We start from the raw sequence: 54,869 nt of genomic DNA, 5'->3' as shown, positions 1-54,869 counted from the left end.
GTCCCCGTCGGACGCGGCGCGGGCGGTCTCGAGGCCCTCGGAGATGTAGGTCATGACGGGGGAGTCGACGACGTGCACGTCACCGAGGAAGACCTCACCGGTCTTGCCGTCGATGGCGATGGTGTCGCCCTCGCGGACGACGTGCTCGCCGACCCGGATCTCCTTGCTCGCCACGTCGACGACGAGGTCCTCCGCGCCGACGACCGCGCACTTGCCCATGCCGCGGGCGACGACGGCCGCGTGCGAGGTCTTGCCGCCGCGCGCGGTGAGGATGCCGGCGGCGGCGATCATGCCGGGCAGGTCCTCGGGGGAGGTCTCGCGACGCACGAGGATCACCGAGCTGCCCTCGGCCTGCTTGGCCTCGGCGCTCGCGTTGTCGAAGGCGACGGCCCCGACGGCCGCACCAGGGGAGGCGCCCATGCCGGTGGCGATGAGGGTGCGCTCGGCCTCGCGGTCGAACTGCGGGAAGAGCAGCTGGCTCAGCTGCTCGCCGGTGACCCGCTCGAGGGCCTCGTCCATCGTGATGAGCGCCTCGTCGACGAGCTGGGTCGCGATGCGGAAGGCGGCACCGGCGGTGCGCTTGCCGACGCGGGTCTGCAGCATCCACAGCCGGCCGCGCTCGATGGTGAACTCGATGTCGCACAGGTCGCGGTAGTGCGTCTCGAGGCGGCGCATCGCGGTGCGCAGCTCCTTGTAGGCGTCCGGGTCGCGCTGCTCGAGGTCGGTGAGCGCGAGCGTGTTGCGGATGCCCGCGACGACGTCCTCGCCCTGGGCATTGGGCAGGTAGTCGCCGTAGACACCGGAGTGGCCGGAGGAGGGGTCGCGGGTGAAGCACACGCCCGTGCCGGAGGTCTCGCCGAGGTTGCCGAAGACCATCGCCTGCACGTTGACCGCGGTGCCCAGGTCGTCGGCGATGCGCTCGCGGCGACGGTAGAGCTGGGCGCGCTCGGTGTTCCAGCTGCGGAAGACCGCCTCGATGGCCATGTCCACCTGACGGCGCGGCGTCTGCGGGAAGGGGTGGCCCGTCTCGTCGAGGACGATCTGCTTGAACTCGGCGACGACCTGCTTGAGGTGGTCGGCGGTCAGGTCGACGTCGGCCTGAACGCCGGCCTGCTCCTTGTGCGCGTCGAGGACGTCGCTGAAGCGCTCGGAGTCGATGTCGAGCACCGTCTTGCCGAACATCTGGATGAGCCGGCGGTAGGAGTCCCACGCGAAGCGCTCGTCACCGGCGAAGGAGGCGAGGGAGTGGACGGTGTCGTCGTTGAGGCCGACGTTGAGCACCGTCTCCATCATGCCGGGCATGGAGAACTTCGCGCCGGAGCGCACCGAGAGCAGGAGCGGCTCCTCGGAGTCGCCGAGGGTGCGGCCGATGAGGTCCTCGACGTCACGCAGTCGCTGGGTGACCTCGACGCGCACCTCCGGGGGCACCCGCCCCTCGGAGAGGTAGGCGCGGCAGGCCTCCGTCGTGATCGTGAAGCCGGGAGGGACGGGCAGGCCCAGCTTGACCATCTCGGCGAGGTTGGCCCCCTTGCCGCCGAGGAGGTCCTTCTGGTCGCGATCGCCCTCGCTGAACATGTGGACGTACTGAATCACGGGTGTGCCTTCCCAAACGCGTGCGCGGAACCAGCCCACTATGGCAGGCGTCACCCCCGCGGAGCACGGTCGGTTCCGCACACGGGGCGAAGGGGGTCCCCCGCACCTCTCAGAGGTCGAGGCCGGCGCCGTCGAGCCGGTAGGTCTCCCACTCGGTCTGCGGCTGCGCGCCGAGCGACTCGTAGAAGGCGATGGACGGTGCATTCCACCGCAGGACCGTCCACTCCAGGCGACGGTAGCCGCGCTCGCGGCACTCCGCGGCCAGCTCGGCGATGAGCTCCTTGCCCAGGCCGGAGCCCCGGTGCCGCGGCTCGACGTAGAGGTCCTCGAGGTGGATCCCGTTCTTCCCCGTCCACGTCGAGAAGGTGAGGTACCAGAGGGCGAGCCCCACGACGCGACGCTCCTTGCCCTCGCCGGCCTCGGCGACGTGGCAGTGGGCGGTGGGCTCCCCCTTCGCCGGGAAGAGCGCCTGCACGAAGTCCTCCTCGGTTGTCTCGACGGCGTCGGGCTCCTTTTCGTACGCGGCGAGCTCGCGGACCAGGCGGAGGATCTCGGGGACGTCGGCGGGGACGGCGCGCCGGATGTCGGGGTGGCTCATGGGCCCGACGATATGCCCTCGGTCCCTGCCCTTCGAGACGCTGCGGCCGACGACCGCCTCGCTCCTCGGGGACCGGAGGGCGAAGGGTCAGTCCAGGGTGGTGCGGCCGCGGTGGATGCGAAGGGAGAGCAGCAGCACCACGAGGCCGGCCGCAGACAGGCCGGCGCCGACGAGCGAGGGCGCCTGCCACCCCCACCCGGCGGAGAGCACGAGCCCGCCAAGCCAGGCGCCGAGGGCGTTGGCGACGTTGAGGGCGGCGTGGTTGCCGGCGGCGCCGAGGGTGCGGGCGCGTCCGGCAACCTCCATGAGCCGCAGCTGGAGGGCGAGGACGAAGGCCGAGACGGAGATGCACACGAGGAGCAGGACGACGCCGGCCGGGACCGCCCAGTTGGCGGCCCAGGCGAAGAGGGCGAGGCTGGCCCCGGTCGCAATCGTCGACCCGACGAGCGTGCGCAGCACCGACAGGTCGACGAGTCGCCCGGCGATCATCGTGCCGAGCAGGCCACCGACGCCGTAGACGAAGAGGTAGATCGGCACCGCGTCGGCGGGCAGGCCGGTCTGGTTGCGCAGGATCGGCGAGATGTAGGAGTACATCGCAAAGACGCCGCCGAAGCCCACCGACCCGATGAGCAGTGTGAGCCAGACCTGCGAGTCGGCGAAGGCGGACAGCTCGCTGCGCACGTCGGCCTCGGTGTCGGCGGGCTGGTGCGGGACGAGGATGCTGACGAGCACGGCGGTGAGGACACCGATCGCGGCGACGAGCCAGTACGCGGAGCGCCAGCCGGCCTGCTGGCCCAGCCAGGTCGCGAGTGGGACGCCGGCGACGTTGGCGATGGGGATGCCGAGCATGATCCGGCTGACCGCCCAGCCGCCGCGCCCCGGCGCGACGATGTCGAAGGCGACGATCGAGGCGATGCCGAAGAAGGCGCCGTGCGGGATGCCGGCGACGAAGCGGGCGAGCATGAGCACCTCGTAGCCGGTGGCCATCGCGCTCAGCACGTTGCCCAGGGCGAAGAGGACCATGAGGCCGACGAGCAGCTCACGGCGGGGGAGCCGGTTGCCGAAGATCGCGATCGTCGGTGCGCCGACGACGACGCCGAGCGCGTACGCCGAGATCGTGTGCCCGGCCTGTGGGATCGTTGTCCCGATACCCCCGGCGATCTCCGGGAGCAGTCCCATCGTCACGAATTCGGTGACGCCGATGCCGACGCCCCCGAGCACCAGGGCGGCGAGGGCCGTCCCCACCCGACCATCGGTGGACGATCGTGCAACCGTGGGGGGCGAAGGGAGATTCACCGATCCATTCTCTCCCACCGTTTGACCTCTCAACGACATTGCCTCTACATTTGTAGATGACTGTTCTACGGAAGTAGAAGAATCGATCAGGAGATCACTCGCATGGCACTTCGCCTCTACCGCCTCGGCCGCTGGTGCGCCACCCACGCCAAGAGCGTGCTCGCGGCCTGGCTCGTCGTCCTCGTGCTGGCCGGATCCGGCGCCGCCGCCTTCGGTCGCCCCCTGACCAACGAGGTGTCGGTGCCCGGGAGCGAGTTCGAGGAGGTGCTGGACAACCTGCAGACCGAGATCCCCGACGCAGCAGGCGGCTTCGGCACGGTGGTGCTCCACACCGAGGACGGCGCATTCACCTCCGAGCAGCGCAAGGCGATCGACAAGGTCTACGGCGAGTGGGAGGACCAGCCGAGCGTCAAGCGGGTCATCAACCCCTTCGACAACCAGCGGACCCTCGACGACTCGCGCACCGACCTGACGAAGGCGAAGAAGGACCTCGACAAGGGCCAGAAGGACCTCGACAAGGCCTGGGTCAAGATCTCCAAGGCCCAGGGCCAGCTCGACTACGGCAACGCGTGGATCGACTACTTCGAGAAGAACGACCCCGACAGCCCGCACCTCGCCGAGATCCGCCAGCAGGTCAAGGACGGCGAGAAGGAGATGGCCAAGGCCAAGAAGGACTACGCCAAGGGGGAGCGCAAGCTCAAGACCGGCCGGACCCAGTACGACGCCGGCACGATCGTCTCCGACGGCGCCGCGGACTCCCGATTTGTCACCGACAACGGCTACGCACTGACCCAGATCCAGTTCGACACCAACACCAACTCCGTCGACCCCGAGGTCAAGGAGGCGATCGTCGAGATCGGCAAGCAGCTCGAGGACGCCGGGATCCAGACGCAGTACAGCGTCGAGATCACCCAGGAAAACACCCTCGTCGGCCCGGGTGAGGTCGTCGGCCTGCTCATCGCCGCCATGGTGCTCACACTCGCCCTCGGCTCGCTCGTCGCCGCCGGACTGCCGATCTCCGGTGCCCTCCTCGGCGTCGGCGTCGGCCTCGCCGGAGCCATGGCCGCGACCCACTTCTTCGACATGCACGCGATGACCCCGGCGCTCGCGCTCATGCTCGGCCTCGCCGTCGGCATCGACTACGCGCTCTTCATCGTCAACCGGCATCGCACCCAGCTGCTCGACGGGCGCGAGATGACCGACTCCATCGCGCACGCCGTCGGCACCGCCGGCAGCGCCGTCGTCGTCGCCGGCACGACCGTCGCCATCGCGCTCACCGCACTCGTCATCACCCCCGTGCCGCTCCTCGGCCAGATGGGTCTCGTCGCCGCCGCGACCGTCGTCGTCGCCGTGTGCGTCGCGCTGACGCTCACCCCGGCCCTGCTCCACGTCATCGGCCGCCGGGTCATCTCGAAGCGCGCGTGGGCCAAGCACGCCGCCCGGCCCGACACCGACCAGGTCTTCGGCTCGCGCTACGTCGGCGGCGTGACGAAGCGCCCCGCGCTCGTCGTGCTCGCCGTCATCGCCCTCTGCGGGATCATCGCGGTGCCGGCGCTCTCCCTTCGCCTCGGGCTGCCGGACGGGTCGAGCGAGCCGCTCGAGTCCACCGCCCACCAGGCCTACGTCGAGGTCGAGGACAACTTCGGTGCCGGGGCCAACGGTCCGATCATCGCCGTCGCGACCCTGGACGAGCCGGCGGAGGACGAGGACGCCGTCCTCGTCGAGCAGAGCCACCTCGTCAAGCAGCTGCGCACCGTCGGCGGCGTCAAGGCGGTCATCCCCTTCGGGGTCAGTGACGACCGGACCACGCTCGCCTTCCAGGTCATCACCGAAAGCGGCCCGGCGGACAAGGAGACGAGCGACACCGTCCGCCTGCTCAAGGCGAGCGCCGGCCCGATCGGCACGGCGACGCACTCCGAGATCGGCCTCACCGGTCAGACCGTCGCCAACATCGAGATCTCCGAGCAGCTCGCGGCCTCGCTGCCTCCCTACCTGGCGATCGTCATCGGGCTCTCGCTCGTCCTGCTCACCATCGTCTTCCGCAGCATCCTCGTGCCGCTCGTCGCGACCGCCGGCTTCCTGCTGTCCGTCGCCGCGTCCTTCGGTGCCGCCGTCGCGGTGTACCAGTGGGGCTGGCTCGGCTCGCTCCTCGGTGTCGACACCCCGGGGCCGATGCTCAGCTTCATGCCGATCATGCTCATCGGTGTCCTCTTCGGCCTGGCGATGGACTACCAGATGTTCCTCGTGTCCGGGATGAAGGAGGCGCACGCCCACGGCGCCGACGCCCGCTCGGCGGTGCGGCACGGCTTCACCCACGGGGCGAAGGTCGTGCTCGCCGCGGCCCTGATCATGGCGGCGGTCTTCGCGGGCTTCATCTTCGCCCACCTGACGATGATCCGGCCGATCGGCTTCGCGCTCGCCGTCGGCGTCCTCGTCGACGCGCTCCTCGTGCGGATGACCCTCACCCCCGCGGTGATGCACCTGCTCGGCGAGGGCGCCTGGTGGATGCCCCGCTGGCTCGACCGGATCCTGCCGGATCTCGACGTCGAGGGCGCCGCCTTGGAGCGCCCCGGCACGAAGGGGGAGACCGTGGCCACAGCGGAGGGTGCCACCGCCTCGTAGGGTCGGCGGCATGACGACGCAGAACGCCGCACTCCTCGAGGCCACGACCGACATCGCTGCGACCCCGCAGGAGGTGTGGGCGGTCATCACCGACCCGCGCGCCCTCGGCGGACTCTCCGACCAGGTGCTCCGCACCCACGTCGTCGGCACGGCGCCGGTCGGGCTCGGGACGCGGACGATCAACGTCAACCGGCGCGGCCCGCTGCTGTGGCCGACGCGCGCCAAGGTCGTGCGCTTCGAGCCGCACCGCGACTACGCCTTCCGCGTCAAGGACAACGGGACCATCTGGTCCTTCGAGCTGGCGCCCTCCGCGTCCGGCGGCACGACGGTCACGCACCGTCGTGAGGCGCCGCAGGGGACGACGGCCATCTCACGGACGCTGCAGGACAAGGTGCTCGGGGGCGTCGCCGACTTCGACCGTGAGATGGAGGCGGGCATGGCCGTGACGCTCGAGCGGCTCAAGGCGGTCGTCGAGCGCGGCTGACCGACGGGGGTCTGCCCCCGGGTGCGCGCGGGCGAGAACCCCACCGGACATGGGTACTTCTCCCCATCGACCCGGTCTGCGCGGCCCTCATAGATTCATCCGTGTCAGCAGCACAGGGGAGCGGCTGGCACGGCACGGGGCTGCAGGGGGTCTCGGAGCCGACAGCGAGGGCGGGACTCCGCAGGGGGAGTTCCGCCCTCGCTGTGTGTGCTCGGCGCCGCGCGGTGTCGCGTGGTACCGCCGGGGCCCGGATTGTGTGACCATGGCCCCATGACCACACCTCCAGGGGGTCCGAGCGGCCCGAACGTTCCTCCGCCGCCCGGCGGCTCCTTCGGCCAGGGGCCCCAGCACGGCCAGTTCAACCAGCCCTACGGGCAGGGGCAGGGGCAGCCGGCCTACGGCCAGGGTGCACCGCCTCCCGGCCAGGGCTACGGCGGTCCGGGTGCCACCGGTGGCCAGCCCCCGAAGAAGGGGATGAGCGGCGGCATCATCGCGGCCATCATCGGCGGTGTCCTCGTCGTGGTCCTCGCCTGCTGCATCGGTGGCTACTTCGCCTTCGGTGGTAGCGACGACGACGAGAGCAGCTCCTCGTCGACGAGCCAGTCGACCTCGCAGAGCTCCACCGAGTCCTCCACCTCCGAGCCGACGACCGAGTCCTCGACCTCCGAGCCGACGACCGAGTCCTCGACCTCCGAGCCGACGACGAGCTCGAGCAGTTCCAGCGCCGCCGGCGGTGGGGACTTCCCGGCCGAGTTCGACGGGTGGAAGCGCGGCACCACGAGCAACACCAGCGGTCAGAAGACGGCGGTCTACACCAAGGGCAGCGACACGATCTCCGTCGTCTCGAGCTCCTCGGTCAAGCCGTCCGACTTCGAGGCCGTCTGGGACGACGACGAAAAGGTCGGGGACGCCCACTGCGGGACGCTCTCCTCGACGACCCAGTGCGCGGGCGAGAAGGGCGGGACGACCTACCTCGTCACCTCCGCCACCGAGAAGTCCGCCTCCACCGTGGCCGGCATCCTCGAGAAGTACCTCGACGCCGTCTGATCACACCTGCTCCACCGGAAGGGTCCCGTCCTTGGACGGGGGCCTTCCGTCGTCCCGGCCCCGCATAGGGTGGGGGCATGCCTCGGCACATCACGACGACGATCTCGGACGGCATCGCCCACGTGCGGCTCGCTCGCCCGGACAAGCTCAACGCCCTGACGCTGGAGATGCTCGACGACCTCGCGGCCGTCGCCCACGGGTTACGGTCCGACCGTCGGCTGCGCGCCGTCGTCATCTCGGGTGAGGGCGACTCCTTCTGCGCGGGCCTCGACTTCGGCTCGGCGATGAAGAAGCCGTCGGGCATCGTCTCCCGCTTCGTCCCGCGCCCGTGGCGGGGGACCAACACCTTCCAGGAGGCCCCGTGGGCCTTCCGCCGGCTGCCGGTCCCGGTCATCGCGGCCGTCAGCGGTCACTGCCTCGGAGGCGGGCTGCAGATCGCCCTGGCGGCCGACTTCCGGATCACCCACCCTGACGCCACCTGGTCGGTGCTCGAGGGGCGCTGGGGGATCATCCCCGACATGTCCGGGGTGCAGGCTCTCTCCGAGCTCGTGGGCATCGACGTGGCCAAGCAGCTGACGATGACCGCGGACAAGATCACCGGCACCCGCGCCGACGAGCTCGGGCTGGCCACGGAGGTGGCGGACGACCCGGTGGCTGCCGCCCTGGCCCTGGCGGAGCGCCTGGCCACCCGCTCGCCCGACGCGCTCGCGGCGACCAAGCGACTCTTCGACGGGACGTGGCACCGCAGTCCACGCCACACCTTTGCACGGGAGCGAAGGGAGCAGCTCCCCCTGCTCTTCGGCCCCAACGCCGCCCGTGCCCGGGCGGCGAATGCCCGCAAGGCAGAGCCGGAGTTCCTGCCCCGTCAGCGTCGGCTCGTCCCGTGAGCGGCGGCCCCCGGGCCCAGGCGGGCTTCCTCCCGATCGTCCCCGAGGACCTGCCCGAGGGCTGGTCGAGCCGGGCCCCCGACGAGGGCGACGTCGACGAGCTCATCGCGCTCGTCTCGGCCGCGAAGAAGGCGGTCGACGGCTCGGGTGCCGTGGAGAGCGAGCTCATCGCCGGTGAGGCCGTCGGCGAGGGGTCGTGGACCCGTCGCCAGGTCGTCGTCGTCGACCCCGGAGGGGCGATCCGCGTGTGGGCGCGGGTGCACGACCGCGCGGCCGGTCGGTGCAACATCGACCTGACCGCCGACCCGGACCTCGGTCGTGAGGTCGAGCAGACGCTCGCCGCCTCTCTCCTCGCCTGGGCCGAGGCGGTCGCGCTGCGCATCGCGCGTGGCCGCGGCCTCGGCGGGACCCGACTGGACGTGTCGGTCCACGAGGACGACGAGCGGCTGCGCAGCATGCTCGAGCCGGCCGGGTTCACCCGCGCCCGGCGGTGGTTGCAGATGAGCCGCCCCATCGGTCCGGGCGACGCCGATCTCGCCGAGACCCGCGAGGGCGTCGTCGTGCGGCAGGTCGCTCGCCGTGACGACGGGACCCCGGTCGCGGCCGACCTGCAGGCGGTCTACCGGATGATCGAGGAGTCCTTCGCCGACCACTTCAACTCCTACCGCGAGTCCTTCCCCGAGTTCCTGTCGCGGCTGCGTGAGGCCCCGGGGCACCGGTGGGACCACTGGTGGATCGCCGACATCGAGGTCGAGGGCCAGTGGGTGCCCGGCGGTGCCGTCGCCGCGTCCGTCCTGCCCAAGGACAAGCAGGGTCACGAGGGCACGTACATCGACTACATCGGCGTGCACCGGCTCGCCCGTGGGCGGGGCGTCGCGAAGTCGCTGCTCCACGCGGTCATCGCCGACACCGCCCGCCGTGGCCGCAACCGCGTCGCGCTCGAGGTCGACGCCGACAGTCCCACCGGCGCCGACGGCCTCTACGAATCGATGGGCTGGGTCACCCGCTACCGCACCGAGTCGTGGCACCGCGACGTGCGCTTCGAGGGGACCGACGCCCCCGTGCCGCAGGCCCGCCTGGACCAGTAGCCCGACTGCGCATCTCCCTAGGGAAATGCGCACGCAAGGCCGCATTTCCCTAGGGAGATCACCGGAAGGGCTGTCATTTCCCTAGGGAAATGCGCACAGGGGTGGCATTTCCCTGGGGAGATGTGCGCAGGTGCGGTCAGTGGGTGAGGCGGTGGGTCTCGATGGTGAAGTCCTGCGCCCGCAGGCGCTCGATGAGCGCCGAGCCCATGGCCACGGCGGGGGTGAGGACGCCCCCTTCGCTCGTCAGGTCGTCCTCGGCGAGGCACAGCGCGGACTGGCCCAGCATGATCGCCGTGCCGTTGTAGCCCGGGTCTGCTTGTGCCGCAACGGTGGTCGCGTACTTCGTGCCCGACGTCGTCATGGCGACGACCTCCATCGTGAAGCGGCCGTTGACCCGCGTCTCCTCGTCGGGGCCCTCGCCCGGGTCGGGGAGGAAGCGGTCGATGACCTTGCGGGTCGGCGCGAAGGAGAGTCCGCCGACGAGCCCGAGGAGGCCGGCGGTCATGCCGGTGGCGGCGAAGGGGGCCTTGGCGCGGGCGCCGAAGTCGGTCACCTCGTGGTACCGGAAGGCGCGGCCGTAGGCCCAGCCGAGCAGGGCATTGCTGCGACGCACGATGCGTGTGTTGTACGACGCCATGATGAAGGGGCCGGTCCAGTGACCGTCCTCGGTGCGGCGCACCGGCAGTCGCGACCCGACGCGACCGGCGACGGAGCGGACCCGGCCGCCCCGTGGGGCGGGCGTGGTCTGGGTGTCGGCGCGATCGGACTTCGTCGGCTCGGCGGCCCGGTCGGGGCTCAGGCCGTAGGGGTCGTTGATGACGCGGCGGTCCTCGACCGACTCGCGGGCGGCGATCGTCTGGCGGCGCATCGAGTCGATGGTGCCGCCGGACAGCCCGCCCTTGAGCCGCCGGACGAAGAGGACGGTGTCGGTCAGCTCGCCGGCCCCCTCGTCGGCGGCGATGCGGGCGGTCTCCCAGACGCCGAGGTCGGACGGGATCGAGTCGAAGCCGCACGAGTGCACGATGCGCGCGCCCGAGCGCTGGGCCACGTCGTGGAAGGCGTCTGCGGTGTCCCGGACGAAGAGGACCTCGCCGGTGAGGTCGGCGTAGTGCGTGCCGGCGACGGCGCAGGCCTTGACGAGCTCGCTGCCGTACGCGGCATAAGGGCCGACCGTCGTCACGAGCACGCGGGTGCGGGCGGCCAGGTCGGCACAGGCCGCGGGGTCCGAGACGTCGATGACGATCCGGGGCCAGTCCGCGAGGGGGGCTCCGAGCTCGGCGGCGAGCACGTCGAGCTTGGCGCGGGAGCGACCGGCCAGCCCGATCCGCAGCCCCGCAGGGGCGTGGTCACGCAGGTGCTGGGCCGTGAGGCGGCCGACGAAGCCGGTGGCGCCGACGAGGACGATGTCGAGGTCACGGGCCGGGGACTCAGTCATGAGTTCGACAGTAACGCGTTGTGCCGCAGGATGTTTCATCTTCATCGTTCACTTGGCGAAGGGGGATGCCCACGTCGTCAGGCTTCCCTTGCGGAGCATCCTCGGCTATGAAGGGTGGGTGGCGTCAGTCGCGCCGCGCACCGACACGAAGGAGAAGCACGATGACGCAGCCTCCGAGCGAGACCCCAGACCTGCCCGAGGAGGCCATCGGCGGCGTGCCGACCGAGGCCCCGCACGCCGACGGTGCTGCCGGTGACGGGACGGTGGCGCGGACGGTGCCGCTGGTGACGGTGGCGCCGACGGCGGGGTCTGAGTGACCGACCCCCACGAGGCCGGTGCACCGACGGGGTGCACCGGCCTCGCCCGTCTGACCGACCTGGCACCCGACGACTTCGCGCGGGCCTGGGGCCGCGAGCCTCGACACGTCCGCGCCGACGCGCTCCCCGCCGGCGGTGCCCTGCTCGGCATCGACGACGTCGACGCGCTGCTCTCTCGCCGGGGGATGCGGGCCCCCTTCGTCCGGGTGGCCAAGGAAGGTCGCACGCTGGCTGATGCCGACTTCACCCGCGGTGGCGGGGTGGGTGCCGGGGTGCGTGACCAGGTCGACGACACGGCCCTGCTGCGGCTCTTCGCCGACGGGCACACGATCGTCCTGCAGGGACTGCACCGCACCCATCCGCCCGTGCTCGCCCTCGCGCAGGAGCTCGCGGCCGACCTCGGGCACCCCGTGCAAGCCAATGCCTACGTGACCCCGGCGGCCAACCGCGGCTTCGCCGCCCACTACGACGTGCACGACGTCTTCGTCCTGCAGACCGAGGGCACCAAGCGGTGGTCCCTCCACGCCCCCGTCCACGAGCACCCGCTACGCGACCAGCCCTGGCAGGACCGTCGGTCCCAGGTGGAGCAGGCCGCCGCGGCCGAGCCCTACCTCGACGTCACGCTCGAGCCGGGGGACGTGCTCTACGTGCCGCGTGGCTGGCTCCACTCCGCCACCGCGCTCGGCGGGGTGAGCGTCCACCTGACGATCGGCGTGCACGTCTGGCACCGGCACCACCTCGCCGAGGCCGTGCTCGACGGCACCCGGCGCGCTCTCGCCGAGCAGCCGGAGCTGCGGACCTCGCTGCCGCCCGGCGTCGACGTCAGCGACCCGACCCACCTCGCCGAGCACCTGACCGCCGTGCGCGCGGCCCTCCACACGGCCGTCGACGCGCTCGACGACGCGGCGGTCGCCGCCCTGCTCGCACCCAAGCAGCGGGCCGCGCAGCGCCCCGCCCCGGTCGCCCCCGTCGCGACGGCGGCTGCGCTCGCCGACGGGCTCGCCGACCACGAGGTCGTGCCCCGCGAGCACCTGCGCGCCAGCCTCGAGCCGACCGGGGCCGGCGTCGACCTCGTCAGCCGAGCAGGTCGCCTCCCGCTCACGACCGCCGAGGCCGACGGGGTCGCCACGTGGCTCACGGGCTCGGGCGCCGCGCTGGACCGGGCGCTCGCCTATCGCCTCGTGGTCGGCGGGGTGGCGGTCCTTGCGCCCAGAGGCGCCGCGTAGGCTCTCGGAGATGACCGAACCCGTGCCCCCCGAGCGATTCCGCTGCTCGGTCGCCGCCCTCGAGCGCGGCGACGCGCCCGTCGGCACCGCGGTACCGGCGCGCTACTGGATGCTCGTCGGGCACCCCGGCCCCTGGCCGCCCAAGCCGATCCAGGCCCCGCCACTCACCGAGGTCGGCGACGACCTGTCGGTCCAGCTGGGACGCTTCGGCGCGCGGTTGCAGCTCATCCGCCGGCACGGTCGACTCGAGGGAGACCTCGTCGAGGCCGACGGGCTCCAGCCGGTCTTCCTCGTCGACGTCCGGCGCGGCCTCGTGGGCCGTGCCTCGTGGCAGACCCCGGAGGACCTCGTCGCGCTCGCCGGCAGGTTCGACGACCTGCCCGACCCGACGGACGAGCCGCTCCTGCTCGTCTGCACCCACGGCCGCAAGGACGTGTGCTGCGCCATCGACGGCCGCGTCGTCGCCGCCGTCCTCGACGATGCCCTCCCCGGTGCCGTGTGGGAGACGACCCACCTGGGCGGCGACCGCTTCGCCGGCAACGTGATCCTCTTGCCCGAGGGCTCGCAGTACGGCCGGCTCACCGGTGACACCGCCCTTCGCGTCGTGCTCGACCACCTCGACGGACGGGTCGACCTCGACCGGTGGCGCGGGCGTTGCTCGTGGCACCCGGCCGCCCAGGCCGCGGCCCACGACCTGATGCGCACCGACGCCTCCGTCCGCCTGCGCGACCTCGCCCCGCCGCGCCTCGAGGCCGCGGGCGACGATGCCTGGCTGGTGCACCTCGACCACGGTGATCGGTCCTCCCTTCGTCATGTCGTGCGCACGATGAGCGCGCCCCACGAGCTCACCTGCGGAGGTGCTCCCAAGGTGCAGGCGCTCTTCGACGTGACGACCCCCGGCTGAGCGGTGTGAGATCCATCGTCTCGGGCCGGTCCCGGGCCCGTCCCCGAGGCGTCAGCGGCTACGATCTGGGCCCATGACGACGACGCCGCAGAGCACCGCAGCAGACGAGCACCTGGCCGAGTGGGCCGACCGACAGGCCAAGGCCGAGGCGATGATCCCCGTCGTGGGCCGCCTCTACCGCGAGTTCGGCGTCGTGACGTCGATCCACGGCCGCACCCTCCTCGGCCAGTCGCCGACCGACATCCTCAAGGCGCACCGTTTCGCCCGCCGCGTCGACATCGAGCTGACCCTCGACGACACCCTCCCCTTGCTCGAGGCGCTCACCGCCCTCCAGCCCGGCCCCGCCTCCGTCGACGTCGCGCGCCTGCACCGTCGCCGCCTCGAGACCGGCGAGGACGTCTCCCTCGAGGACTTCCTGCGCGCCGAGCTCGGCGACGTCATCGGCAAGCACGGCGGTGACGAGGGCGAGAGCGCCGACGTCGTCCTCTACGGCTTCGGCCGCATCGGCCGTCTGCTCGCCCGCATCCTCATCGAGCACGCCGGCACCGGCCACGGACTGCGGCTGCGCGCCATCGTCGTGCGCAAGGGCGCCGACAACGACCTGTCCAAGCGCGCCAGCCTGCTGCGCCGCGACTCGGTCCACGGCTCCTTCCCCGGCACGATCACGGTCGACGAGGACAACAACACGATCCTCGCCAACGGCACGCTCATCCAGGTCATCTACTCCGACAGCCCCGCGAGCGTCGACTACACCCAGTACGGCATCGACAACGCGATCGTCGTCGACAACACCGGCAAGTGGCGCGACGAGCTGGGTCTCTCCCAGCACCTGCAGTGCCCGGGCGTCTCGCGCGTGCTCCTCACCGCCCCCGGCAAGGGTGGCCTGCCCAACATCGTGAGCGGCATCAACGACGCGATGATCGGCGACGCCGACGTCGTCACCGCCGCCTCGTGCACGACCAATGCCATCGTCCCGGCGCTCAAGGTCATCAACGACGAGTACGGCGTCGTCGGCGGCCACATCGAGACGGTCCACTCCTTCACCAACGACCAGAACCTCATCGACAACTTCCACAAGGGCGAGCGTCGCGGCCGCTCCGCAGCGCTCAACATGGTGCTCACCGAGACCGGTGCCGCCAAGGCCGTGGCCAAGGCGCTGCCCGAGCTCGAGGGCAAGCTCACCGGTAACTCGGTGCGCGTCCCCACCCCCAACGTGTCGATGGCGATCCTCAACCTCACCCTCGAGAAGGCGGTCGAGCGCGAGGCCCTCAACGACTTCCTCCGCCAGGCCTCCCTCTACGGCGACCTGCACAAGCAGCTCGACTACGTCGACAGCCCCGAGGTCGTCTCCACGGACTTCGTCGGCAACCGCCACGCCGGCATCGTCGACGGCCGCGCGACCATCACCGCCGGTGACCGCATCGTCCTCTACGTCTGGTACGACAACGAGTTCGGCTACTCCTGCCAGGTCGTGCGCGTGCTCGAGGAGATGGCCAAGGTCCACCCGCCGGTCTTCCCGGCGGTCTGAGCCCACCCCGACGCCCCGGTCGCCGTGCGCGGCCGGGGCGTCGGCGTGCTCGGCGGACCTCGGCCAGGACGAAGCGGGGGAGCACGTCACCGGTCGAGCGGGCGGACCTCGAGCTCGTCGCCCCCGCAGGTCCGCCCCTCGTCCGGAGCGTCCGTGATCCGGCCGGCGTTGAGCACCGACAGCGAGTCGAAGCTCGGACGCCCCTCGATGACCGAGCGGTACTCGTAGCGGGTGAGTCGTTGGGCGCGGCACCGGTCGTCGAAGGTCAGCACGTCGAAGCTGCTCGGCTGGCCGCCGAGCTCCGTGTCGGGCCCACCGACGAAGTGGGACAGCGTCCCGCCCCCGGTGAAGGTGCCCACCTGCAACCGGTTGCCGTCGAGCAGCGGCACGTGGCCGTGGCCGTGCACCCGCAGCCGGCCGGGTGCACGATCGAGCGCCGGTGCCTCGTGCGAGACAGTGAGGTCCGGGGGAGCCCCCTCGCCGAGGGCCTCGAGCCAGCTGTCCCTGGCCTCGGTCTGGGCCTCGGTCGTGCCGTCGTCGGCGTCGCCGTAGTAGCGCGGGTCGTTGAAGCCCGCGATCCGCAGACCCCCGACCGTCACCTCGCGGTACTCGCCCGGCCCCGGCTGCAGCAGCTGCACGCCCGGCGTGCGCGCCAGGTCGTCGAGCAGAGCGGTGTCGTCGGGGGCGTTGCTGTCGTGGTTGCCGGCGACGAAGACGTAGGGCACCCCGAGCGAGCCGATCGACCCGTAGAGGTTGCTCAGTCGCGCCTCCTCGACGTGCCCGAGGTTGATGAGGTCGCCGGAGTCGATGACGACGTCGACCCCCTGCTCCTCGATGATCGTGCGCATCAGGGCGTACTGGTTGCTCGAGTGGATGTCCGACACGAGCAGCACCGTGAGCGCCTCGCCGTCGGGCGCGGCCTCGGGCGCGTACTCCTCCTGCAGGGCCGAGGAGAGGGCGAGCAGGTTGCGCAGGTAGGGCGTCGCCTGGTCGGCGCGTGCCTCGACGTCGTCGAGCAGACCGCGGTTGTCGAGGGCCAGCTGGAGCAGGCCGGTGGAGTGGAGCGCGACGAGCCGGTCCGGGTCGTAGGTGCGCTGGGTCGACAGGCCGAGGCCGGCGCAGGCGACAGCGGTGGCGGCGCTCGCCGCCAGCGTCGTGCGGGCCGAAGGGAGGGCCTGCCGCCGCAGACCCACGGCCCCGAGGGCGAGGCCGAGCCCGCCGAGCGCACCGACCCCGAAGCGCCACCCCACACCGGTCGCCGCCTCACGGATGACGCGCGAGCGCTCCTGCGGGCTGACGTCCAGCGCCGTCGCACCGAGGTCGCCGGAGGCGACGAGCTGGGTGATCTCGGGCTTGACCCGCGGCGAGACCTGCACCCCGGGCGCGACGCCGGCGAACTGCGCGGACACGCTGCCGACGACGGTGTCCGTGCCGATCCGTGAGCGGTCCGCCCAGCTCGGGGAGAGGTGCACGTCGGCGGCGTAGTAGTCGGTCTCGACGGTGACGGGCCAGAGCGAGGCGGTCACGAGGCCACCGAGCAGCGCCACCGCGGCCACGAGCAGGGCGAGCGCGGGGGTCCTCAGGCGGGCGAGTCGACGCACGTGACCACTGTAGGCAGGCTCGGGGAGACCCCTTCGCTACTCGTGGGTAATGAGTATTAGAGTCACCCCATGGATGCAGACGCCATTGTCGTGGGCCACGGGCTGGCCGGACTCGTCGCGGCGGCGGAGCTCGCCGACGCCGGTCGCAAGGTCCTCCTCGTCGACCAGGAGAGCGAGGCCAACCTCGGGGGGCAGGCGCACTGGTCCTTCGGAGGACTGTTCTTCGTCGACAGCCCCGAGCAGCGCCGCCTCGGCATCAAGGACTCCGCCGAGCTCGCGCACTCGGACTGGATGAACACGGCCGGCTTCGACCGCGACGAGGACCACTGGCCGCGGCAGTGGGCGCAGGCCTACCTCGACTTCGCCGCCGGCGAGAAGCGCTCCTGGCTGCACCAGCAGGGCATGCGCTGGTTCCCCATCGTCGGCTGGGCCGAGCGCGGCGACGGGTCAGCGCACGGGCACGGCAACTCCGTGCCGCGATTCCACATCACGTGGGGCACGGGGCCGGGGGTCGTCGCCCCCTTCGCCCGACGGGTCGCCGAGGCCAAGGAGCGCGGCCTGATCACCTACGCCCACCGCCACCGCGTCGACGAGATCATCGTCGAAGGGGGTGCCGTCGTCGGCGTCCGCGGAGCCCGGCTGGCGGACGACGGTGCCGAGCGGGGCGTCGCGACCAACCGCGACAGCATCGGCGGCTTCGAGCTGCGCGCGCCGGTCGTCCTCGTCGCCTCCGGCGGCATCGGCGGCAATCACGACCTCGTGCGCGCCAACTGGCCCGAGCGCCTCGGCGCGCCGCCGAAGCACATGGTGACCGGCGTGCCCGCGCACGTCGACGGACGCATGATCGGCATCACCGAGGCGGCCGGCGGCAACCTCATCAACCGCGACCGCATGTGGCACTACGTCGAGGGGATCCGCAACTGGGACCCCATCTGGGCGCAGCACGGCATCCGCATCCTGCCCGGGCCGAGCTCGATGTGGCTCGATGCCGAGGGCAACCGCCTGCCGGCGCCGCTGCTGCCCGGCTACGACACCCTCGGCACGCTGGAGCACCTGCGCGCCACCGGGCACGACCACTCGTGGTTCATCACCAACCGGTCGATCGCCGGCAAGGAGTTTGCCCTCTCCGGCTCGGAGCAAAACCAGGACCTCACGGGCAAGGAGGTCGCCGGGGTCATCCGCAAGCGCTCGCTCGCCGACGTCACGCCGTCGATGCAGGCCTTCCTCGACCAGGGGGCTGACTTCGTCCAGGCCGACACCGTCGAGCAGCTCGTCGCCAAGATGAACGAGCTCGTCGAGGACGGCGAGCCGCGACTCGACCCCGCCCTCGTGAAGAAGCAGGTCGACGAGCGCGACGCCCAGCTCGACAACCCCTACGGCAAGGACGCCCAGATCGCCGCGATGCGCGTGGCCCGCTCCTACGTCGGGGACAAGATCTCCAAGCGGGCCTACCCGCCGCACAAGCTGACCGACCCCAAGAAGGGCCCGCTCGTCGGCGTCAAGTTGCACATCCTCTCCCGCAAGACCCTCGGCGGCTTCGAGACGGACCTGTCGGCACGGGTGCTCGGCAGCGACGGGCAGCCGATCCCCGGTCTGTACGCGGCCGGGGAGGCGGCGGGATTCGGCGGCGGTGGCGTGCACGGCTACCGCGCCCTCGAGGGCACCTTCCTCGGCGGGTGCATCTTTTCCGGGCGGACCGCCGGTCGGGCGATGGGCGCCGAGATCGGCGACTGAGTCTCACCCCGTGCGCCCAGGACGGAGCAAAGGGCGGGGAAGGGGAGAGGTCAGGCGGTGAGGAGGATCTTGCCGATGTGGCCGCTCGCCTCGAGCTCGCGGTGGGCATCCGCGGCCCGCTCGAGCGGGTGGGCGCCCTGGACGATCGGGCGCACCGCGCCGGCCTCGATCAGGGGCCACACGTGCTCGCGGACGGCGGCGACGATCGCCGCCTTCTCCCCGGCGGGGCGGGCGCGCAGCGAGGTCGCGATGACCGCGGCGCGCTTGCTGAGCAGCTTGCCGAGGTCGAGCTCGCCCTTCCGGCCACCCATGAGACCGATGACGACGAGACGGCCTGCCGTGGCGAGCACGTCGACGTTGCGTGGCAGGTACTTCGCGCCCATGAGGTCGAGCACGACATCGGCGCCGTGGCGGTCGGTCGCCGCCCGGACCTCCTCGACGAAGTCCTGCTCGCGGTAGTTGATCGCGATGTCGGCCCCGAGCTCGCGGCAGAAGGCGAGCTTGTCCTCGCTGCCCGCGGTGACAGCGACCCGGGCTCCGGCGGCCTTGGCCAGTTGGATCGCCATCGTGCCGATGCCGCTCGACCCGCCGTGGACGAGGAAGGTCTCGTCGGGCTGGAGGTTGGCGGTCATGAAGACGTTGGACCACACCGTGCACGCCACCTCGGGCAGGCCTGCGGCAGAGGTGAGGTCGACTCCCTTCGGTATCGGCAGCAGCTGGGCCGCAGGCACGAGGACCCGCTCCGCGTAGCCGCCGCCGTCGACGAGCGCGCAGACCTCGTCGCCGACGGACCAGCCCTCGACCTCGGGGCCGACCTCGAGGACCCTGCCCGAGACCTCGAGGCCCGGCAGGGGGGAGGCGCCCTTCGGCGGCGGGTAGTGACCCAGCCGCTGCATGACGTCCGCGCGGTTGACGCCGGCGGCGACCATGTCGACAACGACCTGACCGGGCCCGGCGGTGGGTGCCTCGACCTCCGTGATCTGCAGGACGTCGGCGTCGCCGGGCTCGGTGATGGAGATGCCCTGCATCACGACTCGAGCCCCAGCTCCTTCTCGACGTCCTCGCGCATCGGCTTGGGCAGGTGACCGGCGGACCTCTGGTAGATCGCCGCCGCCTGACGGGTGGTCATCGTGCGGGCCAGGCCGACGGCCAGACCGGCGAGGGCCGCATAGGCGAGGGCCTCCCCGAAGGAGGTGTTGGGGTTGGTCGGGTCGATCTCGGTGTCTCGGCCGGCCTTCTTCCACACCTCGGTGATCACCTTGTTGGCGACGATGCCGGCGAGGATCGCCGATCCGCTGCCCAACAGCTTCCACACCACGTTGCCCATGAGGGGTCCTTTCGCCATGCGTGAGAGGTGGTCACGGTCCGCGCCACCCGGTACGGGACCAACCCTGCCACAGGCCTATGCTGGAGGGGCACGACAGGGGAGCGCAACAGCGCTGAGAGTGCGGGCGACCGCAGACCCTCGTACCTGATCCGGTTCGCACCGGCGTAGGGAGTCGAGTCTCACGGACCGTCGTCGCCGGACGGCCTCGCCGTCGCGGTTGGCGCCGGCCCGCCCTGTGGAGTCACACCACACAGGAGAAGTACGCATGCCCACCACGAAGTCCACGGGCGCGACCCGCGCCGGGACCGTCCTCGCCACCCGTCCGCTCCTCGGCTGGCGGACCGTCGACCTGCTGACCATCGCCTTCCTCGGCGTGGCCTTCGGCGTCGCCTACTGGGGGTACGGACTGCTGTACAACGGCCCGATCTCCGCCCTCGGGCTCGCCTTCCAGCCCCTCTTCGGCCTCTTCGTCGGCTTCTGGTTCATCGCCGGGGTCGTCGGGGGCCTCGTCGTGCGCCGGCCCGGTGCCGCGATCGCCTGCGAGCTCATCGCCGCGACTGTCTCCGCGCTCTTCGGCAACCAGTGGGGCGTCACGACGATCGTCTCGGGCCTGGCCCAGGGGATCGGCGCCGAGCTCGCCTTCGCGATCTTCGCCTACAAGGCCTTCGGCCCCGCCGTCGCGGTCCTCGCGGGAGCCCTGTCGGCGCCCCTGGAGTGGGTCTACGAGATCGGTGCCTACTTCACCGACTGGGCGTGGGCCTGGAAGCTCGCCTACCTGCCCCTCATGGTCGTCTCCGGTGTCGTCATCGCCGGCATCGGCGGGTGGCTGCTCACCCGGGCGCTCGCGGAGGCCGGTGCGCTCAACCCCTTCCCGCCCGGCCAGGAGGTCCTCGAGCGGAGGGCCGTCTGATCCCCGACACCACCGGCGGGCCCGCGGACCGCTCCGTCGCCGTCCGCGGGCTCACCTGGCGACCGGCCGGACGAAAGGAGCCGGTCCTGCGGGAGATCGACCTCAGCATCCCCGCTGGCCAGCGGGTGCTGCTCGTCGGGCCGAGCGGCTCGGGCAAGTCGACGCTGCTGCGGGCGCTCGCGGGGCTGCTGCTCACCGTCGACTCGGGTGACCTCACGGGCACCGTCACGATCGAAGGGAGCCCGCCGGGTGAGCGGCCCGGTGCGGTCGGCCTCGTCCTCCAGGAGCCCGGGTCAGGCACCGTCGCCGCCACCGTGGGGCGGGACGTCGCCTTCGGTCTCGAAAACGTCGGGGTGGCCGCTGACGCCATGCCGGCCCGGGTCGCTGCCGCGCTCACCGCGGTCGGGCTCGGCGACCTCGACCCCGCGACGCCGACGAGTGCCCTCTCCGGCGGGCAGACCCAGCGCGTCGCGCTCGCCGGTGCGCTCGCCCTCCAGCCCTCGCTGCTGCTGCTCGACGAGCCGACCGCCATGCTCGACGAGACGAGTGCCGCCACCGTGCGCGACGCCGTCCTCCGTGGTGCCGCCGGCGTGTCGACCATCGTCGTCGAGCACCGCATCGAGCCGTGGGTCGAGCACTGCGAGCGGCTCGTCGTCCTCGGCCGCGACGGTCGGGTGCTGCACGACGGACCGCCCGCGGTCGTGCTCGAGGAGCACGGGCCGCGGCTCGCCGCGGAGGGTATCTGGGTCCCCGGGGTCGCCGCGCCGGAACCCCTGAGCGTGCCGCTCGGGCCGCTCGCCCGCCCGGTCGACGGGGGTGCCCCCCTCCTGCAGGGTGAGGCCCTGCGGGTCGAGCGCCGACGCAACCACCTCGACGGCAGCAGCGAGTCGGCGACCGCGCTCGTCGCGCAGCCGCTGGCCGTGACCGGCGGCCGGGCGACGGCGCTCGTCGGCCCGAGCGGCGGCGGCAAGAGCACCTGGCTGGCCGCGCTGGCCGGACTCGTCACCCCGGTCTCCGGCCGGGTCACCACGGCCGAAGGGCGTGAGGTCGGCGAGCTCCCCGCGACCGAGATCGCCCCGCTGCTCGGGTGGGTGCCCCAGTGGAGCTCCAGCGCGCTGCTCACGCGCACCGTGCTCGACGAGGTGCTGCTCACCGGCCGCACGCTCGGCGAGCGCGACGAGGCCGCCGCCACGGCCCGGGCCCGACAGCTGCTCGAGGCCCTCGGGCTCGCCCACCTCGAGCGGGCGGACCCGCAGACCCTCTCGGGTGGCGAGCAGCGTCGCCTCGCCGTCGCCGCAGCCCTCGCCCACGGTCCCGCAGCAGTGCTCGCCGACGAGCCGACCGTCGGGCAGGACCGCGGCACCTGGGCCGCGGTCGTCGGGCTGCTCCTCGCGCAGCGTGCCCGCGGTGGTGCCGTCGTCACGGCCTCCCACGACCCCGACCTCATGGCCCTCGTCGACGCCGTCGAGCCGGTGTCACCCCCTTCGCCGGGGCCGACCCGCTCCACGCCCCGCGCGGTCCTGTCGGCCTGTGGTCCGCTGTCGCTCTTCGCCGCCGCCGCGATCCCGATGGTCGCCGCGGTGCTCTCGCCCGGCTGGCGCACCTCGCTCGTCGTCCTCGCGCTGCTCGGGGTGGGCGCGGTCATCGGGCTGGCCAACCGGCCCGGCCCCGGCTGGGTCGTCGGGCGGTGGTGCGGGTTGGCGATCCGGCTCCTGCCGGGGCTCGTCGGCGCGGTCGGCGTCGGGTGGTCGACCTGGCTCCTCGGGTCGCGTGATGTCGACACGGCGTTGTCGGCCGCTCTGCGTCTGCTCGTCATCGTGGTGCCGTCGGCGATCACGCTCGCCTACGTCGACCCGGACGACCTCGCGGACCACCTCGGCCAGCGGCTGCGGCTGCCCGCCCGGCCCGTCGTGGCGCTCGGCGCTGCCCTGCAGCGGGTGCAGACCCTCGGTGCCGCGTGGACCGAGATCGGCTGGGCCCGCCGCCTGCGGGGGCAGGGAGTCTCGTGGCGGCACCCGCGCACGCTCGTCGCGCACCTGTGGGCCTCGACCTTCGGCATGCTGATGCGCTCCCTCGGGTCGGCCGCGACGCTCGCGGTGGCCATGGACGCTCGCGGTTTCGCCTCGTCCGCCCGCCGCACCTGGGCCGAGCCGGCCCCCTGGCGCCCGGCTGACACCCTCGTCGTCCTCGCGGCGAGCCTGCCCGTGCTCGTCGTGGTCATCGCCCGTCTCTGAGGGCAGGATGGCGGGCATGGCTCGTCTGCTCGTCGTCCACCACAGCCCGACCCGGTCGACCCGCGCGCTGCTCGACGCGGCGCTCGCGGGGGCCCGACACCCCGACCTCGACGGCGTGGAGGTGCACGTCGTCCCCGCCCTCGAGGCGAGCGCCGACGAGGTGCTCTCGGCCGACGGCTACCTGCTCGGCACCCCGGCCAACTTCGGCTACATGTCAGGGGCCCTCAAGCACTTCTTCGACTCGACCTTCCTCCAGGTCGGCGGAGCACTCGACGACTCCGGCGGGGCCGGCGAAGGGGGCGGTGGCTCCACCGCGAAGCGGCCCTACGGCCTCTGGGTGCACGGTCGGTACGACGTCACCGGTGCCGTGCGGGCGGTGGGCTCCATCGTCCAGGCGCTCGACTGGCGTCAGGCCGCCGAGACCCTCGAGGTCGTCGGTGACGTCGACGACGCGGCGCTGGAGGCGGCGACCGAGCTCGGCGGCACGCTCGCAGCGCTGCTGAGCTGAGCAGCGCGAGCGTGCCTGCCACCAGACCGGTGACACCGGGTGGTCTGATGGGCCCATGGCCTACTTCGAGCGCATCGACAGCCTGACCGTCCGCCCCACGGCGCACACCGGCGGCGCCTGGACGCAGAGCGAGCAGCACATCGCGCCGGCCCTCGGCCTGCTCGCCCATCTCGTCGAGGTCGACCGCGACGCTCGCCGCGACGACGGGCTGCCGCTCGTTCGGCTGGCCTGCGACATCCTCGGGCCCGTCCCCGTGCAGCCGTGCACGCACGAGGTGCGCGTCGTGCGGCCGGGGCGGACCATCGAGCTCGTCGAGGCGACGCTCTCGCACGGGGGCCGCGCGGTCGCCGTCGCCCGGGCCTGGCTCGTCGCCGCCGGAGAGACCAGCGCCCTCGAGCACAGCGACCTGCCGCCCATGCCGGCGCCGGGTGACACCGAGCCGTGGGACCCGAGCAGCGTGTGGACGGGAGGATTCATCGAGAGCGTCGAGGTGCGCCGCGAGGCGGTCGAGCCGGGGCGCGGGCGGGTGTGGGTGCGCACCGACGTGCCGCTCGTCGACGAGCCGCACAGTCACCTCGCCGCGACGGCTGGTCTCCTCGACATCGCCAACGGGATGAACGTCCTCGCCTCACCCCGGGAGGTCCTCTTCCCGAACGTCGATCTCACCGCGCACCTCTTCCGCCAGCCCGAGCCGGGCTGGCTCGGGCTCGACACGACGGTCTCCTTCGGACCCGCCGGCCACGGGCTGACCTCCAGCGTGCTCCACGACGAGCGAGGGGCCTTCGGCACCCTCGCCCAGGTGCTCACCGTCCGGCCGGTCAGCCCTTCTGCGTGACCACGGACTGCAGCTCGCCGACGGTGACCTGCTCGGTGGAGGACATGGTCTGGGTCGCCGAGCCCGTGGCGTCACCCGAGATCGAGATCTCCCAGACGTAGCTGGCCGTCAGGGTGTGCGTGCCGGCGGTGGACCAGCCGGAGGCGAAGCCGCAGGTCGGGTCCGACCAGCCGTGCGTCGCCGAGTCGTACTTGGTGCCGGTGGTCGTGCAGGTGGTCGTCGTGCCGTCCCCGAGCGACCACTTCACCTTGGAGACCTTGGCGGTCGCGGTCACGGAGTATGGGCCGGCCGTGGCCGTGGTCGACATCGAGGGCAGCGCACCGCCGGTGCCGTCGCCGACCCACAGCCAGACGGGCAGGCCGACGGTGCCGCGGCAGGCGCCGGTGTCGGTCTGGCACGGGGAGGCGCCGATCTCCGGGCGGCTGAGGTCGAGCCGGCTGATGGCGGTGATGCGGGCGCGGGCGATGGCCTGCGCAGGCGTCTCGTCGGCCGGCGCGTCCTCGGTCGCGTCATCCTCGCGGATGATGCGGTCGTTGTACGCCGCCATGCACGAGATGGACAGGGCGTCGCCGTCGCGCATGCAGATCTCGATGACCTCCGCCATCGTGTACATGCGCGGGCCGGACGAGGTCGAGTCGCCGGACTCCGACTGACCACCGGTGGTGCCGCCGCCGTTGTTGCCGTTGTAGTTGCCGCCGCTGTTGTTGCCGCCGCTGTTGTCGTTGCCGCCGTTGTTGCCGCCGGACTGGCACCAGTCGGCGCCGACGATGACGGAGCCACCTCCGGTGTCTCCTCGACCACCCTCTCGGCAGTCGGCCGTGGCGCTGGCCTGCGGGAGGGCGGGCGTGAAGAGCAGGAGGGCTCCGGCGAGGAGCGTGGTGGCTAGGCGTCGCACGGGGTCCCCTTCTTGTCCTTGTCAGGTAGGTTGCGCGACCGGTCGAGCTGCCAGGTCGTGCCGTCGTCGGTCGTGGAGTAGGTGTTGAGGTAGGTGTCGTGCCGAGGCTTCTTGGGCAGCACCTTGGTCGGGTCGTTGGGGTGCGCCGTGACGTCCTTGCCGTCGACGATGATGCGCGTGGTGTCGACCGTGCAGGCATATGCGGTGAGCTGCCCACCGCCCGGAGCATCGGGGTCGGACTCGCCGAGATGCAGTGACTCGGTCGTGATCTTGCCCGTGAAGACCGCGCCCGCCTCGGTGAAGTCGGCGGCTGCCGCGTCGAAGCGGGTGCGGAAGCCATCGGTCGCCCAGGTGGCGTCCTCGGGCAGGGGCTTGCTGGGGTCCGCGGCGCGAAGCTGCTTGTCGATCGCCCGGACCTGCTCCATGGCGTGCTCGTCGTCGGAGGTCGTCGCGTTGCTCGCCGTGGCGGACGAGGTCGGGTCGGACGTGCCGGACTCGTCGTCGCCGCAGGCGCTCAGGGTCAGCAGCGAGGCGGCGCAGGCCAGCGCGGCGATGTCTCGTGTGCGCACGCGGCGCATGCTCGTCCTCCCGATCGTGGTCGTCGATCCGGTCGGGCGCCGACTGCCAGGGCCCCACCTCGGGCCAGATTAGCGAGAACACGCCAAGGGCGGCAGGGGAGGACTCCCCTGCCGCCCGTGGCGTGCGTCTCTGTCGGGTCAGGCGTGCCGCGGGGTGTAGCGGCTGTGCCGTGCCGTGTAGCGCGAGTTGGAGCGGCGGATCGCGATGGCGCCGGCGACGACGAGCAGGGTCCAGACGCCGAGGGCGATCCAGCCGGCGAGCCAGGTGGCGGCCGCGCCGATGAGGACGACGGCGGCCAGCACGCAGGCGACCGCGATGAGGTTGCGGCGGATGGCCGCGACCGACTCTGGGCTGGCGTGGCGGCGGCGCAGGTTGTGGCCCACGGGTGCGGCGACGTGCTCGACCTCGTCGGCCGGCTCGGTGACGATCGTCTGGCCAGGGACGGCCGCCTCCTCGACGGCCTCGCGGTAGGCGAGTCGCGGGATGACCGCGGTGTCCACCGTGTCGTCGTCGGTCGCCAGCATGGCCTCGAGGTCCTCCGCCTGGATGGCCCAGGTCGGCAGGTCGGTCGGGGCGGTGCGGGGAGAAGTCGTGCGCGCCGTGCTCATGAGGGCTATGATCCCGCGCTTCTCGGCCGTTGTCGTGCACGTCCGGCGCCCGGGCGTGTCTCGAGCCGCACCACCTCATCGGCCTCACGTGCCACACGTGTCTCGAGGTCCTTCGTGCGGTCGCGGGCGGCGACGAGCGCGGCCCGCGCCTCCGACTCGGCGAGGCGGGCGGCGGCCAGCTCCCGCTCGACGTCGCGCAGCCGGTCGCGCGCGGCCTCGAGGGCTGCCTGCCGAGCGCGCTCCTCGGCGCTGACCTCCTCCGTGTCGTCGCCGGGGTCGTCCGGCAGGGGCGGCAGGAGGCGAAGGGGGGTCGCCACCGCGTCGTCGAGCTCGACCTCACCGAAGCCGGCGTACGCCAGAGGGCGGAGCAGCTGACCCGAGGCCACCGCCGTGCCGCTCGCCTCGTCGGCGAGCGCGGCGACGGCCGTCGCCGCCACGGAGTCCTGCACGCCGGCGGACCAGCCCAGGCCGTGCTCGTGGGCGGCGCGACCGGCGGCCGCGACGAAGGCGTCGATGCACTCCCTTCGCTCAGGTCGGGCCGCTGCGAGCGCGGCTCCGTCGCCACTGGCCTGGGCGGCGCGCATCCGCTCGCCGAGAGCGAGGAGCGCGGCCACGACCTGCGGCTCTTCCCGCGCGACGACGTTGACGAGGTGCGCGGGGACGGTCGGCTTGCGCAGGGCCTTGATCGCGGCGGCCAGATCGGCGTCGCCCTCGTCCTTGGCCGCGGTCACCCACCGGGTGCGGGTGGCGACGAAGTCGGCCAGGGGCGCTGCGTAGACGTCGGTGACGGCCTCGCTCAGCTCCACGGGCTCAGGCGCGCTCGTCGGCGATGCGGGTGAGGCGCTCGACGTACCGGGCCCAGCGCCCTTCGTCCCACTCCGGCAGGTTGTTGCCCTCGGAGCGCAGCCCGACCCGACCGTCGACGTGCTCGCGCAGGATGTCGGCGTGGGCGAAGCAGGCCGCGCTCCAGGCGAGCACGTCGGCCATCGACTCGCCCTCGGTCGCAAACATGTCCTCGTTGTCGTCCGGGTCCACCCCCTCGGCCTCCCACGGGAGCGCCAGGTCGCTCGGCCGACCGAAGGTCTCGCCGAAGTAGCCCAGCTCGCACGCCGCCGCATGCTTGTACAGGCCCAGCAGGTTGGTCCCGGTCGGCGTCCGGGGCAGCCGCGCCTCCCGCTCGCTCAGCCCCTCGAGCTTGAGCAGCAGCGCCGCCCGCTGGGCGCGCAGGTGGTCGTGCAGGGCGGTCTTGAGGTCGGCCATGGGACCAGCCTGCCACCGGGGACCTACTGCGAAGCGGGCGAAGGGGGACGGAGCGGACGGGCGAGGAGGGTCGGTGCAGCGTCAAGCCGACGTCGAGAACGACAAGGCGCCCACACGAGGACGAAGGACGTCGGCAGCGCGCCGGCCCTCCTCGCCGGGAGCGGGGGGCACACGGTCGTGGCTTCGAGACGCTCGTTCCGCCCACGCGGCGCGTGGGACCCAGCTCCTCAGCCAGCGGTGGGGTCTCGTCCAGAGATCCCCAAGGTGGGCGGCCTACCGTCGTGGGATGGCTCCGACATCTCACCCCGGGCGTTGGCTGGCCGGGCTCACCCTGCTCCCCGTCGCCGGCACCCTCGTCGCCGCGGCGCTGCAGTACGTGCGCACGGATCAGACGGGGGCCGTCTTCACCTTCCTCTTCTGGAACCTCTTCCTCGCGTGGATCCCCTTCCTCCTCGCGCTCGCGATGACCGGGCTGGACCGGCTCCGGGCCCCCGGGTGGCTGCTCGCCCCCGTCGGCGTCGTGTGGCTGCTCTTCCTGCCCAATGCGCCGTACATCATCACGGACTTCATCCACCTCGACTGGATGCACGGCGCCCCACTGTGGTTCGACGCCCTGCTCATCGGCTCCTTCGCCGGGACGGGGCTGCTGCTGGGGCTCGCCTCGTTGCTGCTCGTGCACCGGATCGTCGCCGCCCGGATGGGGACGGCCGCAGGCTGGGCGCTCGCCATCGGCTCCCTGGCCCTGACCTCCCTCGGCGTCTACCTCGGCCGCTTCCCCCGCTTCAACTCCTGGGACGTGGTGACCAACCCGCAGGGCCTGGTCGACGTCGTCCTCGGCCGACTCCTCGACCCCTTCGGCAACCCCTTCCTCCTGCAGTTCGCCGCGGCGATGACCGGGGGTCTGGTCGCCGCCTACCTCGTCACCTGGGCCATCGGTCGAGCCCTCGAGGGCGGTCATCGGGGTGGGGTGGCACAGTACGGCGGGTGAGCACCCCCGCCCGCCCCGCGCAGGAGCGGCCGTCCGTCCCGGCCGAGATCAAGGCACTTGTCGCCGCGGCCTTCGTCATCGCCGTGGGCTTCGGCCTCATCACCCCGGTCCTGCCGCAGTTCGCCCAGAGCTTCGACGTCGGCGTCACCGCCGCCTCCGTCATCGTCTCGGCCTTCGCCTTCTTCCGTCTGCTCTTCGCCCCTGCGGGCGGTGCTCTCGTCACGCGGCTCGGGGAGCGGCCCGTCTACATCCTCGGGCTGGTCATCGTCGCCCTGTCCACGGGCGCCTCGGCCTTTGCCCAGTCGTACTGGCAGCTGCTGATCTTCCGCTCGCTCGGCGGCATCGGGTCGACGATGTTCACCGTCTCGGCGATGGCCCTGCTCGTGCGCATGGCCCCGCCACTCATCCGCGGCCGCGTCTCGTCGATGTACGGCAGTGCCTTCCTCATCGGCGGGGTCATCGGCCCCGTCATCGGCGGCGCCCTGGGCGAGCTCGGGATGCGGGTGCCCTTCCTCGTCTACGGCGTCGCGCTGCTGCTCGCCGCGGCCCTCGTCGCGACCATGCTGCGGGGGACCCCCCTTCGCGCCGACCCGCTGCAGGGCGCACTGCCGCCGATGACCGTGCGCGAGGCCCTCGGCGACAGCGCCTACCGCGCCGCCCTGGTGTCGGCCTTCGCCAACGGGTGGACCAACTTCGGCGTGCGCGTGGCGATCCTGCCGCTCTTCGCCGTCGCGGTCGTGGGGGAGACGTGGGCCGCCGCCGTCGCCCTCGCCGCAGGTGCGGCCGCGACCGCCATCACCCTGCAGTTCTCCGGTCGGATCGCCGACACGCTCGGCCGCCGCCGACCCATCCTCGTCGGCCTCGGCCTGAGCGCCGTCGGCATGGGCGCCATGGGACTCGCCGGAGGCCTCGTCGGCATCCTCGTCCTGACGACCGTGCTCGCCGCCGGCGCCGGCCTGCTCAACCCGGCGCAGCAGGCCACCGTCGCCGACGTCGTCGGCAACGGCCGGTCCGGGGGCAAGGTGCTCGCCGCCTTCCAGATGTGCCAGGACGCGGGCGGCATCGGTGGGCCCGTCGTCATCGGTGCGGTCGCCGACCTCTGGGGCTGGCAGTGGGCCTTCGCGCTCAGCGGACTCGTCAGCGCCCTCGCGATCCTCCCGTGGTCGCGGGCCCGCGAGACCCTGGCGGCACCCGCGGGATGATCCGGCGCGCTCCGCGCGTTGCCCCCCGACATGCAGATCGACATCTGGTCCGACATCGCCTGCCCCTGGTGCTACATCGGCAAGCGGCGCCTCGAGACCGCCCTGACCGACCACCCGCAGCGCGACGAGATCACCGTCGCCTGGCACAGCTACCAGCTCGACCCGAGCCTGCCCGAGCACTACGACGGCACCGAGGCCGAGTACCTCGCCTCCCGCAAGGGCATGCCCGTCGAGCAGGTGCGGCAGATGTTCGGCCACGTCGCCGAGCAGGCCGCCGGCGAAGGCCTCGCCTACGACTTCGACCGCCTGGTCGTCGCCAACTCCGCGCGCGCCCACCAGCTGCTCCACCTCGCCAAGGAGCGTGGGGTCGCCGATGCCGTCAAGGAGGGCCTGCTGTCCGGTCACTTCGAGCACGGCCTCGACATCGGTGACGTCGACGCGCTCGTCCGGGTGGGAGTGGCCGCCGGTCTGGACGAAGGGGAGGTCCGCGCCTCCCTCGAGGACGGCCGCTACGAGGCCGCGGTCGCGGCCGACATCGACATGGCGCGGCAGATCGGGGTGACGGGTGTCCCCTTCGTCGTCATCGACATGAAGTACGCCGTCTCCGGGGCCCAGCCGCCCGAGGTCTTCCGCGAGGTCGTGGACAAGGCGCTCGCCGAGCGGACCCCGGCCGTGCAGGTCGTGCAGTCCGGCGACGTCTGCGGGCCCGACGGCTGCTGAGCGCCGCGACCGGGGCGTAGCGTCGGGGGCATGACTCCTGCACAACTGCTCATCGACTGCTTCGGCCGGGTGCGCGAGAGCGCGCTGGCCGCCATCGACGGTCTCACTGAGGAACAGCTGACGCACCGCGTCGCGCCCGACGCCAACCCGATCGCGTGGCTGGTCTGGCACGCCTATCGCGTCCAGGACGACCACGTGGCCGACGTCGCCGGTCTTCAGCAGGTCTGGGCTGCCCGAGGTTTCATCGAGTTCTTCGACCTCGACCTGGACGAGGACGACACCGGCTACGGGCACACGAGTGCGCAGGTGGGCAAGGTCGTCGCCAGTGCCGAGCTGCTCGCCCGCTACGTCGAGGCCGTGCACGACCAGACGGTGACGTGGGTCGCCGGGCTGGACGAGGACGACCTCGACCGCGTCGTCGACACCTCGTGGGATCCGCCGGTCACGCTCGGGGCGCGGCTGGTGAGCGTCGTCAACGACGACACCCAGCACGTCGGGCAGGCGGCGTACCTGCGGGGGCTGATCACCGCATGAGGTCGAGCTTCGTCGTGTCCGCCGAGACCGAGCACGCGCCCGCCGAGACGTGGGCGCGGCTGTGGGACCTTGATCGGCACACGGCGGTCATCCCGCTGACGACGGTGACGCCCAACCCGCCGGCGACCCGGATGGGGGCGGGGGCCGGCTTCACCGGCAGGACCGCGCTGGGGCCGCTCGGCTTCGACGACGTCATGCGGGTCGAGACGTGGGCCCCGCCGGAGTCCGCGACCGTGGTCAAGGTCGGCCGGGTCGTCGGCGGGCGGATCGAGGTAACGGTGGCCCCCCTTCGTCACGGCTCGCGCGTCGTCTGGCGCCAGACGGTGCAGCTGCCGTGGCTGCCAGCGCGACTGCGGTGGGTCGAAGCGCTCGCCGCCCGGGTCGTGGCGCCCGGCTATCGGCAGGCGATCCGGACCCTGCTGGCGTGAGCCGATTGGACCGGCCGAGCACAACAGGTCGTCTTGGTGCATGTCGTGCCGTTCGCCGGCCCGCGCGGCGGAGCACCGCCACGTGCGGAGCGGGACCGAGATCGTGCTCGTCGTCGACGCCGTGCAGGCCGAGCGTGACCGGCTCGTGGCCGCAGGCGTCGAGTTCGCCGAGGACCTCACCGACCGCCCGTGGGTGCTGACCGACTTCCGGGTGCACGACCCTGACGGGTACCACCTGCGGCTCACCGACCGTCGCTGACGCCGGGGCTCAGGTCCGGCGCTTCGTGCGGGCCGTCGCCGGGGCGGTCCACGGGTCCTCCGGCCACGGGTGCTTGGGATAGCGGCCGCGCATCTCAGCCCGCACCTGGGCGTAGGGCCCGGACCAGAAGGAGGCGAGGTCGTCGGTCACAGCGAGGAGCCGTCGGGCCGGGGAAAGCAGGTGGAAGAGCACCGGCACGCGGCCGTCGAGGAGCCGCGGCGTCTCGCCGAGGCCGAAGCACTCCTGCAGCTTGACCGCGAGCACCGGTGCGGCAGAAGGCTCGTCGTGCGGCGGCCAGGTGATCGTGGCCGTCGACCCGCTCGGGACCGGCAGGCGCTCGGGGGCGAGCTCGTCGAGCCGGGTCGCCTCGGGCCAGGGGAGCAGCCGGCGCAGGGGGTCGGTCAGGTCGATGCGGGCGAAGGGAGTGCCCGTCGCCACGCGCTGCAGCTCGGGGCCGAGCCACTGCTCGAGTCGCGCCGCCAGTGCGTCGTCCGAGACCTCGGGCCACGGGTCGCCGAGGTGGTGGTGGAGCACGGCGAGGCGTCGACGCAGGGCGTCGGCGGCGGGTGACCAGGTGAGCAGGTCGAGGCCGCGGGTGACGAGTGCGCGCCGTACCGCGTCGGCCCCGGTCGCCGGGTCAGCCCGGATCGGCGTCGAGGAGAGCTCGATGGCGCCGAGGGCGTCGACCTCGCGGGCGGTGACCCTCCCCTTCGAGGCTCCACCGTCGCGCCTCAGGGAGCCTTCGCCCAGGTCGGCGCGGACCTCGCGGACCCGCAGCCCGGCGCCAGCGGTCTCCGCCTCGTCGCGGGTGAGGGCTGCGGCGAGCCGGATGACCGCGCCGGTGCCGGCCGCGACGCGGCCGTCGGCGCGGGCGACGTCGGCGACGACAAGCCACTCGTCGTGACGCATCGGGCTCCCGGCGGGCAGGGCCGCGCGGGTGCCCGAGGCGAGGAGATAGGCGGGGCCGTCGCCGACGCGTCGGGCGATCCGGCCGGGGTGGGCGAGGGCGGTGACCAGTCCGGCGCCGGAGACGTGCCGGTCGCCGGCACGGGCATCGTTGCCGGGGCGTCGGTGCTCGCCGGCTGGGACCAGCCGCGCGAGGCGGTCGGCCTCGCGGCGCCACCGGCTGGCGTCGCGGGAGCGCCCGGAGCGCAGGTCGGCGAGCAGCCGGTCGAGGTCGCCGTCGTCGCTGCGCAGGTCGTCGGCGAGGGTCGCGACCACCTCGGCGGCCGCGGTGGTGCCCACGAGGGTGGCGCCGTCGAGCAGGGCGCGGGCGAGCCGAGGGTCGGCGGGGATGCGCGTCGCGGCGAACCCGTCGTCGGTAATCCGTCCGCCGTCGTCGACGAGGCCGAGCCCGCGCAGGGTGGTCTCGGCCGCGTCGATGCCGGCCGTCGGGGGTGGTGTCAGGAGCGCCATGCCCTCGCCGCGGGGCGAGCCCCAGGCCGCCAGGGTCAGGGCCGTCTCGGTGAGGTCGGCCGTCGTGATCTGCGGGGTGACGTGCTCGGGAGCGCGGGACCAGACGGACTCCTCGACGAGCCGCACGGCACGGCCGGGGCCCAGGCGCGCGGCCCGGCCGGCGCGCTGGGTCATCGAGGCCCGGGATGCCTGCACGGTGACCAGCCCGGACATGTCACGGGCGGCGTCACGGCGGGGCTCGCGGGAGAGGGCCGCGTCGACGACCAGCCGCACTCCGGGAACGGTGAGCGAGGACTCGGCGAGATCGGTGGAGACGACGATGCGGCCACCGCTCGTGGTGGGCTCACCGCCGATCGCGCGGTCCTGCTCGCGCGGGGCAAGGCGGCCGTGGAGCGGGAGGACCTCGGCGCCGGGGACGAGACGGCCGAGCAGCTCGACGACTTGGTCGACCTCCCGGGCTCCGGGGACGAAGACGAGGGTGTGGTGGTCGGGCTCGTGGTGCCGTGCGGTCACCCTCGCGACGTGCTCGAGGAAGTCCCGGGTGACACCCCGCGCGTCGGTCCGCGGGCCCGTGCTCGGCTCCCAGAGGACCTCGAGCGGGTGCAGCGCGCCCTCGCTGTCGACGAGTGGGGCCGGACCGTCGTCGTCGCCGAGCAGTGCGGCGATGCCCGGGGCGTCGAGGGTGGCCGACATCGCGACGAGCGGCAGCTCCCGCAGCTGGCGCACCTCGGCGAGCATCCCGAGCAGCAGGTCGGTGTCGAGGGCTCGCTCGTGGACCTCGTCGAGGACGACGGCGGCCGTGCCGGTGAGCTCGGGGTCGGCGAGCAGCCGACGGACGAGCACCCCCGGGGTCACGAACTCCACCCGCGTGCGCGGCCCGACGCGGCGCTCGCCGCGGACGGTGTGGCCGACGAGGTCACCGACCTGCGTGCCGGTCAGGTGGGCCAGCCGTCGCGCCGCCGCACGCACCGTGACCCGCCGGGGGCCGGTGACGACGACCCTTCCGTCGACGCAGTCGGCGACGAGCGGGGGCGCCAGTGTCGTCTTGCCGGACCCCGGCGGGGCCTGGACGACCGCGACGCCCCGGGTCGTGACCGCCGCCCGCAGGTCGTCGAGCGTCTCGGCGAAGGGGAGTCCCTCCCCGATCGCGCGCAGATCGAGGTCGGTCATGGCGTCGAGCCTCGCACGAGCAGCGCCGGGGTCAGCGCTCGAGGACGAAGAGTCGCGTCGTCGTGTCGTAGTAGCGGTCCGTGAGCCCCTCGTCGCGCATGCCCAGGCGACGGGCGACCCGCTGGGAGGCCTCGTTGTCCGGGTGGGTGACGGCGACGACGCGGGGGAGGCCGGAGGCGTGGCCGAGCACGCGGGTGGCGGCTTCGGTCGCGATGCCGCGGCCCCACACGTCGGGGTGCAGGTGCCAGCCGATCTCGACCTCGGGACTGTCGAGGGCCAGCTCCGGGTTGCGCGGGTCCGCCGCGAGGGCCGAGCCGCTGATCGGGATCGGCTTGAGCAGCAGCGTGCCGACGAAGCGCTCCTCGAGGTCGATCGCCCAGATGCCCTGGGGCGGCGGGTAGGGCACGCCGCGTCGGCGGGGGACCGACGCGCGGGCTTCGCCGACGTCCGTCATCGGCTGGCCGTCGCCGATCCACCGCTGCACCTCGGGGCGCGAGTGCAGGTCGAAGAGCGCGTCCGCGTCCTCGTCGACGAAGGTCCGCAACGTCAGCCGGTCGGTCGTGAGCGTCTCGGGCACGCCTCGATCCTTGCACCCGGCGGTGTCTCGCGCCCGGCGCCCGCTCTCAGAGCGACTCGAGCTTGCGCACGATCCGCTGCACGGTGAGCCATGTCCGGGTGGTGATGTCCTTGCCGTAGGTCCGGTCGAGCCAGCGCATGACGTCGGGCGTCTTGCCCGGGTCGCCGTTGTCGAGGACGGCGAGGAAGGCCCGCGCCTCCTCGTCGAAGCCGACGACCCGCACCCTGGGATCAGGATCGTCGGGGATCTCGGTGGGTGCCGGCGCGCCGTCCTTGAGGAAGGTCGTGACGAGGTAGGTACCGCGTCCGTGCTCCAGCCCGTCGAAGGGATCGCGCTCGAGCAGCCCTCGCAGCTCCTCCAGAGAGCGGATGATCGTGCCGCCCCCGATGCCGAGCTGGCCGACGAGCGCCTCCTGGATCCGCCGCTCCAGTTGCGGCCCATCGGTCTCGTCGGTCTCGAAGACGATGTTGCCGCTGGCGAGCACGGAGCCGACCCGCTGCAGGCCGAGCCCTTCGTGGACCGCCCGCAGCTCGGCATTCGAGTTGTGGGGCAGCGCCGGCGCGATCCCGCGCAGCAGGGCGACGTAGCGCGTCATGGCCGCAGGTGCGAGGCGCCGTTGAGGTCGAGCGTCGCCCCGGACGCCCACTGCGCGTCGGGCGAGGCGAGCCAGAGCACAGCCGACGCCACCTCCTCCGGTCGCCCCACCCGGCCGAAGGGGGAGTCCGCCCGGATCGCTTTTCCCGCAGGGGAATCCAACCGATCCGCCACCCTCTCGGTGTCGACGAAGCCGGGCGCCACGGTCGCGACCGCGATGCCGTGCGGGGCGAGTGCGACGGCGAGCGAGGCGTCCATCGAGTGCAGTGCCGCCTTCGACGCCGCGTAGGCCGGGTACTCCGGCTCGCCGCGGTGGACGCCGCGGGTGCCGATGGTGATGACGCGGCCCGGCAGCCCGAGCTCGACGAGCCGGCGGGTCATCGCGTGCGTGACGAGCGCCGTGCCGAGGGTGTTGATCCGCAGGTAGTCCTCCCAGCTGCGTTGCCACGCAAGGGGATCCGTCGTCGCGGGTGGGTGGGTGAGCGCCGGTGTCGTCGCGATGCCCGCGTTGTTGACGAGCACCGTGACCGGTGCGCCGAGGGCCTCCTCGGCTGCCGCCGGCAGGCCCGCGGCCTGGTCCGCGTCGCCCAGGTCGCCGACGACGAGGGCGTGCCCCTCGCCGGGGAGGGAGTCGCGGGTGGCCTCCCCTTCGTCCACCGCGGAGCGGACGTGCACCGCGACCCGATCACCTTGGTGGGCAAAGGCGCTCGCGATGGCGCGACCGATGCCGCGAGAGGCTCCGGTGACGAGGACGGCGCGGGGTGCAGTCATGCGGCCAGTCTGCTCCCTCGTGGTGGCACGGCGGCCCGGGGCGGTCAGGAGCCTGCCGGGAGGATCATCGCGACGACGTCGGGGGCATCGTCCCCGAGCCACGACGGCCGGGTGCGTCCGACCTCGACCCACCCCGTCCGCAGGTAGTAGTCGGCCGCGACGCCGAAGGGGACGACGTCGAGGCAGGGCGCGAGGCCACGCTCGGCGAGGTCGTCGAGGGCGGTGCGCATGAGGGCCGAGCCGACGCCTCGGCCACGGGCAGCGGTGGAGGTGAAGTACACCCCGATCTCGCCGAGGCGCTCCGTCGGCAGGCCGTGACCGGCGCTCCACAGCCGCGCCAGCTCGGGCTCGTGACCGTCGGGGCGGACCGGGAGGACCGCGACGTGGCCGACGGGCTCGCCGTCGAGCTCCGCGGTCCACGTGGCGAGCGCGCCGGGCCGGGCGACGAAGTCCTCTGCCGGCATCGGCAGCGGATCGCGGTGGGGGTAGCGCGAGGCGGGCTGCTGCTCGACGAGGGCGCGCCCGAGGGCGGGTAGGTCTGCGTCGGCGCGGGGGCGGATGACGAGGCTCATGGGCCCATCTTGTGGGGGTAGTCTCCGACTGCAAACTCTCTTCAGAGAAGTGATGCCTCGATGGCCCGGTCGGCCACCTCGACGCCTCCCCGCATCCACCCCGCGTGGTAGGTCGCGGCCGTCGCCTTCCTCACGCTGCTCGGGGCCGCCGGCTTCCGCGCCGCGCCCGGTGCGCTCATGGTGCCGCTCCACGAGGAGTTCGGCTGGTCGATGAGCACGATGTCGCTCTCGGTCGGGATCAACCTCTTGCTCTACGGTCTCGTCGCCCCCTTCGCCGCGGCCCTGAGGGCCGCTTCGGCATGCGGCAGATCATCGCCGGCGCGCTCACCCTCGTCGCGCTCGGCGCCGGCGGCAGCACGCTCATGACGGCGTCGTGGCAGCTGCACGTCTTCTGGGGCGTGCTCATCGGGACCGGCACCGGCTCGATGGCCCTCGTCCTCGCCGCGACCGTCGCCAACCGCTGGTTCGTGGCGCGAAGGGGGCTGGTCATGGGCGTCCTCACCGCCGGCTCCGCCACGGGGCAGCTGATCTTCCTGCCGCCCGTCGCGGCACTGGCGGAGGACGTCGGCTGGCGCCCCGGCTCGCTCGTCATCGCGGTCGCCGCGCTCGCCGTCGCGCCCATCGCCTGGCTCGTCATGCGGGACCACCCGCACGACCGGGGGGTCCTCCCCTTCGGCGCCGACCCGCGGACCTGGGTGCCGCCGGCAGAGGTGACCGGCGGCGCGATGGGCCGGGCGATCGACGGGCTGCGGTTCGCGGCGCGGCACAAGGCTTTTTGGGCCCTCGCGCTCGCCTTCGCGATCTGCGGCGCGACGACCAACGGGCTCATCGGCATCCACTTCATCCCGTCGGCGCACGACCACGGCATGTCGCAGACGACGGCCGCCTGGCTGCTCGCGCTCGTGGGCATCTTCGACATCGTCGGGACGATCGCGTCCGGCTGGCTCACCGACGTCTTCGACCCGCGGTGGCTGCTCGTCGCCTACTACTTCTTCCGCGGGGTGGGGCTGCTCGCGCTGCCGCTGCTGCTGTGGTCACTGAGACGCCCCTCGTGCCTTCGCCTGGCGGACGAGCTCGAGCGCCGTGCGCAACGCTGACACCCTGTTGGTCATCAGGGTCTGCCGCGAAGGACTGAGCGACGTCCCCCTCAAGACGGCCTCGCACTTGCTCAGCAGCGAAGACAGCTGAGTGTCGGCCACCTCAAGATCCTCCGCCTTGATCACATTGCCGTCCCCGCCCGTGCTCACTGAGACACCTCCATGCCTCCCTGGGACTCGGCACTGGATTCCTCGAGCACCAAAGTCATGAACACACTGTTCGGATCGTCCTCGTACGTCCCGAACGGTTCGCAATCAGTGAAGCCGGCTTTGCGATAGAAGGCTCGGGCTGGAGCGAAGAAGGCCTGACTCCCAGTCTCCAGCGACACCCTCTTCACACCCCGCAATCGCGCATCGTGAAGTGCGTGGCCAAGCAACCGGGACGCGACGCCTGCTCCGCGCCGAGCCGGCGCAGTCCTCATGCTCTTCAGTTCCTCGTGACCCTCGGCCATCGCCGCCAGGGCGACAGTTCCGATGACATCTTCATCTTCAACTGCAACCCACATTTGAACGCTGGGGTCGCGCAGGGCGTCTACATCCAACGCGTGCTGGCTTTCATCGGGCGCTGTCGGAGCGATGTCGTCCAGGTGCTCCCGCAGGAACGCCACCAACGCATGATCCTCGAAGTCAGCCTCAACGACTTCAAACGTCGGCGTGGTCACTGAGACTCATCCTCCCGATGCCCTTGCTTCGCAGCGGCAATGTCCTCGTCGGTGTGAGTGGCAGTCATCTGCTTCATGCCCGGGCGGTATCCCGGTTGCGAGTGAAGCCACTCCCGCGCTTCCTTGGTGAGGCGCGCCTCGTCTGCCGCGCCGCGGCTCTCGCTGCCCTGCCCCATGCCTTCTCCCTTCGTTGTGGTCACTGAGACTCCCTTGGCTTGACAAGAGCCCCCTGGCGAGCGATGTGCACTACGGCCGCGGCTATCACGTTGCCCTCCCCACCCGTGCTGATCATCGACCAGCAGACATGCCCCGGTGGGATCTGCGTAGGTCCTTCAGAATGTCGTAGACGGCACGCTCAGCCTCGACAGCGTCGCGGAGGAACTCAGGCTCGTCCTCGTTGGCAATGAAGGCACGAAGCTCCTCGTCTGACTTTTCCACGCGGCGTTTCCACATCTCGGGCACTCTGTCGGGCCCGAGCATCGCGATCAAGGCGAGTGTCTCGGCTCCCATGTCTTTGCTGATGATGGGATCGGTGTGCCCGCCCCGGGCCTCCAAGACGGACAGTCTGATGGCTGCCTCCAGCTCGGCGAGCAGCCGTGCCTGATCCGCCGCGGCCTGGCGGTCATCCTCAGCGATCTTGATTGCGTTCCTGCGGTCCATCGAGGCGATGATCAGGGCTACGATCGATGCGCCAGCAGCAACGAGTATGGCCGCGATCTGGATGACGTCCCCGACTGCCATGTGGGTCCCTTCGACGTAGGCGGCCCATCCGGCCGTATCTCAAGGTAGACGACGCCACCGACACTAGTGCGACGGTGGCTTGGCCCTTCTATGTCCGAACAGCTGCGCTAGTCCTGGCCACCTACTCGACCGCGTTGCTCGGACTGGACTGTCGGACCTGCTCTCTAACCTGTCGTCGGCGAAGCTGTCGCCGTGACCACCCCCAAGGGTTGAGCCCGACTCGTCCTCAGCCGTGCGGTCTCGCGGTCTCATGGATAGACTGTTCGCGTCGGAGAGGGAACCACGTGGAGTGCTCTATCAGCAGGCGGTGCCTGCAGGGGTGCGAGACGGATCGTCGACCAGGAGGAGTCCATGGCCACTGCGACCCTGGAGTTCATCGGCACAGCGACCTCGCTGGTCCGGTTGGGGGAGTTCACTCTGCTCACCGATCCGAATTTCCTCCATCACGGACAGCGTGCCTATCTGGGCAAAGGGCTTTTCTCGAAGCGGGTGACCGAGCCCGCGCTCGGTCCCGAGGATCTTCCCAGCTTGGACGCGGTGGTGCTTTCTCACCTGCATGGTGACCATTTCGATCGGATCGCACGGCGCAGTCTTGACACCTCGCTGCCCGTCCTGACGACCCCGCATGCGGCCCGGCGGCTGCAGTCATGGGGGTTTGCCGGGGCTGAGGCGATGGCGACGTGGCAGTCACGTGAGCTGGTCAAAGCCGGCGAGACGCTCACAGTGCACTCTGCCCCGGGGGAGCACACACCCGGATGGGCATCATGGTTGTTGCCGCCGGTCATGGGCAGTGTGCTTGAGCATCACGTCGCGGGCGCCGCGCGGTCGCTGCGGGTCTACATCACCGGGGACACGCTGTATCGACCGTGGCTGCGTGAGGTCACTGATCGGTTCGGTCCGCTCGACGCGATGGTCATCCACCTCGGGGGCACACGTGCGCTCGGGCTGCTGGTGACCATGGACGCCGAGCAGGGCATCTCGTTGGTCGACCTCCTCGAGCCCGCCGTGACAGTGCCGGTGCACTACGACGACTACACCGTCTTCCGGTCACCGTTGAGCGATTTCGTGGCCCGGTGGCGAGCGGTCGATCCCCCCGGTGAGCTCCGGCTCGTCGAGCGCGGAGCCACGGTCTCCCTCGCGCCGTGACACCCTTCGGTCGCCGGTCGGGGATGGGGTGATCCGTAATGCACTCTCTTCTCTGAAGGACAGATACGGTTGGTGCGGTCGGGCTGGGTTCCAGTTCGATCGGTCGTACATCGGACACCACGTCCTGACATCTCGTCGTCGGGTTGTTTGGCCTTCTCGTCTACCTCTGGATGGCCACCTTGGCAGTCCACCGGCATTCATCGCTCATCGTCGAAGCTCGCCCACGTGCTGGCTAACAGTTCGGATCGCCCGGTCGATGTTCTTCAATTCTTGGTCGGACCCGGATGTCATCCGCTGTCCTTCGAAAGGGACCGGAGTGATTGCACCGAGGACGTCCAGGTCGAACGATAGGGAGGAGTCGTAACACTTGCCCTTATCGTCTTGGTACGTCACTGTCACGATGGCGATGGCCGGCGCCCCGGCGACCGCCGACAGCTCCCCCGTCTTTTCCTTGCGCCGTTCGTATCGCCACATGAGGCGATGACGTGCTCCTGGCGGTAGATCGCGTTTGCGTCCCAGATACGCGGTCAGGTGCTCAGTGATGTGGTCCTCATCGTCGTACGGCTCCCATGCCGCTGGCTCGGTGGAGACCCCCACCTTGTGGGCCATCGACCTCCCTGTGCTGTGCAGAGTGAGGTCCCATGCCCCCGGGCCATGCAAACTCGGGACAACGTCCACCACAACGAACGGTCGGGCGTCGTCGCGCATCTGCTTCCGAAGGAGATTGACTTGCCAGGCTGCGGCCAGCGCAGCAATGAGTGCCGCCACCGCCGTGAGTGCTGCGATCATGAAGTGCCCTCCGCCTGCGCCTTGACGCGCTTGATCGTGCGGTACACGGTGGTCACTGAGACACCTCCAAGGTGCCGGGGTGCCACGCGATGATGTCGTCGCGGCGGACGCGAATCCACGACTCGGACGTGTGGTTAGAGGGGTGGAAGAGGAACCGCGCCCAGCCCAAGGTAAGGAAGTACTCGGACGGCGAATCCTCGTCGAGGAAGGCCCTCTCCTCATCGGAGAGTTCGACGTCTGCCGCGCGGCCGTCCTGGAACTTGCGCCCGCGATGGGCGTAGTCCTTGGCGTCTCTACCGTACGGCTCGAACGGTGGTCCTGCGTCGGGGGGAGCAGGCACGAGGTTCTGGGCGTATTGCCACTGAGGGACAAGGGTTCCGGTGATCAATCCACCTGAGGTTTGGAGAGTCACCGCGTGCTCCCCTGTCGCCACGGGTTCGGTGGCGGTATCAACGAGCGAGATAAGGGTATTGAGATACTTGTCGTTCCACGTAGCTGGCCGGAGAGGAGTGGTGGCGCCACTGGGGGGACTGTTGTCGTTCATGTCGAGCTCCCATCTTGATGGTGGCCGGTCAGCGCACTTTCGCTGGCCGGGACTACTTCACTACTTCTGATCGCGCCACTGTCCGGCGACAGTGCAAGGCTTGGTCATAGGGAGCCCCTCTCTGCCTTGGCTCTCTTGACGGTTCGGTACACGGTTGCTCTCGATACCGCGTAGTCCTCGGCGAGCTGGGCCACGGTCGCGTCACCGGCCTCATACTCCTCGAGCAGCTTCTTCGTGCGCCGCTCGTTCAACTTAGGCGGCTTCCCGCGCATCCGCCCTTGCGCTCGAGCGATCGCGATTCCCTCGAGGGTGCGCTGCCGGTTCAGGTCGGCCTCGAACTCGGCGACCATCGCCAGCGCGTTGAAGAGGAACTTCCCAACCGGATCAGCCGGATCGTGCACGGACCTGTCCAACTGGAGGGCAGCGCCCTGCTCGTAGATCTGCCCTACGAGGTCGCGAGCGTCGGGCACCGAGCGCGCGAGGCGGTCCAGCTTCGTCACCACTAGCACGTCGTCGGGGCGAAGGGCAGTGATCGCCTGCTCAAGCCCCGGGCGGTTCTTCATGGATCGCCCGGTGCGCTTGTCGGTGTAGATCCGCTCCCGGTTGACGCCGAGGCGGGTCAGGCCTTCGATCTGTGAGGCAAGGTCTTGCCGCTCAGTCGAGACCCGCGCGTATCCGATGAGCACTGGACCTCCCTAGTCGCAGTAGATGGGCATTAGTGCGATTTTAGTGCGGGCGGGTCTAAAGCAACAGTCCTGCGCGCTGCGGGTCGGTGAACGGTCGTCGCTGGTGTCGAGAAGCGCTCTAAATTGGAGCAACGCGATTTCTATCTAAGATACGAAGATTCTGGTTGGGCACACTCCGCCGCTGAGGCCGTGCGGCATGATGTCGCGTCCAGCCAAGGTGGTCGGCGCTACTGGCTGTCAAAGGCCGATGGCTCGTTGATATTCAGCCCTGGCGGGTATCTGGCGCGGTCAGGAGTCCTGTGACTGGGCGGTGGCGTTGTGGCGGTAGAACGTGGCGCGGGACCAGCCCACGAGTCGGGCCGCGTCTGTGGCGGTGCGTCCTTTGGCGCGTGCGTCGTTGACGATCGCGAGCTTCTCGGCGATCACGGCTGGCTCCACGCGGGGTCGCCCGAACTGGGTGCCGGAGGCTTTGGCTGCGGCGATGCCGGCATTGACCCGTTCTGTGATCAGCTCCCGCTCGTATTCAGCCAAGGTGGCGAGCATGTTCAGCATCAGCCGTCCACTGGTGGTGGCTGGGTCGATGCCGTCTTGGATGGAGCGGATGCCGATGCCGGACTCGCGCAGCAAGGTCACCGTGTTCAGCACGTCGATCAGTGAGCGTCCCAGCCGGTCCACTCGCCAGACCACGACCGTGTCTCCAGCGGTGGCGTACTCCAGGAGTCGGCGCATCCCTGGACGTTGCGCTGCGTTCTTGCTGCCCGAGGTGACGTCCGAGAAAACGTCCCGAGCCTCGACCCCGGCCGTGGTCAGCGCGTCCAACTGCAACTGCGCGTCCTGACTGGCCGTGCTGATCCTCGTATACCCCAGAAGTCTCACCCACCCATCCTGCCTCAGAAACCCTTCCGGTGATGTCGTCTGAGACGTTTCTCGTCGAGACACTTTTCCGAGACACGCCTGCAGCCGCAGAACCGCGAGAGCTCGGTCCTCGGCAGCGACGTTAGATCGTGTCTCATCAACCTGTAGGTTTTTAAGGCACATTCACGGCGCCAGGCGGGCCGCCGCGGGAGCCCTCGTCCACCCCGCTGGGGCCGCGGGTTTCAGGCGCAGCATGACGTCGGCATCTGGTTTCGGAAGAGGCCGGCCACGATGCGCAGGCTTTCGCTCATGGTCAGGTACGGCGCCCAGGTGTCGGCCAGATCGTCGACGGTCATGCCGCTTTTGATGGCGTAGGTGGCCGCCAGCATGATCTCCCCGGCCCCGTCCGCCAGAGCGTGCACGCCCAGAACCTTGCCGCTCACGGCGTCGGCGACGAGCTTCACCGCCCCGCGGGTGTCGTGCTGGACGAGCGCCCGGGGGACATCGGACAGGTCCAGGACGCGGCAGTCGCACGCGTGCCCTCGGGTGAGGGCCTCGTCCTCGGTCAACCCCGCCGAGGCCAGCTGGGGCCGGGTGAACACGACCGCAGGAAAGCCGGCGTAGTCGACCCGAGCTGCCGGCGGGTACCTGTCCTCGGTCAGGGCGTTGAGCGCGGCGGCCCGACCGCCGGCGGCGGCGGCGTAGACGTACTGGGGAGCCCCCGAGACGTCACCGGCGGCCCAGACGCGCGGGTTGGAGGTGCGCTGGGTCTGGTCGACCACGACGAAGCCGCGCTCGTCCACGTCCACACCGGCAGCGGCCAGGTTCAGGCCGTCGGTGCGGGGCAGGCGTCCGGTGGCCACCAGGACCTGCGCGCCGCGCACCTGTTCGCCCGAGTCCGTGGTCACCACCACCTCTCCTGCGGGGCATGGTTCGCGGGCCACAGTGGTCGCGCGCTCTTCGACCACGGTGATGCCGTCGTCGGTGAAGACTTCCCGAAGTCTCTGGGCCAGCTCCGGCTCGGCGTGCGGCGCCAGACGCCCGACCACAGAGACCCGGGTGCCGAGGTGAGCGAACAGCTGGGCCTGCTCCATCCCGACGTACCCGCCACCGATAACGACCAGGGACTCAGGCAGCTCGGTCAGCTGCATCGCGGTGGTGGACGTCAGCCGGTCCACAGAGTCGAGACCGACCACCTCCGGGATGGCGGGGGTAGCACCGGTGGCGACCAGATAGGCCCGGGCCCGCAGCGCCTGGCCGTCGACGGCCAGGGTGTCCCCGTCCAGGAAGCTGGCCTGGCCTGGGCGGACCTGGAAGCCGTAGGCAGCGGCCACATCGGCGTACTTCGCATCACGCAGGCGCTCGATGAGTGCGTCCTTCTGGGCCACCAGATCGCCGAGGTTCACCGGTGCGGCTGACGTTGGGGCACCTTTGAAGGGATTGGTGAGCGCGGCGTGCCGGGCCCCGGCGGCCGCCAGGAGCGTCTTGGACGGCACGCAGCCGATGTTCACGCACGTCCCGCCCAGAACACCGCGCTCAACCAGCACGACGCTCTTACCGGCCTGGCTGGCCGCGATGGCGGCGGACATCGCCGCGCCTCCTGAGCCGATCACGGCCAGATCGACGTCGTAGTCCACACCCATTTGCCCACCTTCCTTCGCGTGACCCCTCTTCAGCGTCCATAGTGGACGTTCCAGCGCAGGGGAAGGTCAAGGCGAACATGGACGAGAGCCGAGAAAGGGGCCACTGTGCGCATCGGTGAGTTGGCCGTGGCCAGCGGCACCACAACCAAGACGCTGCGCTTCTACGAAGAAGCCGGCCTACTACCTGCGCCTGAGCGCACCGCCAACGGATACCGCGACTACACCCCTGCGGCCCTGGCGCGCCTGGACTTCGTTCGCCGCGGCCGCACCGCTGGGCTCACCCTGGCCCAGATTCGCGAGATCCTCGACATCCGCGACGCCGGAGTCGCACCCTGCCAGCACGTGCACGCCCTGCTCGAAGCCCACCTGGGCGACCTGGACCGCCAAATCGCCGACCTGCAAGCACTGCGACACACCGTCGCGCACCTTCACCACAGTGCCACCACCAGCGACCCCACCAAATGCGACACCACGACCGTCTGCCGCTATCTGTGACCAGACCGGTGCTCGCGTGTATCGCCATGAGCAGATGCCGCCACAGAGCGTCGACAGAACCCCGCCATATAACGGCGAAAGCCACATCGAATCGGTGAGCGGTCGCACTGGGCGTGGTGTCGCGGTTGACGATCCCAACGCGAACAAAACGCTTAAGGGTTTGGTACTCGGCAGGCATCTGCTTTCGATCCGGCGAAGACTCAAGCGACAAGATCCCTGCTTCTGGAGACTCCGGCTGCAGAACGTGAGGAAAGACCTCACCTGAACGATCGATCCCGTCCGATGAACCATCCTTCAGCGAGTCCAGTAGGGGATCTCTTTGCGGGACCAAGGGGGCCAGCGGCCGTGGCCCCGCGATGGTCAAGTGGTAGCTCCGCCGCGCCACTTTGCACGACGCCATCCGGAAGGAGGGCCCTGTGAAATGTAGGCGACGTGTCGTGTGCAATCTGCGCTGCTTCTCGACGTCGTGGCCCCTCATCGCTCGTTCTCGGCGGCTCACAACCTGACGTCACCGAGCCGGGTTCGTCTGTCCAGCCCCCGGTCGCAGCCGTGACGCCCGGCATCACTCCTGGTTGGTGCGTCGCGTGCCGCCGGGACGACATGGGCGACGAGAGCGGGCCCCGCGGCAGACCCCCCGGCATTCTCCGCGGCCGACTCGGGCCGATCACCCTCGGCGCCGCCCTGGCGTTGCGCCACCGACCTCGACGCTTCGAGGTCCCCACCGAAAGGCTCCTCGTTGGCTAAGTACGACATCGCCGTCATCGGCCTAGGCCGCTTCGGCTCCGCCCTCGCGCTGCGCCTGGAGCAGAATGGGCAGCGCGTCCTCGGCGTGGACGTCGACGAGTTCGTGGTGGAAAACCTCAAGGAGGACATCCGCCACCTCGCGATCGCCGAGGCACGCGACGAGGAGACCCTCAGGCAGCTGGAGATCACCCCCGACACCCTCGTCGTCCTCGGGATGACCGACGTCGCGGCATCGCTGATGGCCGCCACGGCCCTCAGCGAGCTGGGGGTCCGTGACGTGTGGGCCAAGGCGGGATCACGCCAGCACTACGAGGCGCTGGACCGACTCGGCGTCACCCGCATCATCCAGCCGGAACACGAAGCAGGACTGTCCATGGCAGCCGAGCTGCTGCAGCGCTGACCGAACCGGCGCGGCCCTTGGACGTCTCGACGGCCGTCGAGGATCGTTTGGCGCGCTTCTCATACAGGGCCGCCTTGCAGTCGGTCATCCCGTAGACCATGAGTAGTTCGCGCACGAATGACTGGGCCTGCTGTTTCTCTTCGCCCGTTCAGGCGCCACTCCGCGGTGAATTTCGCGGCCCGCTTGCGAATCTCGTTTAACGACGTGGGCTTGACTGCCATGCCTTGGTTCTCCTTCGCGCTGTCCCGGTGTGGAAATCCCGCATTCGGTCCATTCCCGTCAACGCGCCCGGAGTGGACCGACATCGCCGACGGTTAGCCCATCCCACCGTCTGCGTGGAGCACCACAAGGCTGTCTGCGACGGTTGGGCGTGCGCACACTCGAGGCGGTCGTGCTGACCTGCTTCCACGACGACCGGGTCGAGAGGGGGAACAGTGACGCTGCGTGCACGCAGCAGGACAACGCCCAGGCCAGAGATGCTGCCGTGGGCTGTCTATTGGGAGACCGAGCGCTCAATTCTGTCGATGAGGGCCTCTAGGCCGATCTCGAACTCTTGCGCGGTGGTGTCTTGACTGAGTCGGTCCTGCATGCGGCACACATGGGGGGCCTGCTGGAGGTCGAAGTAGGCGTCCTGTTCGGGGATGGCGGCTTCACCTTCGTTGAGCGTTTCATCCACGGAGAGGATGTCCTCCCCATGTGCAGCGACCTCCAGTAGCAGGGAACCGATCAAGAACGTGGTGAAGGCCTTGTAAGCATCCACGGCCCTGATGTCATCGAAGCCGAAGTCGCTGAGCGTGGCCAGGAAGTGCTCGACCAGCTCGATGCTGCGCAACGGCGGGCGCAGCCACGGTGTTGCTGGGTGCCGGGAAGCGACTAACGGGAACGCGGCAGGATGGGCTTGGGCCACCCGGCGGACTTCATTGGCCAGCACTTGCAAGTACCCCTGCCACGACGTGAACCCGACCGCGTCCGCGTGGGCGGCGACACCATCCATGAGTTTCTCCACGACCGCCTCCAGCAGGGCCTCGCGTCCGGAGACATAGCGGTACAAGGACATTGCTGCGACGCCGAGGTCTTGTCCCACGCGGCGCATCGTCAGTCCCTGAACGCCGTGCGTGTCGATCGAGGTGATCGCTGTCTGCACGATCAGATCCCGGTCCAAGCGTGGGCGCGAATCTCTGGGCGGGTCAGGGACGGTGTTCATGGCTGTCCTTTCCACAGGTGCTGACGTACCCATCATCGCGGACCTATAAGGTCCTTTGCTGCTACCCCGCCGATCAGATAAGTTTACGATGTAAGCAATAGCGTGTGCTGGGCCCATTGCCCACAAGGAGTTCTCTGATGCAGATTGACAAGCAGAAGATCGTTGACCTGCTCAAGAGCCGTGGAGAGGACGAGAAGGCGCAGCAGGCGGACGCAGACCTGCCGGACGACGTGCACACCGGTCAACACCAAGGCGTGCTGGAGAATCTGGGACTAAGCCCGACCGATCTGGCCAACCTCGCTGGCAACTTCAGCCTCTGACCTACTGGCCAGCGGCGACCACGTACGCAGTCTCCCGGTCTCGCTCACCGAGGGGGCGACACCGGACTAGGCCAGCACCTGGCCTGGGTCAAGAGACGACAATAGGTCTCAGGCAGCCACGGACTCCGGCAGACGGCCCTTCCTCTTGGCATAGGCCTGCGTGGACTTGTGATTGATCATGACCCTGGCCAGTTGCACGACCGCGCCTGAGATCAGCGCGAAGGCGATGGCCTCACCCCAGTTGACCTCCGGGCTTTCCGGGTTGTCTGGAACGGTGCCGTCGGTAACGAGCGCCCACCCCTTTTCGATGACTTTCCTCGCCATGATCCCGCCGCCGATGGCCGCGCCGGTAGTGGCCAGACTCCACAGCTTGTCGCTCATGATGGCGTGCTCCTCGTTGCTGTCGGTGTGCTGAGTTCGGGTACCGCCAACACGAAGAAGAAGGTTGTGAAGGGGGCGTCTTCACTTGTAAGTTTACAAGGTACGCACCCCGGGGCAAGCGCGGAAGCACCACCAATGTCCCGTCCTGGGCTCTCGAAGAGACTGGAGCAGACGATGAACAAGATCACCATGACAGTGGCGTTCGGGGCCGGGTACGTCCTCGGCACTCGAGCGGGCCGGGAACGCTACGACCAGTTGCGCGATCGCGCACTGGCGTTGTGGACCGACCCGACGGTGCAGAAGCAAGCCAAGAAGGTCCAAGAGCAAGCCAAACAGGTGCCCGGACAGGTCAAGGAGCACTTGCCCGACTCGATAAGCAGGACATCTCAGGACGGCAAGGACAGGACCCCAGACCACACCATGGGTGACGACTTCCCATCCGCCCCAGACATGGACCACGACGACCCCTGGCCGCCCCCGACCTCCGGTCCGGAGCCAGGGGTGAGCGACGTCCCAGGCGGTCATGGTCGTGGCTGAGCAGATGGAACCGCCACCCCGCGGCGCTTCGACCGGCGAGTTGATCTCCCGGTTGAGCGAACAGACCAGCACATTGATTCGCGATGAGATGCGACTGGCGACGGCCGAACTCAGCGCCAAGGCCAAGCATGCCGGTGCGGGACTGGGCATGTTCGGCGCCGGGGGTTTGCTCGCGTTCTTTGGCGCAGCCGCGTTGGTAACGACCGCCATCTTGGCTTTGGCGCTCATCCTGCCGGCGTGGGCCGCGGCCCTGATCGTGGCGTCGCTACTGCTGATCGCCGCCGGGGTGGTGTCCTTGCTGGGCAAGAAGCAGGTCGAGCAGGTCGGACCACTAAAACCCGAGCGCGCCATGGCGAATGTGCAACGTGATGTCACCCAGGTCAAGGAAGCGAGCAGCCGTGAGCACGAATGAATCCAACGAGCCCGTCACTAGTGCGTCGACACCCACCGAGTCGGACAGTACCGATCCGGCCAAGATCGAAGCGGACATCGCCCGACACCGCGAAGACCTGGGCATCACCGTCAATGAGTTGACCGACCGCCTGGACGTGAAGAAGCGGGCCAAGCGCCAGGTCAACGACCTCAAGGGCCAAGGCCTTAACCGAGTCCAAGACCTCAAGAGGGGAGCCCAGCAGCCCCAAAACATCGAACTGGCGGTCCTCGCCGCACAGATGCTCGCGCTCGTGGCCGGCGTGGCTGCCGTGGCCGGGGCGATCTGGTGGTGGCGCCGGTGAATGCTCGGGCCCTCACCGGCGATGAGGACCACGGCAAGGCACCGCACCCGGAAGACGACGCCAAAGCGGACAGCCCCGCGAAGATCACCAGCGCGGGCTGGAAATTCACCGGCCGCAAAGCCGTCCGGGAGTTCTTGGACGACCAGTGCACGGACTTGGCGGCCGCGCTGACCTACTACGCAGTGCTGGCCATCTTCCCGGCGCTGATCGCGATCTTCTCCCTGCTGGGACTCGTCGGTCAGAGCCAGACCACCATCGACGCAGTCATGCCGGTACTGAAGCAGGTCCTGGGCAGTTCCGGATCCCAGACCCTGGAACCCATCGTCCGCTCCCTAGCAACCTCACCCGGGGCCGGGCTGGCTCTCATCCTGGGTTTGGCCACCGCCTTGTGGTCCGCCTCGGGCTACGTCACGGCTTTCAGCCGGGCGATGAACCGTGTCTATGAGATCGGCGAGGGGCGACCCATCTGGAAGCTTCGTCCCCTGATGCTCGTGATCACCTTGGTCATGGTCCTGCTCGTGGTGCTTGTGGCCTTGATGCTGGTGTTGTCCGGACCTGCAGCGCAGGCGATCGGCGACCTGATTGGGCTGGGCTCCACCGCTTTGACTGTCTGGAGCATCGCCAAGTGGCCCGTCATCCTCGTCTTGGTGATGTTGATCGTGGCGATCCTGTACTACACCACCCCGAACGTGCAGCAGCCGAAATTCCGCTGGATCAGCGTCGGCGCTGGCATCGCGATCCTAGTCTGGATCCTGATCTCGCTCGCTTTCGGTCTCTACATCGTCAACTTCTCCAACTACGGCAGTACCTACGGGTCGTTCGCCGGAGTGGTGATCTTCCTGCTGTGGCTGTGGATCACTAACCTCGCGTTGCTGTTCGGGGCCGAGGTCGACGCAGAGCTCGAACGCTCCCGTCAACTGATGGCCGGGATCGAGGCCGAACGCGACATCCAGCTCCCTGTGCGGGACGACACCAAGATCCGCAAAGACGAAAAGAAGGAGCAGCAAGACATCGAGCAGGCAGCGAACCTGCGCCACAGCTCCGGCCAGACCACGGACACGGATAAGACTGAAGACCCCCGCAAAGACACCGATCGGAGGTGACGTCGGTCGGGAGGTGTGAGTCCGGGACTGGGTTTCCAGTGCACTCAATAAGCGCTCTCAAGGTCGGGTGGCCAGTTTGTGTGGTTCCGCCTAATCGGAGATTGCGACGCTTGCGAGGCACCCCTAGATTCGTGCGATGGGACGCTCGCGATCGGATGCTGAAGAGCGGGTGGGCTCCGACGCAGATGCGTCCCAGCGGGAGTCGTCTGCCGCAAGCCTCGCGATGAGTGGACCGGTTACGGCTGTCGAGCCGTCGGTCCGGGGCGCTGGGTGTGCTCGGCGAAATCGTCCTCACCGCAGGGGTGCTCGTCCCACTCTTCACCGGCTGGCAGCGTCCAGCCGGCGATAGCCAGACGGAGCGCCGCACGCCGATCCCCTTGCGGGGCCAGGGTAAGCGGCCATGGCCCTGAGATGGTCAAGTAGCAGCTCCGCCGCGGTACTTTGCACGACGCCATCCGCGAGGGCCTTGTGCAATGTAGGCCGCGTGTCGTGTGCAGTCTTCGATGCATCTCGACAGCGGGTCGGTGAACGGTCGTCGCTGGCCTCGTGTCGCGTTTGACGATCGTCACCGCACACCCACGTTTGGTCGCCAGCCGGTCGCCTTGCCCACCTCTCCTCGACTCGATGGCTTCCGAGCCGGACCACTACTGAGCCGAGGTATCTGGGGACCTCCTGCGCGGCTGGCCGACAGTGGCGGCTTGGTGACTCAGAACCTGACGTCACCGAGCCGTACGTGTCCAACGCTGAGGTGTTGCGTTTGAAAGGCACTCGACTTACCGCCCCACTGACACCCCGGTGGCACGAGTCAGGTCGCTGCAGACCTGTTGCCAGTCCTCGAGTGGAGACACGACCACCCGCAGCTGTGTGTTGAGGTCAACGTGCTGATCCGCGGCGGGGACGAACTAACGATGGTAGTCGGACTCTAGGTGTACTCGGCCGACAGGTTGGTGACACTCCGGTTGGGTCGTTGACGTAAGGGAGGACCCCCGAAAGTCTTGTGGTGCTACGAACTCGTCGTGGCATCACAAGGGGAGATTCATCATGGGAAAGACGCCACTTTTCAAGTCGGCCATCAAGGCCATCGGACTAGTCGCGGCGTGCACGATCGCCGCAACCCCAGCCTTCGCGGAGGGAAGTTGGAGCGGGAGCATCTCGGGTGCCAATAGCGGCTTCGGTTCGCGTACCTGGACGGACAAAAACAGCGACGCCGTGGCCAACGGTAAGCGCCTCACCCGCTGCTCGAAGTCGAATGCTGGGATGGCCTTTTACCGGAACCGCCAGTTCCCGGTGCCGGACGAGGTCGTCGGTGTGCAGAAGGAGAGCTGCGACTACTGGGTCGGGTACAAGCGGACGAGCGGTGCCATCCACTTCGTGCTCAAGAATGCCGGGTCGACAGGCTCGTTTTCGTCCCGAGTTGCTATTCAGTACTGATCCCAGAAACGAGCCGTAGCCTCATGCTTCTGTCCCTTGAGGACGTCACTGTTCGCCGTGGACGTCGTGACGTCCTCAAGGGACTCTCGTGGGCGCCCCCCTCAACTGGCCGGACTCTTCTGCTGGGTAGAAACGGAGCCGGGAAGACCACCACGCTGAAGGTTGCCTCGGGTGCGCTACGACCGAGAACGGGGACGGTCGAGATTGATGGGGAGCGTCCGCGCGCTCGAGAACTGCGCCGCCGCGTGTCGATGATGCAGCAGAGCATTTCGAGCGTTCCGAAACTCACTGTTGTCGAGCAGGTTGCTTTCGCGGCCTGGCTGGGGGGGCGCAGCAAGAGCGAAGCACGCACCGCTGCCAGAGAAGCCATCAGTCAGGTGGACCTGCTCCACAAGATCGATGACGACCCAAGCCGCCTCTCTGGAGGCGAGCTGCGGCGAGTGGGCCTTGCCGAAGCCTTGGCCCGTCCTTCGGAGATCATCTTGCTCGACGAGCCCACGGCGGGTCTGGATCCGCGTCAACGGGCACGATTTCGCGATCTGCTTCTTAACCTTGACCGGCCCGCCGTTCTGTCCACGCACCAGCTCGATGACGTTGACGAGCTGTTCACCGCCGTCTCCGTGCTTGAAGAGGGCCGTATCGTCTTCAGCGGGTCGATCGAGGACTATCTTCGACTAGGCCACGGAAGAGATGTAGCGCGCAGGGCAGAGTCCGCGTTTGCGTCGCTGACGGGAGACGCATGAGTCTCTGGCGTGCCCTGAGGTGGTCCACGGCCGGGATTTTTCTGCTGCTCATTGCTATCGCGACCTACGCGGCCGCAATTTCCGAGCGTGACTTCTTCGGGGATTACCCTTTGGTCGCGCTCAGCCAAGGGTGGGTCGCCCTAGTGGTTACGGGACCTCTCCTCGCCGGATGGGCAGCATGGGACACCGCCCGGATCATGCCCTGGCTCGACGCGACGTTCGCTGGAGCCCACCGAGCAAAGGCACTAAGCGGGTTGACCGCCCCAGCACTGCTGCTCGGGGTGCTCCTTCCGCTGGCAATTGTCACCTATGTCGCCGGATGGCCCCCAGGGCCTACGACCGCGCTGGTGACGATCTCGGCCGGAGCGACCCTCATCGCCGCAGCCAGCCTCGGGTCCGCGGTCGGCAGCATCCTTCCACGACTGGTCGCCGTCCCCACTGCGGCGGCGGCTGTCTACGCCGTCCTTGCCTTGGGCGGGACTGCTGCACCGATAGGTGACATCTGATCTGTGGCGTCGAGGGGCGCTGCTGGAAGGATGGACACCGTGCCCAAGCCCTACCCCAAAGAGTTCCGCGATGACGTGGTCCGGGTCGCGAGGAACCGTGAGCCAGGAGTCCATCTCAAGCAGATCGCTGCTGACTTCGGGATCAGCGAGTCGTGCCTGACGAACTGGCTCAAGCGGGCTGATGTCGAGGACGGCAACGTGCCGGGCGTCACGGGCGAGCAGGCCGCCGAGCTGCGCGAGCTCAAGCGCCGTAACCGAATGCTGGAGCAGGAGAACGAGGTGTTGCGGCGGGCGGCGGCGTACTTGTCGCAGGCGAACCTGCCGGGAAAATGATGTTCCCGCTCGTCCGTGAGCTGGCCGGTCAGGACGCCCGGGTTCGGGTGCCTGTGTCGGTGACGTGCAGGATGTTGAAGTTGTGTCGTGCGCAGTACTACCGGTGGCTCGCCGCACCGGTCACCGAGGCCGAGCTGGCCTGGGCGTACCGCGCGAACGCGTTGTTCGACGCTCACCGTGATGACCCCGCGTTCGGGTACCGGTACCTGGCCGAGGAAGCCGCCGAGGTCGGATCGGCGATGAGCGAGCGGACCGCCTGGGCGATCTGCTCGCAGCAGGGCTGGTGGTCGACCTTCGGCAAGAAGCGCTCGGCCCGTCCGCGGCCGGGACCGCCGGTGCACGATGACCGCCTCGCGATCGAGGACGAGAGCGGCCGCACTCGGCACGACTTCACCAGCGCGGCGGCACCGAATCGTGTGTGGCTGACCGACATCACAGAGCATTGGACTGGGGAGGGCAAGCTCTACATGTGCGCGATCAAGGACGCTTGCTCCGGGCGGATCGTCGGCTACAGCATCGATGAGCGGATGACGTCGCAACTGGCTGTCACAGCGCTGAACTCGGCCGTCGCACGCCGTCAGGCTGACGGTGTTGATGTGGCCGGGTGCATCGTGCACAGCGACCGAGGCTCGCAATTTCGAAGCCGGCGATTCGTCCACAGCCTGGGCCGCCACCAGCTCGTCGGGTCCATGGGACGGGTCGGTGCCTGCGGCGACAACGCGGCGATGGAGTCGTTCTTCGCGCTCCTGCAGAAGAACGTGCTCAACAGCCGCCGCTGGGACACCCGCGACGAGTTGCGGATCGCGATCGTCACCTGGATCGAGCGGACCTACCACCGCCGCCGACGACAAGACCGCCTGGGCCGATTGACGCCCATCGAATACGAGACCACCATGACCACACCAGCCGACCAGGCTGCGTGACTACCCACTGTCACCTATCGGTGCAGCAGTCCCGGTTGCGATCTCGACGTCGTCGAGGCCGCGCCACGGACCTCGTCGCCAGATGAGCTCCTTTTTGTACAGCTT

The 54,869-nt window shown here is 70.2% G+C and carries 60 protein-coding genes, 1 pseudogene and 1 riboswitch (1 of these 62 running past the window's edge); of the genes and pseudogenes, 33 read left to right on the top strand and 28 right to left on the bottom strand.

The annotated features are described in order from the left end of the window. The 3 genes from ppdK to CWN80_RS05445 form a co-directional block, all read right to left on the bottom strand. Positions 1–1,593, bottom strand: the 5' portion of a protein-coding gene (gene ppdK / locus CWN80_RS05455) for a pyruvate, phosphate dikinase (RefSeq protein ID WP_040881433.1). The gene continues 1,125 nt to the left of window position 1, outside the view; only the first 1,593 of its 2,718 coding nucleotides appear in the window; the start codon lies at positions 1,591–1,593; its stop codon lies beyond the left edge, outside the window. Positions 1,594–1,702: 109 nt separating this feature from the next. Next, a complete protein-coding gene (locus tag CWN80_RS05450; protein WP_007928523.1) occupies positions 1,703–2,191 on the bottom strand; it encodes a GNAT family N-acetyltransferase in 489 nt (162 codons plus the stop codon). An 87-nt stretch (positions 2,192–2,278) separates the two neighbouring features. Beyond that, the gene (locus CWN80_RS05445) at positions 2,279–3,436 is read right to left on the bottom strand and encodes an MFS transporter (RefSeq protein ID WP_007928521.1); all 1,158 of its coding nucleotides are present in this window, start codon (positions 3,434–3,436) and stop codon (positions 2,279–2,281) included. A 153-nt stretch (positions 3,437–3,589) separates the two neighbouring features. On the opposite strand from CWN80_RS05445, the gene CWN80_RS05440 reads away from it, so the two are divergent. The 5 genes from CWN80_RS05440 to CWN80_RS05420 all read left to right on the top strand — a co-directional run bounded on the left by CWN80_RS05440 (position 3,590) and on the right by CWN80_RS05420 (position 9,615). After that, the gene (locus CWN80_RS05440) at positions 3,590–6,109 is read left to right on the top strand and encodes an MMPL family transporter (RefSeq protein WP_007928519.1); all 2,520 of its coding nucleotides are present in this window, start codon (positions 3,590–3,592) and stop codon (positions 6,107–6,109) included. Between the two features lie 10 nt (positions 6,110–6,119). Then, entirely contained in the window at positions 6,120–6,593 is a 474-nt protein-coding gene (locus CWN80_RS05435; protein ID WP_007928515.1) for an SRPBCC family protein, read from the top strand. Between the two features lie 270 nt (positions 6,594–6,863). After that, positions 6,864–7,640 carry a hypothetical protein gene (locus tag CWN80_RS05430; protein ID WP_128276998.1) on the top strand — a complete coding sequence of 259 codons (777 nt, stop codon included), beginning with the start codon at positions 6,864–6,866 and terminating at the stop codon, positions 7,638–7,640. Between the two features lie 77 nt (positions 7,641–7,717). Beyond that, positions 7,718–8,527: a crotonase/enoyl-CoA hydratase family protein gene (locus tag CWN80_RS05425; protein WP_007928500.1), complete on the top strand. Its 810-nt coding sequence runs from the start codon at positions 7,718–7,720 to the stop codon at positions 8,525–8,527. Continuing rightward, positions 8,524–9,615 carry a GNAT family N-acetyltransferase gene (locus tag CWN80_RS05420; protein WP_007928499.1) on the top strand — a complete coding sequence of 364 codons (1,092 nt, stop codon included), beginning with the start codon at positions 8,524–8,526 and terminating at the stop codon, positions 9,613–9,615. Before CWN80_RS05425 ends, CWN80_RS05420 begins: the two co-directional genes overlap by 4 nt. Before the next feature lie 136 nt (positions 9,616–9,751). Here the strand turns inward: CWN80_RS05420 and CWN80_RS05415 are convergent, their stop codons facing one another. Further along, complete coding sequence (locus CWN80_RS05415; RefSeq protein WP_007928498.1) at positions 9,752–11,050, bottom strand: saccharopine dehydrogenase family protein; 1,299 nt, start codon at positions 11,048–11,050, stop codon at positions 9,752–9,754. A gap of 161 nt (positions 11,051–11,211) precedes the next feature. Between CWN80_RS05415 and CWN80_RS15340 the strand changes: the two genes are divergently transcribed. The 4 genes from CWN80_RS15340 to CWN80_RS05400 all read left to right on the top strand — a co-directional run bounded on the left by CWN80_RS15340 (position 11,212) and on the right by CWN80_RS05400 (position 15,025). Then, on the top strand, positions 11,212–11,367 hold the full coding sequence (locus tag CWN80_RS15340) for a hypothetical protein (RefSeq protein WP_157986914.1): 156 nt from the start codon (positions 11,212–11,214) through the stop codon (positions 11,365–11,367). Next, positions 11,364–12,593: a cupin domain-containing protein gene (locus CWN80_RS05410; RefSeq protein WP_192899842.1), complete on the top strand. Its 1,230-nt coding sequence runs from the start codon at positions 11,364–11,366 to the stop codon at positions 12,591–12,593. Before CWN80_RS15340 ends, CWN80_RS05410 begins: the two co-directional genes overlap by 4 nt. Positions 12,594–12,603: 10 nt before the next feature. Beyond that, a complete protein-coding gene (locus tag CWN80_RS05405; protein WP_128276997.1) occupies positions 12,604–13,497 on the top strand; it encodes a sucrase ferredoxin in 894 nt (297 codons plus the stop codon). A 73-nt stretch (positions 13,498–13,570) separates the two neighbouring features. Beyond that, positions 13,571–15,025, top strand: a complete 1,455-nt coding sequence (locus tag CWN80_RS05400; RefSeq protein WP_007928802.1) for a glyceraldehyde-3-phosphate dehydrogenase — start codon at positions 13,571–13,573, stop codon at positions 15,023–15,025. 86 nt (positions 15,026–15,111) lie between these two features. Here CWN80_RS05400 and CWN80_RS05395 read toward each other — a convergent pair whose 3' ends face one another. Further along, a complete protein-coding gene (locus CWN80_RS05395; RefSeq protein ID WP_007928801.1) occupies positions 15,112–16,626 on the bottom strand; it encodes a metallophosphoesterase family protein in 1,515 nt (504 codons plus the stop codon). 69 nt (positions 16,627–16,695) lie between these two features. Here CWN80_RS05395 and CWN80_RS05390 point away from each other — a divergent pair, with 69 nt between their 5' ends. Further along, positions 16,696–18,360 carry an FAD-binding dehydrogenase gene (locus CWN80_RS05390; protein WP_040881504.1) on the top strand — a complete coding sequence of 555 codons (1,665 nt, stop codon included), beginning with the start codon at positions 16,696–16,698 and terminating at the stop codon, positions 18,358–18,360. Between the two features lie 50 nt (positions 18,361–18,410). Here the strand turns inward: CWN80_RS05390 and CWN80_RS05385 are convergent, their stop codons facing one another. Beyond that, positions 18,411–19,388 (bottom strand): NAD(P)H-quinone oxidoreductase, encoded by a 978-nt coding sequence (locus CWN80_RS05385; protein WP_007928797.1) that lies wholly within the window; start codon positions 19,386–19,388, stop codon positions 18,411–18,413. Beyond that, positions 19,388–19,687, bottom strand: a complete 300-nt coding sequence (locus tag CWN80_RS05380) for a DUF4235 domain-containing protein (RefSeq protein ID WP_007928796.1) — start codon at positions 19,685–19,687, stop codon at positions 19,388–19,390. The genes CWN80_RS05385 and CWN80_RS05380 overlap by 1 nt, the downstream gene beginning before the upstream one ends. Positions 19,688–19,772: 85 nt before the next feature. Next, a riboswitch (TPP riboswitch) is annotated at positions 19,773–19,875 on the top strand. Positions 19,876–19,952: 77 nt separating this feature from the next. Between CWN80_RS05380 and CWN80_RS05375 the strand changes: the two genes are divergently transcribed. The 4 genes from CWN80_RS05375 to CWN80_RS05360 are packed head-to-tail and all read left to right on the top strand — an operon-like array spanning position 19,953 to position 24,174. After that, positions 19,953–20,597 (top strand): ECF transporter S component, encoded by a 645-nt coding sequence (locus CWN80_RS05375; protein ID WP_007928795.1) that lies wholly within the window; start codon positions 19,953–19,955, stop codon positions 20,595–20,597. Beyond that, positions 20,510–22,831: an ATP-binding cassette domain-containing protein gene (locus CWN80_RS05370; RefSeq protein ID WP_238148092.1), complete on the top strand. Its 2,322-nt coding sequence runs from the start codon at positions 20,510–20,512 to the stop codon at positions 22,829–22,831. Before CWN80_RS05375 ends, CWN80_RS05370 begins: the two co-directional genes overlap by 88 nt. A gap of 16 nt (positions 22,832–22,847) precedes the next feature. After that, on the top strand, positions 22,848–23,339 hold the full coding sequence (locus tag CWN80_RS05365; RefSeq protein WP_007928792.1) for an NAD(P)H-dependent oxidoreductase: 492 nt from the start codon (positions 22,848–22,850) through the stop codon (positions 23,337–23,339). 55 nt (positions 23,340–23,394) lie between these two features. Further along, positions 23,395–24,174: a thioesterase family protein gene (locus CWN80_RS05360; RefSeq protein WP_007928791.1), complete on the top strand. Its 780-nt coding sequence runs from the start codon at positions 23,395–23,397 to the stop codon at positions 24,172–24,174. Here CWN80_RS05360 and CWN80_RS05355 read toward each other — a convergent pair. The 5 genes from CWN80_RS05355 to CWN80_RS05335 form a co-directional block, all read right to left on the bottom strand. Continuing rightward, a complete protein-coding gene (locus CWN80_RS05355) occupies positions 24,158–25,069 on the bottom strand; it encodes a hypothetical protein (protein WP_007928790.1) in 912 nt (303 codons plus the stop codon). The two genes, CWN80_RS05360 and CWN80_RS05355, sit on opposite strands and share 17 nt — an antisense overlap. Beyond that, positions 25,057–25,638: a hypothetical protein gene (locus tag CWN80_RS05350; RefSeq protein WP_128276996.1), complete on the bottom strand. Its 582-nt coding sequence runs from the start codon at positions 25,636–25,638 to the stop codon at positions 25,057–25,059. The genes CWN80_RS05355 and CWN80_RS05350 overlap by 13 nt, the downstream gene beginning before the upstream one ends. A gap of 147 nt (positions 25,639–25,785) precedes the next feature. Continuing rightward, positions 25,786–26,256, bottom strand: a complete 471-nt coding sequence (locus CWN80_RS05345; protein WP_007928788.1) for a hypothetical protein — start codon at positions 26,254–26,256, stop codon at positions 25,786–25,788. Positions 26,257–26,261: 5 nt separating this feature from the next. Next, positions 26,262–27,062: a hypothetical protein gene (locus tag CWN80_RS05340; protein ID WP_007928787.1), complete on the bottom strand. Its 801-nt coding sequence runs from the start codon at positions 27,060–27,062 to the stop codon at positions 26,262–26,264. A 4-nt stretch (positions 27,063–27,066) separates the two neighbouring features. After that, entirely contained in the window at positions 27,067–27,516 is a 450-nt protein-coding gene (locus CWN80_RS05335; protein ID WP_007928786.1) for a mycothiol transferase, read from the bottom strand. 286 nt (positions 27,517–27,802) lie between these two features. Between CWN80_RS05335 and CWN80_RS05330 the strand changes: the two genes are divergently transcribed. The 6 genes from CWN80_RS05330 (at position 27,803) to CWN80_RS15335 (ending at position 31,647) form a co-directional block, all read left to right on the top strand. Continuing rightward, positions 27,803–28,504 (top strand): DUF1361 domain-containing protein, encoded by a 702-nt coding sequence (locus CWN80_RS05330; RefSeq protein WP_157986913.1) that lies wholly within the window; start codon positions 27,803–27,805, stop codon positions 28,502–28,504. Further along, positions 28,501–29,706, top strand: coding sequence for an MFS transporter (locus CWN80_RS05325; RefSeq protein ID WP_007928784.1), 1,206 nt, complete (start codon positions 28,501–28,503; stop codon positions 29,704–29,706). Before CWN80_RS05330 ends, CWN80_RS05325 begins: the two co-directional genes overlap by 4 nt. A 30-nt stretch (positions 29,707–29,736) precedes the next feature. After that, complete coding sequence (locus CWN80_RS05320; protein ID WP_040881502.1) at positions 29,737–30,426, top strand: DsbA family oxidoreductase; 690 nt, start codon at positions 29,737–29,739, stop codon at positions 30,424–30,426. Positions 30,427–30,456: 30 nt separating this feature from the next. Further along, complete coding sequence (locus tag CWN80_RS05315; RefSeq protein WP_040881501.1) at positions 30,457–30,960, top strand: mycothiol transferase; 504 nt, start codon at positions 30,457–30,459, stop codon at positions 30,958–30,960. Beyond that, complete coding sequence (locus CWN80_RS05310) at positions 30,957–31,388, top strand: hypothetical protein (protein ID WP_007928779.1); 432 nt, start codon at positions 30,957–30,959, stop codon at positions 31,386–31,388. The genes CWN80_RS05315 and CWN80_RS05310 overlap by 4 nt, the downstream gene beginning before the upstream one ends. An 82-nt stretch (positions 31,389–31,470) precedes the next feature. Beyond that, entirely contained in the window at positions 31,471–31,647 is a 177-nt protein-coding gene (locus CWN80_RS15335) for a VOC family protein (protein WP_156811789.1), read from the top strand. Positions 31,648–31,656: 9 nt separating this feature from the next. On the opposite strand, the gene hrpB is transcribed toward CWN80_RS15335, so the two are convergent. Genes hrpB through CWN80_RS15780 form a run of 6 tightly spaced genes read right to left on the bottom strand, consistent with a single transcriptional unit; the run spans position 31,657 to position 36,926 of the window. Next, complete coding sequence (gene hrpB / locus CWN80_RS05305; RefSeq protein ID WP_128276994.1) at positions 31,657–34,233, bottom strand: ATP-dependent helicase HrpB; 2,577 nt, start codon at positions 34,231–34,233, stop codon at positions 31,657–31,659. 31 nt (positions 34,234–34,264) lie between these two features. Then, entirely contained in the window at positions 34,265–34,810 is a 546-nt protein-coding gene (locus tag CWN80_RS05300) for a GNAT family N-acetyltransferase (protein WP_007928777.1), read from the bottom strand. A 46-nt stretch (positions 34,811–34,856) separates the two neighbouring features. Next, the gene (locus CWN80_RS05295) at positions 34,857–35,405 is read right to left on the bottom strand and encodes a DUF1697 domain-containing protein (RefSeq protein WP_007928776.1); all 549 of its coding nucleotides are present in this window, start codon (positions 35,403–35,405) and stop codon (positions 34,857–34,859) included. Continuing rightward, a complete protein-coding gene (locus tag CWN80_RS05290; protein WP_007928775.1) occupies positions 35,402–36,175 on the bottom strand; it encodes an SDR family NAD(P)-dependent oxidoreductase in 774 nt (257 codons plus the stop codon). Before CWN80_RS05290 ends, CWN80_RS05295 begins: the two co-directional genes overlap by 4 nt. A 44-nt stretch (positions 36,176–36,219) precedes the next feature. Continuing rightward, positions 36,220–36,747, bottom strand: a complete 528-nt coding sequence (locus CWN80_RS05285) for a GNAT family N-acetyltransferase (protein ID WP_007928774.1) — start codon at positions 36,745–36,747, stop codon at positions 36,220–36,222. A 41-nt stretch (positions 36,748–36,788) separates the two neighbouring features. Continuing rightward, on the bottom strand, positions 36,789–36,926 hold the full coding sequence (locus tag CWN80_RS15780; protein ID WP_238148089.1) for a hypothetical protein: 138 nt from the start codon (positions 36,924–36,926) through the stop codon (positions 36,789–36,791). On the opposite strand from CWN80_RS15780, the pseudogene CWN80_RS05280 reads away from it, so the two are divergent. Then, positions 36,883–37,805: pseudogene (locus CWN80_RS05280) on the top strand (MFS transporter); the annotation flags it as partial. The gene CWN80_RS15780 and the pseudogene CWN80_RS05280 overlap by 44 nt on opposite strands. Before the next feature lie 185 nt (positions 37,806–37,990). Here CWN80_RS05280 and CWN80_RS05275 read toward each other — a convergent pair. From CWN80_RS05275 to CWN80_RS05265, 3 genes are all read right to left on the bottom strand, one after another. Continuing rightward, positions 37,991–38,506, bottom strand: a complete 516-nt coding sequence (locus CWN80_RS05275) for a GNAT family N-acetyltransferase (RefSeq protein WP_007928769.1) — start codon at positions 38,504–38,506, stop codon at positions 37,991–37,993. Beyond that, the gene (locus CWN80_RS05270; RefSeq protein ID WP_128276993.1) at positions 38,503–38,706 is read right to left on the bottom strand and encodes a hypothetical protein; all 204 of its coding nucleotides are present in this window, start codon (positions 38,704–38,706) and stop codon (positions 38,503–38,505) included. Before CWN80_RS05270 ends, CWN80_RS05275 begins: the two co-directional genes overlap by 4 nt. Positions 38,707–38,794: 88 nt before the next feature. Further along, on the bottom strand, positions 38,795–39,247 hold the full coding sequence (locus tag CWN80_RS05265) for a hypothetical protein (protein ID WP_128276992.1): 453 nt from the start codon (positions 39,245–39,247) through the stop codon (positions 38,795–38,797). A 351-nt stretch (positions 39,248–39,598) separates the two neighbouring features. Between CWN80_RS05265 and CWN80_RS05260 the strand changes: the two genes are divergently transcribed. After that, entirely contained in the window at positions 39,599–40,393 is a 795-nt protein-coding gene (locus CWN80_RS05260) for an MBL fold metallo-hydrolase (RefSeq protein ID WP_007928766.1), read from the top strand. A 204-nt stretch (positions 40,394–40,597) separates the two neighbouring features. Here the strand turns inward: CWN80_RS05260 and CWN80_RS05255 are convergent, their stop codons facing one another. The 5 genes from CWN80_RS05255 to merA form a co-directional block, all read right to left on the bottom strand. Beyond that, positions 40,598–41,182, bottom strand: a complete 585-nt coding sequence (locus tag CWN80_RS05255; RefSeq protein ID WP_007928762.1) for a hypothetical protein — start codon at positions 41,180–41,182, stop codon at positions 40,598–40,600. Positions 41,183–41,234: 52 nt separating this feature from the next. Beyond that, positions 41,235–41,726 (bottom strand): hypothetical protein, encoded by a 492-nt coding sequence (locus tag CWN80_RS05250; protein ID WP_128276991.1) that lies wholly within the window; start codon positions 41,724–41,726, stop codon positions 41,235–41,237. Between the two features lie 104 nt (positions 41,727–41,830). Next, positions 41,831–42,412, bottom strand: a complete 582-nt coding sequence (locus tag CWN80_RS05245) for a recombinase family protein (protein WP_007928759.1) — start codon at positions 42,410–42,412, stop codon at positions 41,831–41,833. A 288-nt stretch (positions 42,413–42,700) separates the two neighbouring features. Continuing rightward, positions 42,701–43,288 carry a recombinase family protein gene (locus CWN80_RS05240; protein WP_007928758.1) on the bottom strand — a complete coding sequence of 196 codons (588 nt, stop codon included), beginning with the start codon at positions 43,286–43,288 and terminating at the stop codon, positions 42,701–42,703. 221 nt (positions 43,289–43,509) lie between these two features. Next, entirely contained in the window at positions 43,510–44,910 is a 1,401-nt protein-coding gene (gene merA, locus CWN80_RS05235) for a mercury(II) reductase (RefSeq protein WP_007928757.1), read from the bottom strand. Positions 44,911–45,015: 105 nt separating this feature from the next. Here merA and CWN80_RS05230 point away from each other — a divergent pair, with 105 nt between their 5' ends. Together CWN80_RS05230 and CWN80_RS05220 are read left to right on the top strand one after the other, a co-directional pair. After that, positions 45,016–45,405, top strand: a complete 390-nt coding sequence (locus CWN80_RS05230; RefSeq protein ID WP_007928756.1) for a heavy metal-responsive transcriptional regulator — start codon at positions 45,016–45,018, stop codon at positions 45,403–45,405. A 736-nt stretch (positions 45,406–46,141) separates the two neighbouring features. Beyond that, positions 46,142–46,549 carry a potassium channel family protein gene (locus tag CWN80_RS05220; protein WP_007928755.1) on the top strand — a complete coding sequence of 136 codons (408 nt, stop codon included), beginning with the start codon at positions 46,142–46,144 and terminating at the stop codon, positions 46,547–46,549. 493 nt (positions 46,550–47,042) lie between these two features. Here CWN80_RS05220 and CWN80_RS05210 read toward each other — a convergent pair whose 3' ends face one another. Further along, positions 47,043–47,693: a TetR/AcrR family transcriptional regulator C-terminal domain-containing protein gene (locus CWN80_RS05210; protein ID WP_238148088.1), complete on the bottom strand. Its 651-nt coding sequence runs from the start codon at positions 47,691–47,693 to the stop codon at positions 47,043–47,045. A gap of 197 nt (positions 47,694–47,890) precedes the next feature. Between CWN80_RS05210 and CWN80_RS05205 the strand changes: the two genes are divergently transcribed. After that, entirely contained in the window at positions 47,891–48,073 is a 183-nt protein-coding gene (locus CWN80_RS05205; RefSeq protein WP_007928753.1) for a hypothetical protein, read from the top strand. Between the two features lie 108 nt (positions 48,074–48,181). Here the strand turns inward: CWN80_RS05205 and CWN80_RS05200 are convergent, their stop codons facing one another. Continuing rightward, positions 48,182–48,454 carry a DUF4235 domain-containing protein gene (locus CWN80_RS05200; protein ID WP_007928752.1) on the bottom strand — a complete coding sequence of 91 codons (273 nt, stop codon included), beginning with the start codon at positions 48,452–48,454 and terminating at the stop codon, positions 48,182–48,184. Positions 48,455–48,628: 174 nt separating this feature from the next. Between CWN80_RS05200 and CWN80_RS05195 the strand changes: the two genes are divergently transcribed. The 8 genes from CWN80_RS05195 to CWN80_RS05160 all read left to right on the top strand — a co-directional run bounded on the left by CWN80_RS05195 (position 48,629) and on the right by CWN80_RS05160 (position 54,764). Beyond that, positions 48,629–48,991, top strand: a complete 363-nt coding sequence (locus CWN80_RS05195; protein WP_007928751.1) for a hypothetical protein — start codon at positions 48,629–48,631, stop codon at positions 48,989–48,991. Beyond that, on the top strand, positions 48,978–49,403 hold the full coding sequence (locus CWN80_RS05190) for a phage holin family protein (RefSeq protein ID WP_007928748.1): 426 nt from the start codon (positions 48,978–48,980) through the stop codon (positions 49,401–49,403). The genes CWN80_RS05195 and CWN80_RS05190 overlap by 14 nt, the downstream gene beginning before the upstream one ends. Continuing rightward, complete coding sequence (locus tag CWN80_RS05185; protein WP_007928743.1) at positions 49,390–49,725, top strand: DUF3618 domain-containing protein; 336 nt, start codon at positions 49,390–49,392, stop codon at positions 49,723–49,725. The genes CWN80_RS05190 and CWN80_RS05185 overlap by 14 nt, the downstream gene beginning before the upstream one ends. Beyond that, a complete protein-coding gene (locus CWN80_RS05180; protein ID WP_051988046.1) occupies positions 49,722–50,828 on the top strand; it encodes a YihY/virulence factor BrkB family protein in 1,107 nt (368 codons plus the stop codon). The genes CWN80_RS05185 and CWN80_RS05180 overlap by 4 nt, the downstream gene beginning before the upstream one ends. 1,041 nt (positions 50,829–51,869) lie before the next feature. Further along, complete coding sequence (locus CWN80_RS05175) at positions 51,870–52,259, top strand: hypothetical protein (RefSeq protein WP_128276988.1); 390 nt, start codon at positions 51,870–51,872, stop codon at positions 52,257–52,259. A 23-nt stretch (positions 52,260–52,282) separates the two neighbouring features. After that, positions 52,283–53,002 carry an ATP-binding cassette domain-containing protein gene (locus tag CWN80_RS05170; protein WP_128276987.1) on the top strand — a complete coding sequence of 240 codons (720 nt, stop codon included), beginning with the start codon at positions 52,283–52,285 and terminating at the stop codon, positions 53,000–53,002. Then, the gene (locus CWN80_RS05165; RefSeq protein WP_007927220.1) at positions 52,999–53,508 is read left to right on the top strand and encodes a hypothetical protein; all 510 of its coding nucleotides are present in this window, start codon (positions 52,999–53,001) and stop codon (positions 53,506–53,508) included. Before CWN80_RS05170 ends, CWN80_RS05165 begins: the two co-directional genes overlap by 4 nt. Before the next feature lie 39 nt (positions 53,509–53,547). Next, positions 53,548–54,764 (top strand): IS3 family transposase gene (locus CWN80_RS05160; RefSeq protein ID WP_238148086.1). Its coding sequence is split into 2 segments (ribosomal slippage): positions 53,548–53,832 and positions 53,835–54,764, totalling 1,215 coding nucleotides; the frame shifts between segments, so codons are not numbered across the junction. The last annotated feature ends 105 nt before the right edge of the window (positions 54,765–54,869 follow it).

The sequence above is a fragment of the Janibacter hoylei PVAS-1 genome (assembly GCF_004025845.1).
Taxonomy (GTDB): Bacteria; Actinomycetota; Actinomycetes; order Actinomycetales; family Dermatophilaceae; genus Janibacter; species Janibacter hoylei.
This window is presented reverse-complemented; position numbering and strand designations above follow the sequence as displayed.

Bases quoted from the DNA above. Each gene is read 5' to 3' on its own strand.
- CWN80_RS05255 (WP_007928762.1), bottom strand. From the start codon at position 41,182: ATGATCGCAGCACTCACGGCGGTGGCGGCACTCATTGCTGCGCTGGCC.
- CWN80_RS05390 (WP_040881504.1), top strand. From the start codon at position 16,696: ATGGATGCAGACGCCATTGTCGTGGGCCACGGGCTGGCCGGACTCGTC.
- merA (WP_007928757.1), bottom strand. From the start codon at position 44,910: ATGGGTGTGGACTACGACGTCGATCTGGCCGTGATCGGCTCAGGAGGC.
- CWN80_RS05430 (WP_128276998.1), top strand. From the start codon at position 6,864: ATGACCACACCTCCAGGGGGTCCGAGCGGCCCGAACGTTCCTCCGCCG.
- CWN80_RS05380 (WP_007928796.1), bottom strand. From the start codon at position 19,687: ATGGGCAACGTGGTGTGGAAGCTGTTGGGCAGCGGATCGGCGATCCTC.
- CWN80_RS05200 (WP_007928752.1), bottom strand. From the start codon at position 48,454: ATGAGCGACAAGCTGTGGAGTCTGGCCACTACCGGCGCGGCCATCGGC.
- CWN80_RS05315 (WP_040881501.1), top strand. From the start codon at position 30,457: ATGACTCCTGCACAACTGCTCATCGACTGCTTCGGCCGGGTGCGCGAG.
- CWN80_RS05435 (WP_007928515.1), top strand. From the start codon at position 6,120: ATGACGACGCAGAACGCCGCACTCCTCGAGGCCACGACCGACATCGCT.
- CWN80_RS05365 (WP_007928792.1), top strand. From the start codon at position 22,848: ATGGCTCGTCTGCTCGTCGTCCACCACAGCCCGACCCGGTCGACCCGC.
- CWN80_RS05330 (WP_157986913.1), top strand. From the start codon at position 27,803: ATGGCTCCGACATCTCACCCCGGGCGTTGGCTGGCCGGGCTCACCCTG.
- CWN80_RS05265 (WP_128276992.1), bottom strand. From the start codon at position 39,247: ATGGCAGTCGGGGACGTCATCCAGATCGCGGCCATACTCGTTGCTGCT.
- CWN80_RS05290 (WP_007928775.1), bottom strand. From the start codon at position 36,175: ATGACTGCACCCCGCGCCGTCCTCGTCACCGGAGCCTCTCGCGGCATC.
- CWN80_RS05345 (WP_007928788.1), bottom strand. From the start codon at position 26,256: ATGAGCACGGCGCGCACGACTTCTCCCCGCACCGCCCCGACCGACCTG.
- CWN80_RS15340 (WP_157986914.1), top strand. From the start codon at position 11,212: ATGACGCAGCCTCCGAGCGAGACCCCAGACCTGCCCGAGGAGGCCATC.
- CWN80_RS05165 (WP_007927220.1), top strand. From the start codon at position 52,999: ATGAGTCTCTGGCGTGCCCTGAGGTGGTCCACGGCCGGGATTTTTCTG.
- CWN80_RS05175 (WP_128276988.1), top strand. From the start codon at position 51,870: ATGGGAAAGACGCCACTTTTCAAGTCGGCCATCAAGGCCATCGGACTA.
- CWN80_RS05360 (WP_007928791.1), top strand. From the start codon at position 23,395: ATGGCCTACTTCGAGCGCATCGACAGCCTGACCGTCCGCCCCACGGCG.
- CWN80_RS05295 (WP_007928776.1), bottom strand. From the start codon at position 35,405: ATGACGCGCTACGTCGCCCTGCTGCGCGGGATCGCGCCGGCGCTGCCC.
- CWN80_RS05260 (WP_007928766.1), top strand. From the start codon at position 39,599: ATGGCCACTGCGACCCTGGAGTTCATCGGCACAGCGACCTCGCTGGTC.
- CWN80_RS05310 (WP_007928779.1), top strand. From the start codon at position 30,957: ATGAGGTCGAGCTTCGTCGTGTCCGCCGAGACCGAGCACGCGCCCGCC.
- CWN80_RS05205 (WP_007928753.1), top strand. From the start codon at position 47,891: ATGCAGATTGACAAGCAGAAGATCGTTGACCTGCTCAAGAGCCGTGGA.
- CWN80_RS05425 (WP_007928500.1), top strand. From the start codon at position 7,718: ATGCCTCGGCACATCACGACGACGATCTCGGACGGCATCGCCCACGTG.
- CWN80_RS05170 (WP_128276987.1), top strand. From the start codon at position 52,283: ATGCTTCTGTCCCTTGAGGACGTCACTGTTCGCCGTGGACGTCGTGAC.
- CWN80_RS05190 (WP_007928748.1), top strand. From the start codon at position 48,978: ATGGTCGTGGCTGAGCAGATGGAACCGCCACCCCGCGGCGCTTCGACC.
- CWN80_RS05335 (WP_007928786.1), bottom strand. From the start codon at position 27,516: ATGGCCGACCTCAAGACCGCCCTGCACGACCACCTGCGCGCCCAGCGG.
- CWN80_RS05320 (WP_040881502.1), top strand. From the start codon at position 29,737: ATGCAGATCGACATCTGGTCCGACATCGCCTGCCCCTGGTGCTACATC.
- CWN80_RS05385 (WP_007928797.1), bottom strand. From the start codon at position 19,388: ATGCAGGGCATCTCCATCACCGAGCCCGGCGACGCCGACGTCCTGCAG.
- CWN80_RS05450 (WP_007928523.1), bottom strand. From the start codon at position 2,191: ATGAGCCACCCCGACATCCGGCGCGCCGTCCCCGCCGACGTCCCCGAG.
- CWN80_RS05400 (WP_007928802.1), top strand. From the start codon at position 13,571: ATGACGACGACGCCGCAGAGCACCGCAGCAGACGAGCACCTGGCCGAG.
- CWN80_RS05440 (WP_007928519.1), top strand. From the start codon at position 3,590: ATGGCACTTCGCCTCTACCGCCTCGGCCGCTGGTGCGCCACCCACGCC.
- CWN80_RS05250 (WP_128276991.1), bottom strand. From the start codon at position 41,726: ATGAACGACAACAGTCCCCCCAGTGGCGCCACCACTCCTCTCCGGCCA.
- CWN80_RS05405 (WP_128276997.1), top strand. From the start codon at position 12,604: ATGACCGAACCCGTGCCCCCCGAGCGATTCCGCTGCTCGGTCGCCGCC.
- CWN80_RS15780 (WP_238148089.1), bottom strand. From the start codon at position 36,926: ATGAGCGCACCGGGCGCGGCGCGGAAGCCGGCGGCCCCGAGCAGCGTG.
- CWN80_RS05375 (WP_007928795.1), top strand. From the start codon at position 19,953: ATGCCCACCACGAAGTCCACGGGCGCGACCCGCGCCGGGACCGTCCTC.
- CWN80_RS05285 (WP_007928774.1), bottom strand. From the start codon at position 36,747: ATGAGCCTCGTCATCCGCCCCCGCGCCGACGCAGACCTACCCGCCCTC.
- CWN80_RS05195 (WP_007928751.1), top strand. From the start codon at position 48,629: ATGAACAAGATCACCATGACAGTGGCGTTCGGGGCCGGGTACGTCCTC.
- CWN80_RS05415 (WP_007928498.1), bottom strand. From the start codon at position 11,050: ATGACTGAGTCCCCGGCCCGTGACCTCGACATCGTCCTCGTCGGCGCC.
- hrpB (WP_128276994.1), bottom strand. From the start codon at position 34,233: ATGACCGACCTCGATCTGCGCGCGATCGGGGAGGGACTCCCCTTCGCC.